This window comes from Variovorax sp. GW460-12-1-14-LB1, from assembly GCF_059423605.1.
This window is the reverse complement of the sequence record NZ_JBWKYF010000027.1, coordinates 1-57,671: the sequence shown is the minus strand read 5'-3', so window position 1 is coordinate 57,671 and position 57,671 is coordinate 1. Positions and strand designations below refer to the sequence as shown.

The 57,671-nt window shown below is 68.4% G+C and carries 41 protein-coding genes and 1 pseudogene (1 of these 42 running past the window's edge); 33 read left to right on the top strand and 9 right to left on the bottom strand.

Translation table 11 applies throughout. The annotated features are described in order from the left end of the window. Together ggt and AC07Y4_RS15740 are read right to left on the bottom strand one after the other, a co-directional pair. Nucleotides 1–1,404, bottom strand: the 5' portion of a protein-coding gene (gene ggt, locus AC07Y4_RS15745; protein WP_095950003.1) for a gamma-glutamyltransferase. It extends 333 nt beyond the left edge of the window; 1,404 of the gene's 1,737 nt are visible here — the first part of the coding sequence; its start codon is at nt 1,402–1,404; its stop codon lies beyond the left edge, outside the window. A 60-nt stretch (nt 1,405–1,464) separates the two neighbouring features. Then, nucleotides 1,465–3,060 (bottom strand): class I SAM-dependent methyltransferase, encoded by a 1,596-nt coding sequence (locus tag AC07Y4_RS15740; protein ID WP_487850011.1) that lies wholly within the window; start codon nt 3,058–3,060, stop codon nt 1,465–1,467. A 145-nt stretch (nt 3,061–3,205) separates the two neighbouring features. Here AC07Y4_RS15740 and AC07Y4_RS15735 point away from each other — a divergent pair, with 145 nt between their 5' ends. Further along, nucleotides 3,206–3,412 (top strand): hypothetical protein, encoded by a 207-nt coding sequence (locus tag AC07Y4_RS15735; protein WP_062470893.1) that lies wholly within the window; start codon nt 3,206–3,208, stop codon nt 3,410–3,412. A 162-nt stretch (nt 3,413–3,574) separates the two neighbouring features. Here the strand turns inward: AC07Y4_RS15735 and AC07Y4_RS15730 are convergent, their stop codons facing one another. Then, nucleotides 3,575–3,946, bottom strand: a complete 372-nt coding sequence (locus AC07Y4_RS15730) for a hypothetical protein (RefSeq protein ID WP_487863366.1) — start codon at nt 3,944–3,946, stop codon at nt 3,575–3,577. A 131-nt stretch (nt 3,947–4,077) separates the two neighbouring features. Beyond that, the gene (locus tag AC07Y4_RS15725) at nt 4,078–4,635 is read right to left on the bottom strand and encodes an ureidoglycolate lyase (RefSeq protein ID WP_070059812.1); all 558 of its coding nucleotides are present in this window, start codon (nt 4,633–4,635) and stop codon (nt 4,078–4,080) included. A 186-nt stretch (nt 4,636–4,821) separates the two neighbouring features. Here AC07Y4_RS15725 and AC07Y4_RS15720 point away from each other — a divergent pair, with 186 nt between their 5' ends. Both AC07Y4_RS15720 and AC07Y4_RS15715 read left to right on the top strand, forming a co-directional pair. Next, nucleotides 4,822–6,147 (top strand): MFS transporter, encoded by a 1,326-nt coding sequence (locus AC07Y4_RS15720; protein WP_487850010.1) that lies wholly within the window; start codon nt 4,822–4,824, stop codon nt 6,145–6,147. 74 nt (nt 6,148–6,221) lie between these two features. After that, the gene (locus AC07Y4_RS15715; RefSeq protein ID WP_487850009.1) at nt 6,222–6,938 is read left to right on the top strand and encodes a FadR/GntR family transcriptional regulator; all 717 of its coding nucleotides are present in this window, start codon (nt 6,222–6,224) and stop codon (nt 6,936–6,938) included. Between the two features lie 4 nt (nt 6,939–6,942). On the opposite strand, the gene AC07Y4_RS15710 is transcribed toward AC07Y4_RS15715, so the two are convergent. Continuing rightward, nucleotides 6,943–7,260 carry an antibiotic biosynthesis monooxygenase family protein gene (locus AC07Y4_RS15710; RefSeq protein WP_095744461.1) on the bottom strand — a complete coding sequence of 106 codons (318 nt, stop codon included), beginning with the start codon at nt 7,258–7,260 and terminating at the stop codon, nt 6,943–6,945. Next, on the bottom strand, nt 7,257–8,210 hold the full coding sequence (locus AC07Y4_RS15705) for an alpha/beta fold hydrolase (protein ID WP_487850008.1): 954 nt from the start codon (nt 8,208–8,210) through the stop codon (nt 7,257–7,259). The genes AC07Y4_RS15710 and AC07Y4_RS15705 overlap by 4 nt, the downstream gene beginning before the upstream one ends. A 354-nt stretch (nt 8,211–8,564) precedes the next feature. On the opposite strand from AC07Y4_RS15705, the gene AC07Y4_RS15700 reads away from it, so the two are divergent. From AC07Y4_RS15700 to AC07Y4_RS15595, 22 genes and pseudogenes are all read left to right on the top strand, one after another. Then, a complete protein-coding gene (locus tag AC07Y4_RS15700; RefSeq protein ID WP_095950009.1) occupies nt 8,565–9,398 on the top strand; it encodes a DUF6502 family protein in 834 nt (277 codons plus the stop codon). Then, entirely contained in the window at nt 9,395–10,741 is a 1,347-nt protein-coding gene (locus tag AC07Y4_RS15695) for a DUF5666 domain-containing protein (protein WP_487850007.1), read from the top strand. Before AC07Y4_RS15700 ends, AC07Y4_RS15695 begins: the two co-directional genes overlap by 4 nt. 378 nt (nt 10,742–11,119) lie before the next feature. After that, nucleotides 11,120–11,590 carry a hypothetical protein gene (locus AC07Y4_RS15690; RefSeq protein ID WP_062470870.1) on the top strand — a complete coding sequence of 157 codons (471 nt, stop codon included), beginning with the start codon at nt 11,120–11,122 and terminating at the stop codon, nt 11,588–11,590. A gap of 374 nt (nt 11,591–11,964) precedes the next feature. Then, nucleotides 11,965–13,647 carry a sensor histidine kinase gene (locus AC07Y4_RS15685; protein WP_487850006.1) on the top strand — a complete coding sequence of 561 codons (1,683 nt, stop codon included), beginning with the start codon at nt 11,965–11,967 and terminating at the stop codon, nt 13,645–13,647. A gap of 37 nt (nt 13,648–13,684) precedes the next feature. Next, on the top strand, nt 13,685–14,371 hold the full coding sequence (locus AC07Y4_RS15680; protein WP_095950012.1) for a response regulator: 687 nt from the start codon (nt 13,685–13,687) through the stop codon (nt 14,369–14,371). Nucleotides 14,372–15,229: 858 nt separating this feature from the next. After that, nucleotides 15,230–16,003 carry a LuxR C-terminal-related transcriptional regulator gene (locus AC07Y4_RS15675; RefSeq protein ID WP_495274819.1) on the top strand — a complete coding sequence of 258 codons (774 nt, stop codon included), beginning with the start codon at nt 15,230–15,232 and terminating at the stop codon, nt 16,001–16,003. Nucleotides 16,004–16,016: 13 nt separating this feature from the next. Then, nucleotides 16,017–16,469 (top strand): hypothetical protein, encoded by a 453-nt coding sequence (locus tag AC07Y4_RS15670; protein WP_487850005.1) that lies wholly within the window; start codon nt 16,017–16,019, stop codon nt 16,467–16,469. A gap of 496 nt (nt 16,470–16,965) precedes the next feature. After that, on the top strand, nt 16,966–27,960 hold the full coding sequence (locus AC07Y4_RS15665) for a peroxidase family protein (protein ID WP_487850004.1): 10,995 nt from the start codon (nt 16,966–16,968) through the stop codon (nt 27,958–27,960). Nucleotides 27,961–28,001: 41 nt separating this feature from the next. After that, nucleotides 28,002–28,271, top strand: a complete 270-nt coding sequence (locus AC07Y4_RS15660; protein ID WP_157627276.1) for a hypothetical protein — start codon at nt 28,002–28,004, stop codon at nt 28,269–28,271. 31 nt (nt 28,272–28,302) lie between these two features. Further along, nucleotides 28,303–29,985, top strand: a complete 1,683-nt coding sequence (locus AC07Y4_RS15655) for a type I secretion system permease/ATPase (protein WP_095950015.1) — start codon at nt 28,303–28,305, stop codon at nt 29,983–29,985. Nucleotides 29,986–30,021: 36 nt separating this feature from the next. Then, complete coding sequence (locus tag AC07Y4_RS15650; RefSeq protein WP_070059823.1) at nt 30,022–31,359, top strand: HlyD family type I secretion periplasmic adaptor subunit; 1,338 nt, start codon at nt 30,022–30,024, stop codon at nt 31,357–31,359. Nucleotides 31,360–31,393: 34 nt separating this feature from the next. Continuing rightward, nucleotides 31,394–33,178 (top strand): multicopper oxidase family protein, encoded by a 1,785-nt coding sequence (locus tag AC07Y4_RS15645; RefSeq protein ID WP_487850003.1) that lies wholly within the window; start codon nt 31,394–31,396, stop codon nt 33,176–33,178. Between the two features lie 29 nt (nt 33,179–33,207). After that, nucleotides 33,208–33,861 (top strand): SCO family protein, encoded by a 654-nt coding sequence (locus tag AC07Y4_RS15640; RefSeq protein WP_070059880.1) that lies wholly within the window; start codon nt 33,208–33,210, stop codon nt 33,859–33,861. 86 nt (nt 33,862–33,947) lie between these two features. Further along, the gene (locus AC07Y4_RS15635) at nt 33,948–35,309 is read left to right on the top strand and encodes a TolC family outer membrane protein (RefSeq protein ID WP_095744453.1); all 1,362 of its coding nucleotides are present in this window, start codon (nt 33,948–33,950) and stop codon (nt 35,307–35,309) included. Between the two features lie 78 nt (nt 35,310–35,387). Beyond that, nucleotides 35,388–36,044 (top strand): winged helix-turn-helix domain-containing protein, encoded by a 657-nt coding sequence (locus AC07Y4_RS15630; RefSeq protein WP_062470843.1) that lies wholly within the window; start codon nt 35,388–35,390, stop codon nt 36,042–36,044. A 216-nt stretch (nt 36,045–36,260) separates the two neighbouring features. Beyond that, nucleotides 36,261–38,972, top strand: a complete 2,712-nt coding sequence (locus tag AC07Y4_RS15625) for an NAD(P)/FAD-dependent oxidoreductase (protein ID WP_495274818.1) — start codon at nt 36,261–36,263, stop codon at nt 38,970–38,972. A 9-nt stretch (nt 38,973–38,981) separates the two neighbouring features. Then, nucleotides 38,982–39,146 (top strand): annotated as a pseudogene (locus AC07Y4_RS15620) (acyl-CoA dehydrogenase family protein); the annotation flags it as partial. Nucleotides 39,147–39,391: 245 nt separating this feature from the next. After that, complete coding sequence (locus tag AC07Y4_RS15615; protein WP_487850001.1) at nt 39,392–40,375, top strand: Bug family tripartite tricarboxylate transporter substrate binding protein; 984 nt, start codon at nt 39,392–39,394, stop codon at nt 40,373–40,375. Between the two features lie 53 nt (nt 40,376–40,428). Beyond that, complete coding sequence (locus AC07Y4_RS15610; RefSeq protein ID WP_487850000.1) at nt 40,429–42,789, top strand: arylsulfatase; 2,361 nt, start codon at nt 40,429–40,431, stop codon at nt 42,787–42,789. Beyond that, entirely contained in the window at nt 42,786–44,117 is a 1,332-nt protein-coding gene (locus AC07Y4_RS15605; RefSeq protein ID WP_487849999.1) for a DUF1254 domain-containing protein, read from the top strand. The genes AC07Y4_RS15610 and AC07Y4_RS15605 overlap by 4 nt, the downstream gene beginning before the upstream one ends. 44 nt (nt 44,118–44,161) lie before the next feature. Then, nucleotides 44,162–45,157: a Bug family tripartite tricarboxylate transporter substrate binding protein gene (locus AC07Y4_RS15600; protein WP_487849998.1), complete on the top strand. Its 996-nt coding sequence runs from the start codon at nt 44,162–44,164 to the stop codon at nt 45,155–45,157. 146 nt (nt 45,158–45,303) lie between these two features. Further along, nucleotides 45,304–45,456, top strand: coding sequence for a hypothetical protein (locus tag AC07Y4_RS15595; RefSeq protein WP_487849997.1), 153 nt, complete (start codon nt 45,304–45,306; stop codon nt 45,454–45,456). Here AC07Y4_RS15595 and AC07Y4_RS15590 read toward each other — a convergent pair. After that, nucleotides 45,440–46,168: a Crp/Fnr family transcriptional regulator gene (locus tag AC07Y4_RS15590; protein ID WP_495274817.1), complete on the bottom strand. Its 729-nt coding sequence runs from the start codon at nt 46,166–46,168 to the stop codon at nt 45,440–45,442. The genes AC07Y4_RS15595 and AC07Y4_RS15590 overlap by 17 nt on opposite strands. Before the next feature lie 422 nt (nt 46,169–46,590). On the opposite strand from AC07Y4_RS15590, the gene AC07Y4_RS15585 reads away from it, so the two are divergent. The 4 genes from AC07Y4_RS15585 (at nt 46,591) to AC07Y4_RS15570 (ending at nt 50,707) form a co-directional block, all read left to right on the top strand. Beyond that, nucleotides 46,591–47,919, top strand: coding sequence for a porin (locus tag AC07Y4_RS15585; RefSeq protein WP_487849995.1), 1,329 nt, complete (start codon nt 46,591–46,593; stop codon nt 47,917–47,919). 22 nt (nt 47,920–47,941) lie between these two features. Continuing rightward, on the top strand, nt 47,942–48,790 hold the full coding sequence (locus AC07Y4_RS15580) for an acid phosphatase (RefSeq protein ID WP_487849994.1): 849 nt from the start codon (nt 47,942–47,944) through the stop codon (nt 48,788–48,790). 125 nt (nt 48,791–48,915) lie between these two features. Further along, the gene (locus tag AC07Y4_RS15575; protein WP_307694381.1) at nt 48,916–49,599 is read left to right on the top strand and encodes a hypothetical protein; all 684 of its coding nucleotides are present in this window, start codon (nt 48,916–48,918) and stop codon (nt 49,597–49,599) included. A gap of 85 nt (nt 49,600–49,684) precedes the next feature. Beyond that, the gene (locus AC07Y4_RS15570; RefSeq protein ID WP_487849993.1) at nt 49,685–50,707 is read left to right on the top strand and encodes a Bug family tripartite tricarboxylate transporter substrate binding protein; all 1,023 of its coding nucleotides are present in this window, start codon (nt 49,685–49,687) and stop codon (nt 50,705–50,707) included. Nucleotides 50,708–50,728: 21 nt separating this feature from the next. Here AC07Y4_RS15570 and AC07Y4_RS15565 read toward each other — a convergent pair whose 3' ends face one another. Continuing rightward, entirely contained in the window at nt 50,729–51,634 is a 906-nt protein-coding gene (locus AC07Y4_RS15565; RefSeq protein WP_062470965.1) for a LysR family transcriptional regulator, read from the bottom strand. Nucleotides 51,635–51,822: 188 nt separating this feature from the next. Here AC07Y4_RS15565 and AC07Y4_RS15560 point away from each other — a divergent pair, with 188 nt between their 5' ends. After that, nucleotides 51,823–52,839, top strand: a complete 1,017-nt coding sequence (locus AC07Y4_RS15560; RefSeq protein WP_487849992.1) for a Bug family tripartite tricarboxylate transporter substrate binding protein — start codon at nt 51,823–51,825, stop codon at nt 52,837–52,839. A gap of 21 nt (nt 52,840–52,860) precedes the next feature. Beyond that, on the top strand, nt 52,861–54,408 hold the full coding sequence (locus AC07Y4_RS15555) for an amidase (RefSeq protein WP_495274816.1): 1,548 nt from the start codon (nt 52,861–52,863) through the stop codon (nt 54,406–54,408). A 13-nt stretch (nt 54,409–54,421) separates the two neighbouring features. On the opposite strand, the gene AC07Y4_RS15550 is transcribed toward AC07Y4_RS15555, so the two are convergent. Then, nucleotides 54,422–55,768 (bottom strand): aminotransferase-like domain-containing protein, encoded by a 1,347-nt coding sequence (locus tag AC07Y4_RS15550; RefSeq protein WP_487849990.1) that lies wholly within the window; start codon nt 55,766–55,768, stop codon nt 54,422–54,424. A gap of 124 nt (nt 55,769–55,892) precedes the next feature. On the opposite strand from AC07Y4_RS15550, the gene AC07Y4_RS15545 reads away from it, so the two are divergent. Both AC07Y4_RS15545 and AC07Y4_RS15540 read left to right on the top strand, forming a co-directional pair. Then, nucleotides 55,893–56,525 (top strand): LysE family translocator, encoded by a 633-nt coding sequence (locus AC07Y4_RS15545; protein ID WP_487849989.1) that lies wholly within the window; start codon nt 55,893–55,895, stop codon nt 56,523–56,525. 31 nt (nt 56,526–56,556) lie between these two features. Beyond that, a complete protein-coding gene (locus AC07Y4_RS15540) occupies nt 56,557–57,405 on the top strand; it encodes a PhzF family phenazine biosynthesis protein (protein ID WP_487849988.1) in 849 nt (282 codons plus the stop codon). Nucleotides 57,406–57,671: the final 266 nt, after the last annotated feature.

Below are 57,671 nucleotides of genomic sequence, written 5' to 3'. Positions count from 1 at the left end.
GCCAACCACGAACACCGGCTTGCCGTCTTTCGACACGATGGTCGGGCTCATCGAGCTCAGCGGGCGCTTGCCCGGGGCGATCGCGTTAGCCTCGCCCTGCACCAGGCCGTACATGTTGGGCACGCCGATCTTGGAGGTGAAGTCGTCCATCTCGTTGTTCAGCAGCACGCCCGTCTTGTCGGCCGTGACCTTGGCGCCGAACCAGTCGTTCAGCGTGTAGGTGACCGAGACGGCATTGCCCCACTTGTCGGTGATCGAGTAGTGGGTGGTGTTGCTGCCTTCATGCGGCGCCACGCCGGGCTTGATGTCCTTGGAGACGCCGGCCTTCTTGGGGTCGATGGCGGCGCGGATCTTCGCGGCGTAGCCCTTGTCGAGCAGGCGATCGAGCGGGTTCTTCACGAAGTCGGGGTCGCCCAGGTAGCTGTTGCGGTCCACGTAGGCGTGGCGCATGGCTTCGATCTGGTAGTGCACCGACTCCGCCGAGCGGAAGCCCAGGTCCTTGAGCGGATAGCCCTCCAGGATGTTGAGCATCTCGCAGATGATCACGCCGCCCGAGCTCGGCGGCGGCGCCGACACCACGCGGTAGCCGCGGTAGTCGCACTCGACCGGCGCGAGTTCGCGCGTCTTGTACTGGTCGAGGTCGGCCTGCGTGATGATGCCCTTGCCGGCCTGGCTCGACGCCACGATGGCCTTGCCGACCCAGCCCTTGTAGAAGCCGTCGGTGCCCTTGGCGCTGATTTCCTTCAGCGTCTTGGCGAGGTCTTTCTGCACCAGCTTCTGGCCGACCGCGAAGGGCTCGCCCTTGTTCAGGAAGATGGCGCCGGAGACCGGGTCTTTCTTGAAGTCGTTGGTGGCGGTGAGCAGCATGTCGATGTCGCCCTGCTCCAGCGCGAAGCCCTTGTCGGCCAGCTGGACCGAGGGGGCGATGAGGTCGGCGCGCTTCATCGTGCCGTACTTCTCGCGCGCGTACTCCATGCCCGACACCGAGCCCGGCACGCCCACGGCGAGGTGGCCGTGGGTGCTCAGGCCCTTGACGACGTTGCCGTCCTTGTCGAGGTACATGTTGGCGGTGGCGGCCAGCGGGGCCTTCTCGCGGAAGTCGAGGAAGGTCTTGCGGCCGTCGGCCAGCTGCACGGTCATGAAGCCGCCGCCGCCCAGGTTGCCGGCGGCCGGGTACACCACGGCCAGCGCATAGCCCACGGCCACGGCCGCATCGACCGCGTTGCCGCCGCGCTTGAGCACGTCGACGCCGACCTTGCTGGCCAGGTGCTGCGCGCTCACGACCATGCCGTGTTCGGCCGCCACCGGCGCCTGCGACGCGGCCTGCGAGCCGCCGGCCGCCGCCAGGGTGAGCGCGGCCGCGACGGCGGCGCGCAGTGTGGGGGTCCACTTGAAGTGCTGCATGGAAAAGTCTCCTCTGTGCGTTGGATGAAGAATGAGGGAGGGGTGAACGGAAAGTGAGCGTCAGGCCGTGAGCAGCGCCTTGCGCCGCAGGCTCTGCAGCGCCTGCGCCACCTGCTCCTGCGCGAAGGCGTGCAGCGCCGACGGGTCGGTCAGCGGCTGGTCGTCCTTGAGGAAGCGCAGGCGTTCGGCGCGCACCTCGTCGAGCAGGAAGGCGGCCAGCGCCTCGTGCGTGTGCGCCCCGTCGAGCAGCGGCAGCAGGCTGCGTTCGAGCACCGAGAGCGACACCGGCTCGTGCCACTGGTTGCAGAGCACGGCCGTCGCTTGCGACGCGGGCAGGCCGGCCAGCGCGCGGCGCACCGGCGCCAGCACCTGCGGCAGCGCGGACACCGAAGCAGCCGCCGACACCGGCGTGCGGCGGATGCGCAGCGCGCCGAGGATCAAGAGCTCCTCGAGCATGGCCAGCACGATGGGCTCGACGGCCGCGCGCGGCTCGCCGGTGAGCGTCACCACGGCGGCCAGCAGCGCCTCGGTCGACATCGAGCACGGATAGCTCGCATCGAGCGCCTGCGCCACCGCCTTGTGCGCCGGCAGCCGCAACGTGACCTTCAGGTCGCGCAGCGCGGTGCAGGGCTGCTCGCGGGTGTCGATCGTGAGGGCCTCGCCGCCGTCGACGCGGAAGACGCCGGCGAATTCCAGCGCGCGCAGGCGGGGAACTTCGAGGCGGTAGCGGATGTTCGCGGCGTTGCCCTGCTTCACCAGCAGCGTCTGGCGGAAGGTGCGGTTGACGAGGAAGTCGAGGTACTGCTCCATCATCACCTGGCTGCCGCCGCACTCGCGCAGCAGCGGGTCGCGCACCTTCTCGCCGTAGTTCTGCACGAACATGGTCGAGGGCTCGGCGTCGCACAGGTAAGCCAGCCCGCGCGCTTCGGCACGCGCGACGAACTCTTTGAAATAGCAGGGTTCGTTGCAGGGCTCGAGGAACTCGTGCAGCAGGTAGTAGTTGCCGGAGTTGCGCACGATCGGCATCGTCTCTTCGAGCGTCTTGCGCAGCACGCTGTCGGGCCGGGCCGACTGCTCGAGGAACTCGAGCATGCCGCGCGCGTAAGAGAGCTTTTCTTCGGGCGTGTCGCGCGGGCCGCCGCGCAGGATCATCGCGTCGCGCACGATCTCGCGCGCCTTCCAGCCGGGGTACACGTTGTAGCTCACGTACACCACGCCGCCCGGCACCAGGTTCTCGGCGCACACGCGCAGGATCGCGTCCTGCACCGGCCCCGGCACCCAGCTGTACACGCCGTGGCAGACGATGTAGTCGAACAGGCCGAACGAGGCGTCGATGTCGGCGATGTTGAAGGCCTTGAGCTCGATGTTCGACAGCCCCGCCTGATCGAGCGCCGCGGCGCCCTGGGCCACCTGCACGCGCGACAGGTCCACGCCCACCGCGCGCGCCTGCGGATGGCGCGTCGCGAACGGAATCAGGTTGCCGCCGGCGGCGCAGCCCAGCTCGAGCACGCGCGCCTTCTGCGGCGGCGGCGCCTCGAGCCCGAACAGGAAGGCCAGGGCTTCCAGGTGCTCCACGGCGGACTGGGGAAACGGGTGCGAGTCGTAGGGCACCGCATCGTAGTAACTGGTGAGCGTGGAAGTCAGAGAGTCCGGCACGAACGTCCTTTGGGGATCGGAAGGGGCTGCAGCAGTGCTCGCAGACTATAGCCCCGTGCCCTCGCAAAAAGAAGCCGGCGCGGGTCGAGCCGCCCTGCCCTGGCCGCAGGCTCATGCGCTTGCACGACCTCTTTAGAATGGCCCGATGAACTGGCGCATCACACTGTTTCCCCTGGCTTTGGTCATTGCCGGCTGCTCGACGCCGCCCAACCAGATCGTTCCCTTCCGCGACGGTGTGCTGCGTGCCATGACCTACACCCAGGCCTCGGACTACTGCAGCGCCAAGAGCCAGGAGCCGAAGTGGCTCGGCAAGGCACCGGCCGAATCCGGCGTGCTGTTCCAGTGCCAGTAAGCCACCGCACCACCCGTTGCATCACGCAGGGCTGACGCCCGGCCGCACCGCTCAGGCGTCGACGTCGATGAGCGCCAACCCGCTCTCGCGGTCGCAGGTCTTGCGCAGGTAGCCCGGCGACTCGACCATTTCATGGCGAGGCGTGTTCTTCCGCTCAAGGCGTCATCGTGGGGAGTTCTGCCTGCAGTCCTCGGCGGTGCCCCGGCAGTCGTCCTGGCGCGAGGGCGCGCCGGGGTCGTCCACGCGGGGCTTGTCCTCGCCGGCCCGCTTCGCGTCCGCCGGTGGCTTTTTCACCATGCCGGGGTCGCGGTCGGGCGGCGCGGGCTTCACCAGCCGCGGATGGCCATGGGGCGGCGGCTTCACGAGGAGTTCGGGATCGGGCCCGGGTTGCGCTTGCGGCTTGACCGGCGGTGGCGGCGGCTTGTCGGCCGACTGCGCGGCAGCCGGCCCGGCGAGGAGCGCCGCGACGCTGATGACCCCGACAGCGAGGCTTCCGGCAAACATCGATTTCGTTGGATTGCGCATGGCGTTCACCCATGGCCCGAAGGTTTCACCGGGGCGCTCCCGGCGGTGTAGGCCTCTTTCGCCAATGGCCGCAAGTCGGCGTCGCGGTGCCTGCGACGCTGGCGCAGCCGCCGGACGATGGCCGCAGGGACGGCGCGCGCTCAGCCCGCCAGGCTGACGCGCACCACGCACGCCGGCGGCACCAGAATCTCGTCGCAGTTCGGCCCGGCCCCGCCGCGGTCGATCACCACGAAGCTGGCCGGCTGCTGCGTGACCACCAGCGGGTGGTGCCAGACGCCGCGCGCGTAGTTCACGCCCTGCCGCCCGTCGGTGACGAAGGCGCGGATGTCTTCCACGCGCACCGTGTCGCCCGCCGGTGCCACCACCACGAGAAAGCGGCTGCCGTCCATCGGCACGAAGGCCTGGCTGCCCAGCGGGTGGCGCTCCAGCATGCCCACCTGCAACGGCATCGCATAGGGCTGGGTCTCGAAGATGTTCACCAGCACGCGGCTGTCGCCGGGGCCCGGGTCCACGCGCGCCAGGTCGTGAAAGCGCGTGGTCATGCCCGCGTTGATCGGCATCGACCGGGCGTGCGCGCTCTCGATGACGTCGCCGAACGCGGCGAACGCCTCGCGCGTCAGCGGCTGCGCGACGAGCGCGAGCGCCGCGGGCGTGCCCGGCGCCGGGGGCAGGAAAGTGGGGCTGGCAATCGTCAACAGAAACTCCTCGGCTTTTTGGTCCAACTGGTATTACCAGTATCCTTGCGATACATCCAGGCCGTCAATCTCCTGGCGTCAGGGAAATCGCTAGTGCCCAATGGCGCATGAGGCCTTAAGGTCTCGGTCGCGTTAAATCATACCGGTAATACCAGCTAATCCACCCCATCGACGCCTTCGAGGACCGCCATGTCAACCACCACCCTTCATGCGCCGCTGCAGCCGGCCACCACCTCTGCTGCAGCGGAGAACGCGCTCTACAAGAAAGTGGCATGGCGACTCATGCCGTTCCTGATGCTCTGCTACGTGGCCGCCTACCTGGACCGCGTCAACGTCGGCTTCGCCAAGCTGAACATGCTCAGCGACCTGCAGTTCAGCGAAGCCATGTACGGGCTGGGCGCGGGGCTGTTCTTCATCGGCTACTTCTTCTTCGAGGTGCCGAGCAATCTGCTGATGCACCGCATCGGCGCCAAGGCCACCATCTCGCGGATCATGATCACGTGGAGCCTGATCTCGGCCGCGATGATGTTCGTGACCACGCCCACGCAGTTCTACGTGCTGCGCTTCCTGCTCGGGGCGGCCGAGGCCGGCTTCTACCCGGGAATGATCCTGTACCTCACCTACTGGTTTCCCTCGCACCGCCGCGCCAAGATGGTGGCGGTGTTCATGTGCGCGATTCCGGTGTCGGGCGTGCTGGGCGGACCGCTGTCGGGCCTGATCATGGAGGCCATGCACGGCATGGGCGGCCTGCGCGGCTGGCAGTGGCTGTTCCTCGTCGAGGCGCTGCCCTCGCTGGTGATCGGCCTGCTGGTCATCGTGTACCTCGACAACAGCATCCAGGCCGCACGCTGGCTCACCGCCGAAGAAAAGGCCGTGCTCGCACGCAACATCGCCGCCGAGAACGCCACCAAGGGCGGCACCAGCCACATGACGCTGCGCGCGCTGTTTGCCGACCGCCGCATCGTGAAGATGGCGCTGATCTGCTTTTGCACGGTGATGGGCCAGTACGGCCTGACCTTCTGGCTGCCCACGCTGGTGCGCCAGTCGGGCGTGTCGGGCGCATTCAACATCGGGCTGCTCACGGCGATTCCGTTTGCCGTGGCCATCGTCTCGATGCTGCTGGTGAGCCGCAGCTCCGACCGCATGCGCGAACGCCGCTGGCACCTGATCGTGCCCTTCTGCTGCGGCGCGCTGGGCCTCACGCTGAGCGCGATCTTCAGCAACAACGTGTACCTCTCGCTGGCCGCATTGGCCCTGGCCGCGGGCGGCAGCCTGGCGACGTCGCCGCTGTTCTGGAGCCTGCCGACAGCCATTTTGTCGAGCGCGGGCGCGGCGGCCGGCATTGCGCTCATCAACTCCTTCGCCAACCTGGCCGGCTTCGTGAGCCCGTACATGATCGGCCTGATCAAGGACGCCACGAAGAGCACCGACATCGCGTTGTTCGTGCTGGCCGGCGTGCTGCTGTTCGGCGCCTTCCTCACCTGGACGGTGCCGGCCAAGCTGGTCAACAAGTAGGGAAGGCCCCGGGGTGCGGCCACAGTAAGATTTCCAGCTCCCGCCACTGCCGCACTTCGCACCGAAAACCACCCATGCTCGCCTCCCCCGCCGTCGCCGCCACCGCCGCCCGCCTGATCCAGCAGCGGATCGCGGACGGCACCTATGCGGCCGGCGGGCTGCTGCCTTCGCAGCGCGACCTGGCCGAGCAGCTCGGCATCAGCCGCACCTCGCTGCGCGAGGCGCTGTCGACGCTGCAGGGCACGGGCCTGGTCATTCCGCGTCCCGGCAAGGGCATGTACGTGGCCGAGGACGGCGCACAAACGCCGGCGGCCTCCCCGGCCTGGAAGTTCGCCACCTCGCATTCGCTGCAGGACGTGTACCAGCTGCGCTTCGCGGTCGAGAACTTCACCGCGCGGCTAGCCTGCCTGGTCATCGAGGCGGACGACCTGGCGGCGCTGCGCGCCAATGCACAGGCCATGCGCGCATGCATCGACGCCGGCGACTTCACGCAGGCCACGCAGCTCGACTTCGACTTCCACATGCAGATCATCGGCATCGCAGGCAACCAGGCCATCGCCGAGATCCTGCGCAACAGCGCCGAGGTGATGCAGGAGAGCCAGCGCCTGCCCTTCTACAAGCGCGGCGCGCGCCATGCCACCTACGACGAGCACATGGCGATCATCGAGGCGCTCGCGCAAGGCAACCCGGCGCTGGCGCAGCAGGCGATGACGCAGCACATCGTGCAGGCCGCGCAGCGCGCGGGCGTGCACTTTCCGACGGGGCTCGAGGCGGCGTCGGCAGCAGCCTGACGCATCAGGTCCACGTGTCGACGACGATGCGCAGCACCTCGACGCGCTCGGGCAGTTCGATCAGGAACTCCGCATCGCGCGGCAGGTGGTGCACCCCATTCGGGTCGCCACCGGTGAACGCGCTCATCGCGGCCACGTCGGGCCAGTAGGAGGTCGTGACGAACTCGGTCTCGGTGGCGCGGTCTTCCCGGAACAGCTGCACCGCGAGCGCCGTCTTGCGCAACGGCGGAATGCCTTCAGCCAGCAGGTAGCGTTCGTAGGCCTCCGCGCGATCGGGCGTGACGCGGCCGCGCCAGATGCGCGCGATGGTGGCGACGCTCATACCGGCACGCCTTCGATCGTCCGGGTGGATGCAGACGCCGGCACCGGCAAGTGCCGCCCCAGGAAATCGCGCAGCGGCGGCAGCACCTCGGCCAGGTGCGTCTCGAGCAGCCAGTGGCCCCCGTCGTCGAACGCGTGGAACTGGGCGTCGGGCAAGTCGCGCAGGTAGGCACGGCCGGCCTCGATCGGCATGTAGCCGTCCTGCGGCCCCCACAGGATCAGCGTGGGCGGGCGGTATGTGCGCAGGTAGTCCTGGTAGCGCGGGAACCACCGCAGGTTCTCCTTCAACCCCTTCATGAGACCGAGCGCAATGCCACGCCGCACGGGCGTGTCCATCAACGGCCAGTGAAGGCGCCAGAGATCGGGCGCGAGCCGCGGGGCCACGCGCGACGACACCTCGCCGATGAACTCGTCGCGAAAGCCTTCTTCGCTCACGGCGCGCTCCAGCACCGCGAGATGGGCCTCGCTCGGGTCGTTCCAGTACGCTCGGATCGCCGCGTACTTCGGCCCCAGCGTGTCTTCGTAGATGTCGCCGTTCTGGATGATCAGCGCCGTCACCCGCCCGGCCCGCCGCATCGCATGGCGCAGGCCGATCTGCGAACCGTAGTCGTGCAGGTACAGCGCGTAGCGGCGCAGCGCGAGCGCGGCGGTGAAGCGGTCGAGGAAGTGCGCGTAGCCATCGAAATCGAACACGAAGTTCTCCTCGGGCGTGCCGCTGTAGCCGAAGCCCGGGAAATCGGGCGCCACCACGCGCCAGCGGTCCGCCAGCGCCGGCATCAGCGCGCGGTACTGGAACGAAGAACACGGATAGCCGTGCAGCAACAGCAGCACCGGGGCACCCACCGGACCGGCCGCGCGATAGAAGACCTCGACGCCGTCGATCTGCACCGTGCGGTGCGTGACGGCGGTCGTGCCGGCCGCGTCGTTCTTGCGGGGGTTCGCATTGGCCATCTCGGCTCCTTGAGACATGCAAAGAAACAGAGGTGTCTTTGTCGCCTCTGGCGCGGGGCCCGCATGTGGGAAAGGGCCGACCCTGGGTGTCGTCCAGGCCGCGCGCGTCCTGCGGCGGGCACGCTGCAGGGCGACATAGGCAACCTGGCCATCCCGTCGGCCGATCGGCCTTGGCAGCACCGGCCGGACGGTCGCCCCGCGCCTGAACATGAAACTTTGGCTCACTGGCCGTCAAACCGCAGTCCAAAGCTTTCACTGCAGCGCGGTGCGCAGGACAATGGGGCGTTGATGGTGGTCGGGGCGCCGCCTCCGATCCTGTCGGCATCGCACTTTCAGGACTACACACGTCGCGTCATGGAACAACGGCTGGAATGGGCCCTCGCGGCCTGCTCACGCATCCTTCGACCCGTGGTGAAGCTCGCCCTCGCGATGGGGGTCAAGCACCCCCACCTGGAGGAGTTGCTGCGCGACCTGCTGATCGAGGAGGCGCAGCACTCCTGGCGCAGCCAGGGCGTTCCCAAGCCCAACCTGAGCCAGTTGTCGGTCACCACCGGCCTGAACCGCAAGGCCGTGACCGCCAAGGTCCGCTCCACCGTCGACCCCTTGCCCCACACCGAACTCTCGGCCGCGGCCAAGACCTTCACGCTGTGGCTGCAGATGCTGACCGAAGACGCTTCGTTCCGGCGCCTGCCCGTCACCTCGGGCCACACGGCGCCCTCGTTCGAGGCGGTCGCGCGCCTGAGCAGCCGTGGCAACGTCCACCACCGCACCATCCTCGACGAGCTGATCCGGTTGAACATGGTGACCGAGAACGAAGGCATGGCCGAGCTCACCGCCGACGGTTTCGTGCCCGTGCAGGACCTGCAATCGATGCTGGCCTTCCTGGGCGACAACGGCCGGGATCACCTGCTGGCGGCCGTCGCCAACACGCTGGGCGAGCAGCCCCGCATGCTCGAGCGCGCGGTGTACGCGCGCGGGCTGTCGCTGAACGATTGCGAACAGATCCACCGCCTGGTGCGCGACCGCTGGTCCGCCCTGCACCACGAGCTCGCGCAGGAAATGGCACAGGCGGTCAGCCGCGCGCCGGCCCGGGCCGAAGGACGAATCCGTGTCGGCATCTACACGTACTACGAGGACGAGGGCACGCCGCCCCCGCCCGCGTCCTCTGAAAGCGAGCGCCCCTCATGAGCACGATCCAAACACCCCGCCGCCTCCTGCTGGGCCTGTTCTGCGCCGGCCTCATGGCCCTGTTGATGTCCTGCGGAGGCGGAGGTGGCGCCTCGACCGGGAACCTGGGCCTGGGCACCGGCACCGCGATCGGCGGTGACAGCCCGGGCGGCGCGGGCACGGGCACAGGCGGGGATGGGACCGGGTCCGGCTCGGGCAACGCCGGCACGGGCGGCTCCGGCGACACCGCCAGCAACGGCAACACCGACGGCTCCGGTGTCGGCTCGGGCGGCACCGGCGTGACCGCGGACGCCGCCGGCATCGGCGCCGCGGACGGCCTGGGCAGCATCATCCTGAACGGCCTGCGCTACACCACGGACACGGCCACCATCACCGTCGAGGACGCCACCGAACTCCAGATCGGCATGAGCGCGCGGGTCGCCGGCAAGGTCGACCCCGACTTCACCCGCGGCATCGCGACGCAGGTCGTGTCGGGGGCCGAACTGCGCGGTGCCGTCTCGCGCATCGACGTGGGCGCCGGCAGCTTCGTCGTCATGGGCATCAACGTGACCATCGATGCGGCCACGGTCTGGGCCGACGTGAACGGGCTTGCCAACGTGGCCGACGGCAGCCCCGTCCAGGTGTGGGGCCTGCCCGGCGCGCCGGGCACGCTGCGCGCCACCCGCGTGCTGACCGCACCCACGCTGACCGCCCCGCTGGTCACGGGCGCCATCCAGAACCTCAATGTGACGAGCCAGACCTTCACGCTCGGCCAGCTGACGGTCAGCTATGGCGGCGCCAGCTTCACGGGCATCGACGCCTCGTCGCTGGCCAACGGGGTCATCGTGCGCGCCCGCGGCACGGCCGCGCCGGTTGGCAACGCGTTCACAGCGACCAAGGTGGAGGGCTGGTACGCGATACCGACGAGCAACGGCATCGCACTGCAACTGGCGGGGGACATCACCGACTTCGTCTCGCGCGGCGCCTTCAAGGTGCTGGGCACGCCGGTGGACGCCACCAACGCGCAGATCACGGGCGGCCCCGTCGGTTCGCTCGGCAACGGCGTGAAGGTCGAGGTCGACGGCTTCATGTCCGGCGGGGTGCTGGTCGTCAAGAAGCTGCGCATCCGCCATGTGCCGGGCACGGGCGGGCCGGCCTCGTTCACGCTCATCGGCGCCATCGGCGGCTACCAGTCCCCTGCCAATTTCAGGGTGCAGGGCCAGCCGGTGGACGCCAGCGGACCGGGTACCACCTTCGAGAACGGTACCGCCGCGAACCTGGCCAACGGCCAGCGCGTGACCGTCGTGGGAGACCGGGTGGTCGACGGTGTTCTCATCGCGCAGCGGGTGACATTCAACCCCTGACCTGAAGCGGCGGCGCAGCGCCCCGCCGTCCGGCCGCATCGCCCGCCCCTTCTGGCGGCAGGCGAAGCCGGGCTTTCGCACACATCCAGCTCGATATCGCCGCATCGCGGCGGGCCTGCGCGCACGCGGGCCGGATAGCACCTTCGGCCATCTATCTCCAAACCCATGGCGAAAGTACGAAAAAGGGACTAAAGTGAAAAAATCACATTTCTTACATTGGTGGCTTCCGTGTCTGTTCCCGCGAGTTCAGTGCGACCGTTGCTCCCCGTTGGCATCGCAGGCCCACGCCTGACGGATGCCTCCCTGTGCGGGGCTGCGCATCGGGTGCCTGTTCGTCGCCGGGCCAGCCGGCACCGCTGACACTGCGAGGAGTACCGCATGCCGCTCGTCCTTCTTCTTCGGCTCATGAACAAGCGTTTTCCGGTCATGCTCACGGCGGACGCGGACATCCGGCATGCCTCGGTGCTGGTCGCCACCGGACTCATCGAAGCCGAGTTCCATGTCGACAACTTCGGCTACCAGCGGTACGAAAGCGCCCAGGTCTTCGCCATCACGGACGAGGGGCACGCGGAGATCGCCACGCTCTGCGGCAACGGCGCTTCGGTGCATGAAGAACGCCCCCAATGGAGCGTGATGCCGCTCGATTACCTGCGCAGGATCGGCAACTCGACCTTTCCCCTGCACACCGAGGACCCGTCGGAGATCAACTCCGTGGCGGTTCTTGAGGCCGCCGGCATGGTGGAGGCCACCCTCCCCCCGATCTGCCGCGCCCGGCAGAAGCTGCGCCAGGCCACCGTCCTGCGGGTCACGCCCCTGGGACGGACGGCGCTGGTGCCGCGGCGGGGCTGAATCCGGCTCCGGATCGCACGGCGCGCCCGCCCTGGCGCGCCGGGGATCGGTGCGTCCGGCGCGCACGAACACCGCCCCTCGCGTTCCCCTTGCCCCACACCTCCATGAATCGGGTACCCGTTTGCCCTGCGGCAGCCCCCGGCCCAGCGAAGGCGCCTCGTACGGCGATGAAAAAAGCCTGCCCACGACACAATTGAAACCAAGTGCAACAGACGTCACAGATCGCCCACAAGGTTCCTTTCGAGTACCAAAGAAGTAATGTGAAACCTTCACATACACCGCGTTATTGGCACGAAGAAATGAACGCCAGGCTGTTACCACCGAACGTCGGCCCCTGCCGTGCATGAAACAGTTCATGCGAAGGATGTCTTGCCATGCGCGCCCCCGTCTCCGCCCCGAGCCTCGACAGCAGCCTGTCGACGGATGCGCTCATGGCCGCCCGCATGCGGCTGGTGCTGTCGATCTCGGCGGTGCTGGCCATGGCGGTCGATGCGGGGCCCACGCGGCAACCGGTGGCCAGCGCCGTCTGGCTGGCCTTTTGCGGATACCTCCTGCACAGCGTGCTGGTGCACGCCTGCACACAGGGGGGCTGGCGTCATGTCCAGGGCAAGGCGGTCCACTGGTCCGACGTGATGTGGTTCACGCTGATCGTCTTCGTGACGGGCGGCGTGCACAGCCTGTTCTTCCTGTTCTATTTCTTCGCCATCCTGACCTCCTCGTTCCGCTGGGGCTTCGAGGAAGGCGCCCGCGTGACGATCGTCTCGGTCGCGTCGTTCGCCGCCTGCGGGCTCGGCACGAGCACGGGCGACGACGCGCCGCAGCTGCTGATGCGCACGACCTTCCTGCTGGCGCTGGGGCACATGATCGTGCACTGGGGCGGCTCCAAGCTCATCCTGCAGCGGCGCCTGGCCCTGCTGGGTGACATCAGCCAGCTGTCGAACCCGCGCTTCGGCGCGGGCCGCACCATCGCCCGCACGATGGAAAAGACGCTGGCCTTCTTCAAGGCCAGCCATTGCATCCTCATGACGCGGGACACCGCCACCGGCAACTGGACCCTGCGCACGCTGCGCAAGGACGACACCTGCGAGCACGTCGGCGTCGAGACGCTCGGGGGCATCGCCGAGTCGCCGCTGATGGCACTGGAGCATCCGCACACCGTGCTGAGCAACCGCCTGCCCTGGCCCCTGAACCACTTCTTCGCGCGCAGCCACATGCACGGCCCCGGTGCGATCGGCTGGCGCCCCGAGGGCCGCGACGGCGCCAAGCGCAGTGCCGCCGTGGCCGCCATGCTCGAGGCCCGCGCGTTCATCAGCGCCGCGCTGCCGCTGCGCCTGGGCGAGGGGCGCGTGTTCATCTCCTCGCGCAACGGCCACTTCAGCAAGTCCGACGCGCTGTTCCTCGCGCATCTCATGGAACAGATCTTCCCGGTCATCGAGACCATCGAGGTGCTCGACCGCATGGCCTCGGAAGCGGCCGCGACCGAGCGCCTGAAGATCTCGCTGGACCTGCACGACACGGCCGTGCAACCCTACATCGGGCTGCGCATGGGCCTGTGCGCCCTGCGCAAGAAGGCCGCCGCGGACAACCCGCTGCTCGAGGACCTGGACAAGCTCGCCGAGGTGGCGAGCGGCGTGATCGCCGACCTGCGGCGCTTCGCGGGCGCGGTCAAGGCCGGCCCGGAAAGTTCGTGCGGCCTCGTGCTGCACCAGCTGTACAGCCAGGCCGCCCGCATCCAGGGCCTCTACGGCATCGAGATTTCGGTGAACGTCGAAGGCCACGTGCGTCTTGACGACCGCATGACCGCGGAGGTCCTGCAGATGGTGGGCGAAGGCCTGAACAACATCTGCAAGCACACGCAGGCCCGCCGCGGCAGCGTGCGCATCGGCTGCCGCAACGGCTGCTTGCACCTGCGCATCGAGAACGAAGGCGACGAAGAGAACTTCGCGCCCTTCCGGCCACGCTCCCTCAGCGACCGCGCAGCGGCGCTCGGAGGCCGCGCGCAGGTCAGCCGGTGCCGGGGCGGCGGCACCGAGGTGCTGATCGAAATCCCCATCTGAGCCCCCAAAAGCACGACAACAGTCCGAGGAGCCCCTCATGCAAACCGAAGCCCACCCCATCGGCGTCCTGCTGGTGGACGATCACCAGACCATGCTGTGGGGCCTGTCCCGGCTGATCGACGGCGAACAGCCGCGCATGAAGGTCGTCGCCACCGCCAGCTGCTGCGAAGAGGCCGTGGCGCACACGCAGAGCCTCGCCCCCGACGTCATCGTGCTCGACCTCGACCTGGACGGCCATTGCGCCCTGGACATCCTGCCGCAGCTGCTGTCGAACGAGGTCTCGCGCGTGGTCGTGCTGACCGGCGAACGCGAGCAGCGCACGCTGGACCTCGCGGTGCTGCGCGGCGCACGCGGCGTGATGCGCAAGGACGCCTCCGCCGAGCAGGTGCTCGATGCCATCGAACGCGTGCACCACGGCGAGCTCTGCGTCGACGCCCCGACCATGGGCCGCGTGCTCTCGGAACTCACCTCGGTGAAGAAGCCGCCGAAAGCCGACCCCGAGTCCGTCAGGCAGGCCAGCCTGACCCAGAAGGAGCGCGACATCGTCCGCACCGTGGTGCACGGCAGCGGCGCCTCCAACAAGACCCTGGCCGGGCAGGCCTTCGTCACCGAACACACGCTGCGCAACCACCTCACGTCGATCTACCAGAAGCTCGGCGTGACGAACCGGCTCGAGCTGTACATCTACGCCGTCAAGCACCACCTCGACGCCATGGCGCACTGACAGCGCCCTGCCCGACCTGTCCTTCGGGGCGCCCACTGCGGGCCGCTCAGCGTCGGCATGCCCCTCCGGGACCCGCCATTTCCCCGCTTTTCCGATCCCCGCCTGCTGCGATCAGTTGACGTGCGGGAGCACACCGCACTGGCAGAGGAGAAGAAGATTCGGCACCGTATTTCGTGCCACCTCAAAGAAATTGAATTTCAATTGAATTGAAAAATCATGATCAAACGAGAGAATAGATTCCAAAAATGAAAATCGGATAGCAGACAATTTGGTTAATAGAAGATTCCATTCAATTCAAATATCGCCGGAATTTCAATAATCAAATTATTTCCTCGGTTTCAATTGGTTTTTTAAGTATTCTGCTTCATCAAACACCAAATACCCAATCAGAAATGAATTTCATATTTGATTAATTTCATTATTTTCAAAATTTCCTATCATAAATAAACCCATTCCACTTTTCAACGAGCATTGCTCACTTGGCGAACAATGCGTCGTTTTTCACGATCAGCCTGAAAAACAGAGAAATTAGGTATATCGAACGTCATGGTTCAGGTAGTTCCATTTTGAAACACTCATGTCTTTCCACAAACAGGAGCAAAAGACCCGCGCAACTGACCCGTCAAGTTCATAGGATTGCGCAAGCCTCGGGCCGAATTGAATTTCAATTAAAACTCACAGAAAACATTCAATTCGGCACTTGCCTTTCATTTTTCTCTTGAAAATGTATGAAACCCCAAACTGCTTTGCCGCCGATGGGGAAAGTGGCCCCGGAGCGCTCGATGGACGACCTTTGCGTCTCCCCGCCCACGCTCGCAACGACCGGCCTGCGTCGCTCACGCCAACCGGGGCAGGCACATGCTTGATCACCGGCTCATCAGCTCTGGCGAGAAGGCCTCCGTCGGCGTCTGCGCGCCCGCCGCGAGGCTGTGGCCGGACTTCCTGATCGGCCAGGAGAAATCGCCGTTGCGCGTGCTGCTCGTCGACGACGACGAGTACATGCGCCGGGTGATCGCCCAGGAGTTGCTGTCGGACCTGCGCATCCAGCTCGAAGGCCAGGCCGACAGCGTTCGCGAGGGACGCCGGCTGCTGACCACGCACACCTTCGACGTGCTGATGCTCGAGCTGCAGCTGGGCGACGAGATGGGTTTCGAGCTGATCACCGAGGCACGCCGCCTGCACCGCAGCAGCGAGGTCATCGTGATCTCTTCGCTCGAGGACGATGCCCACGTGCTGCGCGCCTTCGAACTGGGTGCCATGGGGTACCTCCTGAAGAACGCCTGGTTGCAAAGCTTCGCCGATGCCGTGCTGCACGTGGTGAACGGCGGGGCCGCAATCACGCCCCGACTCACGCGGCGCCTGCTGCACCGCCTGGACTACCACCCCCGCGAGCCGGTCGCCGACAAGGCGCCGTCGCCGCCGAGGCCGCCATCGCGCGACATGACACTGACGCCGCGAGAGAGCGAGGTCCTGCGTTGCGTGGCCTCGGGTTACGTCTCCGCGGAGATCGGCGCCAAGCTCGGCATCACGGGCCAGACAGTCAATGTGCACATCAAGAGCATCTACAAGAAGCTGCATGTGCATTCGCGCGCCCAGGCGGTGAACTTCGCCGTTCACACGGGCCTGATCTGAAGGCAGCGACCCCATGACCCCGATCGATTGCCCCTTCGCCGCCGGATCGCGCCCCCGCCGCGGGCTCGACAAGCGGCCCCTCGTCCAGGCCATGCTTGTCGCGGCCTGGGCCACGCAGGTCATGTGCGCCGACCTGGCGATCGCGACGGAAGCGACGTCGGCCGCCGTTGCGGCGCACGAGAACCCGGATGGCGGCGTTGCGGACGGCGAAGTCGCAAGCGACGCGGCCGTGGTGACGGCCTCTCCCGACGATCCGGCGGCCACAACAGGAAGCGGCGACCCGGAGCGTCCCGGCTCCGCCGTCTACAGCCCCTTCGCGACCCCGCCACACGGCAATGAAAGCCCTCCGCCTTTCGCTGCGGCGTCCCAAAAAAGCAATGGCGGCCATGCGGAAATGGCGCTGATCGCCCTGATTTCGGCCGGTGTCGCCGCGGCCGCTGTTTTTTTTTGGCTCTGGCGCGCGTAGTCAGGCTCTCGTCAGTTAATTTGTATGTGAGAAAGTTGCATTCCTGAAGATGGCCTCTCATAATTAGCACCTTCGTTTTCGAAGACAACCAATCGACCACCGGTTGCCGTCCGCTTACAAGCGGCAACGACTTTCGGCGCGCCGACCTAGATTCTTTTTGACAGGATCCATGGTGGGGGTATCGCATGAACAAGTGTCGAATCAAGGTCCGCATGAAATGCGGGCTTCATCTCCATGCCGGCATCGCGCCTGACCGGCATCGCGCAATGGATATTCGCTGCACCGCCCCGCTGCGGTGCCTGAGCGGCCGACGACGACCCTAGTCGCTCCCCAGGCGTGACCGCCACCGGGTCACGCGCTGCATCACTTCCTCGAAAAACCCGCGGCTGGCAATTCCAGGCGCGCGGTCACTCCTGAGCCACGCTACATGAGCCTTTTCGCCATGTAGGCGGGACCGGGGCTGCATTGAAAGTCGTTCGTCTTGAGGAGAATAGAAATGGCCACGCTGATCAGGTCCGATCTCGAATTCATTCTTCAACAAATTCTCATTGCGGAAGCACAAGCAGCGGGAGCGGACCCCGCGAGCCTCGTCCCGAACGCCTTTGCGCCTTTCGGCCTCCGGACGGTCGACGGGTCCTACAACAACCTGATGCCGGGCCAGAGCGACTACGGCTCCGCAGACAACCCGTTCCCGCAGCTGGTGCCGCAGACCTACAGCAACGAGCAGGACGACGCCTTCGCAGGGATCACCAACACGGACTACGGCAGCGCCGGGAACGTGGTCGATGCCGACCCGCGGCTGATCAGCAACCTGGTCGCCGACATGACCAGCAACAACCCCGCGGCGGTGAGCGCCTTCGTGGCCGCGGGCCTCGGAACGCTCGACGCAGCCGGCGTCCTGTACGACCTCCAGGGCGTCGTCATTCCCCCCGGCACGCTGCTGGAGATTCCGAACACCAGCCCCGACGAAGGCCTCTCGGCGCCCTTCAATTCATGGTTCACCTTCTTCGGCCAGTTCTTCGACCACGGCCTCGACCTGGTCAACAAGAGCAGCACCGAGATGATCTTCATGCCGCTGCAGCCGGACGATCCGCTGTTCAGTACGGCCCCCGGCGCCCCCAATTTCATGATCCTTTCGCGCGCCACACGCGACGCGAACGGCGACCAGACCAACCAGACGACGCCCTTCGTCGACCAGAACCAGACCTACACCTCGCATCCCTCGCACCAGGTGTTCCTGCGCGAGTACGTGCTCGACGCCAACGGCCGTCCGGTGGCCACGGGCAGCCTGCTCGATGGCGCCGACGGCGGCCTTGCCAACTGGGCCCAGGTCAAGGCGCAGGCGCTGATGCTCGGCATCCAGCTCGACGACGCCGACGTGCTGGACCTGCCCCTGCTGGCGACGGACCAGTTCGGCAAGTTCATCCCCGATCCCGTGACCGGCTTCGCGCAGATCGTGCTGCGCGCCGCCGACGTCGGCGGGCCGCTGGACCCGGACGGCAACGGGCTCGCCTCGGGCACGCCCGGCGCGCCCATCGATGCCAGCGTGGGCGTTCGCACCGGCCATGCTTTCCTGAACGACATCGCGCATGCCGCGGCGCCCGTGTTCGTGGGCGGCGTGCTGGCGCCCGACAGCGACTCGGCCGTCGGCCTCTCGGAACCGGGCACCTATGACGACGAACTCCTGGACCGCCACTTCATCACCGGCGATGGCCGCGGCAACGAGAACGTGGCCCTGACCGCCGTCCACCACGTCTTCCACTCCGAGCACAACCGGCAGGCCGAAGAGATCAAGGCCACCGTCCTGGCCACCGGCGACGCTGCGTTCATCGCCTCATGGCAGTTGCCCGACGGCTCATGGAACGGCGAGCGCATCTTCCAGGCCGCGCGCTTCGCGACGGAGATGCAGTACCAGCACCTGGTGTTCGAAGAGTTCGCGCGCAAGATGCAGCCGGCCGTCGACGAGTTCCTGGCCGAAACCAACTACCAGACGACGATCAACCCGGCGATCGTCGCCGAGTTCGCACACGCGGTCTTCCGCGTCGGCCACACGATGCTGACCGAGACCGTGGACCGGCTGGACCCCAATTTCCTGTCGAGCGATCTCGCGCTGGTCGATGCCTTCCTCAACCCGATCGGGTTCAACAACGACGGCGCACTGACGCCGGAGCAGGCGGCCGGCGCCATCGTGCGCGGCATGACCCGGCAGGTGGGCAACGAGATCGACGAGTTCGTCACCGACGCAGTGCGCAACCAGCTCCTGGGCCTGCCGCTGGACCTCGCCGCCATCAACATCGCACGCGGCCGGGACACCGGCATTCCGACGCTCAATGAAGCACGCCGGGAGTTCTACGCCTCGACCGCGGACCCGCAGCTCAAGCCCTATACGAGCTGGGTCGACCTCACGCAGCATCTCAAGCACGAGGCCTCCGTCATCAACTTCATTGCGGCGTACGGCACGCATGGCGCGCTGACCGCCGCGGACGTCGACACGATGGCCGAGAAGCGGGCCGTGGCGGCCGCACTCGTCTTCGGCGGCACCGTGGTTCTCAACGCCGGCACGGCCGCGGAGCGCAGCTTCGTTGCAGACGAAGCAGACAGGCTCGCCTTCCTGAACAGCACGGGCATCTACGCGATGGTCGGCGGTGTCACCACCACGGGCGTCGATGACATCGACCTGTGGATCGGCGGCCTGGCCGAAGAGCAGATGCCCTTCGGCGGCCTGCTGGGCTCGACCTTCAACTTCGTCTTCGAATCGCAGATGGAGGCGCTGCAGAACGGCGACCGCTTCTACTACCTCTCGCGTCTGGCCGGCCTCAACTTCCTCACCGAACTGGAGAACAACACCTTCGCCAAGCTGGTGATGCTCAACACCGACGCCACGCACCTGCCGGCCGACATCTTCTCGACCCCGGGCCTGATCCTCGAAGTCGACCCGCTGCGCCAGTTCACCGGCATCGGCGTGGACGGCCACGGCGACCCGACCGAGGGCGGCACCGAACTCACACCGCTGGTGATCCGTGACGATCCCACGACCGCGGCCGTGGAGACCACCTACCTGCGCTACACGGGCGACGAACACGTCGTGCTCGGCGGCACCGCCGGCAACGACACCCTGATCGCCAGCATCGGCGACGACACCATCTACGGCGACGGCGGCAACGACCGCATCGAGTCCGGCGACGGCAACGACCAGGTCGAGGGCGGCGCGGGCGACGACATCATCACGGACCGCGGCGGCGACGACGTGCTCAAGGGCAACGAGGGCAATGACGTCATCCACGGCGGCAACGGCGCGAACCTCATCATCGGCGGGGACGGCAGCGACTTCATCATCACCGGCGAGGACGTTTCCGAAGTCTTTGCCGGCCAGGGCAACGACTTCGTCCTGGGCAGCAAGGGCAACCTGCCGACATTCGGCAACGAGGGCCATGACTGGATCGAGCTGGGAACCCAGGACGGCACCACGGGCGACAGTTTCGATCCGCTCGTGCAAGACAGCGTCATCGGCAACGACGTCCTGATCTCCGGCGGCGGTTTCGACGAGCTGATCGGCGAGGGTGGTGACGACATCTTCACCGGCTCCGACGGCGAAGACCACTTCGACGGCGGCTCCGGCTTCGACTGGGCCAGCTACAAGTTCGACAAGTACGGCGTGACCGCCGACATGATCGTCAACGACTTCGTGGTGCCCCCGGTGGTCAACTCGAACGCCGCGATGATGGACCGCTTCGCCTTCACCGAAGGCCTGTCGGGATCGGCTTTCGCCGACTTCCTGCGCGGCGACGACGCCGACGCCGTCGAGATCCTGCAGGCCGGCTGGACCGGCAGCGTGCTCACCAACATCGCGCTGATCGACGGCCTGCAAGGCCTGCTGCCCGCTGGCATGACCTCGTTCGGCGAGGGCAACATCATCCTGGGCGGCGACGGCAGCGACCTCATCGAGGGCCGCGGCGGCAACGACATCATCGACGGCGACGCCTGGCTCAACGTGCGCATCGCCGTCTCGGGCGTGCCCGGCCTCACCAGCGTCGACAGCCTGAAGGAGCTGGTGCCGCGCATGCTCTCGGGCGAGATCAACCCGGGCCAGCTCAGCATCGTGCGCGAGATCCTGATGTCCGACAGCGCCGACTACGACACCGCGATGTTCTCCGGGCTGCGCGCCAACTACACCGTCACCACCGGCGCCGACGGCCGCACCACCGTCACCGACAACGTCGGCACCGACGGCACCGACATCCTGCGCAACATCGAGCGGCTGCAGTTCTCCGACGCCGTCCAACTGCTGTCCGGCAGCAACAACGCACCGGGCGGCTCGGTCACGATCAGCGACGACACGCCGCAGATCAACCAGCTCCTGAGCGTGTCGGCCGCCCTCACCGATGCGGACAACCCTGGCGGCACCGTCACCGGGCCGATCAGCTACACGTGGCAGTACGAGGCCGACCCGACGCGCGCGCCGGGCGTGTTCCGCGACATCATCGACCTGGGCGGCGGCCAGCCCGCCACGGTGAACGGCACGACCTTCCGGGTCACCGCGCCCTTCGACGGCCTGGCCATCCGGGTGCGGGCCGTCTACCGCGATGCCGACGACGTGCTGGAAACCGTGTACTCCGCGCCCACCGCGGCGGTCACCGGCGTGGCGGCCGTCGTGCCGCCGGCGCCGGCGCCTTCCTCCGCGCTGGTCGACAGCGCGGGCGTGCGCTTCCTGCAGTCCGACCTGCAGTTCATCCTGGAGCAGATCAAGATCTCGGAGCGGCATGCGAGCGGCGAGGCGCTGACCGACATCCTGGACAACGCGCGCGCGCCGCTCGGCCTTCGCACGGTGGACGGCTCCTACAACAACCTGGTGCAGGGCCAGTCCGGCTTTGGCGCCGCGGACCAGGTGTTCCCGCGCCTGGTCGATCCGGTGTTCCGCAACGACCAGGACGGTGACAGCATCAACCTCGGCCCGGGGGGCACGCTCACCAACACGGACTACGGCCCCAGCGGCAATGTGGTGGACGCCGACCCGCGCATCATCAGCAACCTGATCGTCGACATGACGAGCAACAACCCGGCGGCGGTGAGCGCGTTCGTCGACGCGGGCCTGGGCACGCTGGTGGACGGTGTGCTGTACGACCTGGACGGCGTGGCGATTCCCGTCGGCACCCTGCTGGTCATTCCGAACACCGCGCCGGACGAAGGCCTGTCGGCGCCGTTCAACGCCTTCATGACCTTCTTCGGCCAGTTCTTCGACCACGGCCTGGACCTCGTGGCCAAGGGCGGCAACGGCACCATCTTCGTCCCGCTGCAGCCCGACGATCCGCTCTATGTGTCGGGCAGCAACAGCAACTTCCTGGTGCTGACGCGCGCCACCCAGGTTGCCGGACCCGGCGCCGACGGCGTCATGGGCACCGCGGACGACACCACGCACGAGGCCACGAACCTCACGACGCCGTTCATCGACCAGAACCAGACCTACACGTCGCACCCCTCGCACCAGGTCTTCCTGCGCGCCTATGAGCTCAACGCCGACGGCAAGCCGGTCGCCACCGGGCGGCTGATCACCAACCGCGACCTCGGTGCCGACGGCATCTTCGGCACCGGCGACGACATCGAACTCGGCGGCATGGCCACCTGGGCGGTGGTCAAGGCGCAGGCGCGCGACCTGCTGGGCATCGCGCTGGACAATGCCGACGCGCTCAACCTGCCGCTGCTGGCGGCCGACGAGTACGGCAACTTCATTCCCGACCCGGTGACCGGCTTCGCGCAGATCGTGCTGCAGGCCGGCGGCACGCTGGCCTCGGGCTCGCCGGGCGCGCCGATCGATGCAAGCCTGGCCGTGCGCACGGGCCACGTGTTCCTGGCCGACATCGCCCACACCGCCAACCCGGTGAACAGCCAGGGCGTCGCGCTGACGGCCGATGCCGACGACCAGATCGGCGGCACGCCGGCCGCGGGCTTCTACGACGACGAACTGCTCGACGCGCACTACATCGCCGGCGACGGCCGGGTGAACGAAAACATCGCGCTGACCAGCATTCACCATGTGTTCCACGCCGAGCACAACCGGCTGGTCGAGCACACCAAGGCGGTGATCATGGCGTCGGGCGACGCGGCCTTCATTGCCGAATGGCACCTGCCCGACGGTTCGTGGGACGGCGAGCGCCTGTTCCAGGCGGCCCGCTTCGGCACCGAGATGCAATACCAGCACCTGGTGTTCGAGGAGTTCGCGCGCAAGGTGCAGCCGCAGATCGACATCTTCTTTGCCGCCACCCAGGTCTACGACACCGAGATCGATCCATCGATCGTCGCCGAATTCGCCCACACGGTGTACCGCTTCGGCCACTCGATGCTGACGGAGACGGTGGACCGCTTCGACGTCGACTTCAACGTGATCGGCGGCACGGCCGACCCCACGCAGCAGCTCGGGCTGATCGAGGCCTTCCTCAATCCGCTCGCGTTCGCCGCCAGCGGCATCACGGCGGATGAAGCGGCCGGCGCGCTCGCGCGCGGCCTCACGCGGCAACAGGGCAACGAGATCGACGAGTTCGTGACCGAGGCCCTGCGCAACAACCTGCTCGGCCTGCCGCTCGACCTGGCGACGATCAACATCGTGCGCGGGCGCGACACCGGCGTGCCGACACTCAACGCCGCGCGGCGCGACTTCTACAGCGTGACCGGCGACAGCCAGCTCAAGCCCTACGCGAACTGGGTCGACTTCATGCAGCACATCAAGCATGAGGCCTCGGTGGTCAACTTCATTGCGGCCTACGGCGTGCACGCCAGCCTGGCCGCCGCCGACACCCTGATCGAGAAGCGCGCGGCGGCGGTGGCGCTGGTCTACGGCGGCATCGGTGCGCCGGAGGATCGGCTCGACTTCCTGTACGGACGCAATGCCTACGCGGACGAGGCCGGCATCACGACCACCGGCGTCGACGACATCGACCTGTGGATCGGCGGTCTGGCCGAAAAGCAGATGCCGTTCGGCGGCCTGCTGGGCTCGACCTTCAATTTCGTCTTCGAGGAGCAGATGGAGAAGCTGCAGGACGGCGACCGCTTCTACTACCTGGAGCGCACGCAGGGCCTGAACTTCCTCACCGAGCTGGAGAACAACTCCTTCGCCCGGCTGGTGATGGCCAACACCGATGTCGAGCACCTGCCCGGCGACATCTTCACGACGCCGGGGTTCACGCTGGAGGTGGACCCGTCCCGGCAATTCACGGGCCTGGGGCTCGACGGGCGCGACGATCCGACGGCCGAAGGCAGCCTGACGCCACTGGTGCTGCGCAACAACCCCGGCACCGAAGCGGCCGATCCGAACTACCTGCAGTACAGCGGCGAGGACCACGTCGTTCTGGGCGGCACCGCAGGCAACGACACCATCATTTCCAGCATCGGCGACGACACGCTCTGGGGCGACGCCGGCAATGACCGGCTCGAAGGCGGGGACGGCAACGACTTCGTCTTCGGCGGGGCCGGCGACGACATCATGACGGACCTGGGTGGCGACGACAACATGCAGGGCGGCGACGGCAACGACGCCATCCACGGCGGCAACGGCATCAACCTGATCCTGGGTGGCCACGGCAACGACTTCATCGTCACCGGCGAAGACCCGTCCGAGGCGTTCGGCGGCACGGGCAACGACTTCATCCTCGGCGCCCGCGGCAACGAGTTCGTGTTCGGCAACGAAGGCGACGACTGGATCGAGAAAGGCATGGCCGACGGCAGCGCCGGCGAGAACTTCGACGCCTTCGCCCGCGACCAGGTGGTGGGCCACGACGTCTTCATCGGCAACTCGATCTCCGACCGGATGGACGGCGAAGGCGGCGACGACATCATGTTCGGCAACGGCGGGCAGGTGGACCGCTACGAAGGCGGCTCCGGCTTCGACTGGGCCGGGTTCAAGGACGACGCCTTCGGCGTCACGGCCGACCTGTTCCTTCGTGCCTTCGACGAGACGCCCGTGCCGATCTCGAACGCGACCGTGCTGGCGCGGTTCACTTCGGTCGAGGGCATGTCGGGCTCGGCGCATGCCGACGTCCTGCGCGGCGACGACAACGATGCGGCCGCGATGGCGCTGTCGGGCACCACGGGCAGCGTGCTGACCCACATCGAACTCATCGACGGCCTGCAGGGGCTCCTGGACCAGGTGCTCGGTGTCGGCATGGAGATGGACGGACCGGTGACTTCGTTCGCCGGCAACATCATCCTGGGCGGCGGCGGCAGCGACCTGCTGGAGGGCCGCGGCGGCAACGACATCATCGACGGCGATGCCTGGCTGAACGTGCGCATCAGCGTGCGGGAGAACGCCGACGGAACGGGCGCCGAGATCGCGAGCTATGACACCATGACCGACCTCGAGCTGCAGGGGCGCGTCTTCGACGGCACCTACAACCCGAGTCAACTCACCATTGCCCGCGAGATCCTGATGTCGGATGCGCCGGACTTCGACACGGCCGTCTTCTCGGACGTCTTCGGCAACTACGAGATCACCTTCCTCGAAAACGATGTCTGGCGCATCAGCCATGTCGTGGACGGCGTGGCCGGCGCCGACGGCATCGACGTGGTGCGCAACATCGAGCGCCTGCAGTTCTCCGATGGCGCGGCATTCATTGCGGAAGAAGGCTTCAACCTCGATCCCGAAGGCCAGCTGACCCTCAGCGACACCACGCCCACCCTGGGCGCGACCCTCACCGTGTCGGCCCTGGGCGTGACCGATCCGGACAACGTCAGCGCGACCAACCCCGACGGTGCGATCACCGGCCCCATCGCCTACTTCTGGCAGGCCGAGGTCCGCCCCGGCATCTTCGAGGACATCCTGATCGAGAACGCCGGCGGCGAGGTGGCCCGGGCCACGGGCACGAGCTTCACGCCGCGGACCTTCGAGCTCGGCCTGGCGCTGCGCGTGCGGGCGGTCTACAAGGACGCCAACGACGTGCTGGAGAACGTGTACTCCGCCACGACCGCGCCGCTGGCCCTCAACGCCGCGGCCACCGGGCAGCCGACGATCAGCGACACCACGCCGACCGAAGGCCAGCTGCTGACGGCATCGACCCTCGGCATCAGCGACGTGGACGGGCTGACGGGCGCCGTCTTCAGCTACCAATGGGAACAGGCCGTCAACACGGGCGTCGGCGGCGGCGCCGCCGGGTTCACGCCCATCGCGGGCGCCACCCTGGCGACCTTCACGCCGGGCGCCGACCAGGTCAACCGCGAACTGCGCCTGACGGTGAGCTTCACGGACGATGCGGGCGCGCTCGAGACGGTGCGCTCCGCGGCCACCGTGGTCACGGGCGACTTCATCGCGGCCAACAACGCCGCCCAGGTCCTCACGGGCACTGAAGGCCAGGACGTGATCTTCGGCGGCGGCGGCGCGGACGCCATCAACGGCCTCGGCCAGGACGACCTCATCGACGGCGGCGCGGGCAGCGACAGCATCGCCGGCGGCGCCGGCAACGACACCATCAACTACACGATGGGCGAAGGCACGGACACCGTCGACGGCGGCGCGGGGCTGGACACCCTGAACGTCATCGGAACGGCGGCGGCCGACGCGCTCGCGGTGAGCTACAACGGCACCGCGCTCACGGTGGTGGCCGGCGGCACGGTGAGCAATGTCGAGTCGGTCACGGCCGACCTGCTGGCCGGCGTGGACACGCTGACCTACACCAGCGCCGCGGCCATCTCGGTGAACCTCACGGCCGGAACGGCCTCGGGCTTCACCTCGATCGCCGGCATCGAGAACGTGACGACAGGCGGTGGCGCCGACGTGCTCGTAGGCAATGCGCTGGCCAACGTGCTCAACGGCGGCGGCGGTGACGACCGCTTCGTCGCGACGGTGAACGACGGCAACGACAGCTACACCGGCGGCGGCGGCACCGATACGCTGGACCTGTCCGCGGTTTCCGCGGGCGTGACCATCACCCCGACGACCGCCACGGGCGCGCAGACGGGCACCGATGCGCTCTCTGCCATCGAGAACTTCATCGGCAGCCAGGGCGCCGACAGCATCGTCGTCAATGGCGGTGCGAACGTGATCGACGGCCAGGGCGGCAACGACGTCATCGACGCCGGCGGCGGCAACGACACCGTGACCGGTGGCGAGGGCAACGACACGCTCACCGGCGGTGCCGGCAACGACACGGTCAGCGGCGGCGCGGGAGACGATCTCTTCCACTACCTCGTCGGCGACGGCGCCGACACGATCAACGGCGGCGCGGGTGCCAACGACCGGCTGACCATCGCCGGCACGGCGCTGGGCCAGACGCTCGCGGTGGTGCTGACGGGAACGGCGATCGCGTCCCTGGCGGGCGGCACCGTCACCGACGTCGAGGCGGTCACGGCCGACCTCCAGGGCGGCGTCGACACCCTGAGCTACGGTGCCACGACCACGGCCGTCACCGTGAACCTGGCCACCGGCACGGCCACGGGCTTCGAATCGGTGGCGAACATCGAGAACGTGACCGGTGGCGCCGGCAACGACACGCTGACCGGCAACACCGGTGCCAACGCACTGAACGGCGGTGGCGGCGACGACCGCTTCGTCGCGACGATCGGCGACGGCAACGACAGCTATGTCGGCGGGGCCGGCGTGGACACCTACGACCTGTCGGCCACCACGGCCGGCGCGACGGTGACGGTCAACCTCGCCACGAGCGCGCAGATCGGCACCGACACGCTCAACACGATGGAGAACATCATCGGCAGCCAGGGCAACGACATCATCGTCGTCAATGGCGGCGCGAACTTCATCGACGGCCAGGGCGGCAACGACACCATCAGTGCCGGCGCCGGCGACGACATCGTGCTGGGTGGCTCGGGCAACGACACCATCAACGGCCAGGCGGGCGACGACAGGCTCACCGGCGGGCTGGACAGCGACACGGTGGACGGCGATGCGGGCGCAGACACCTTCATCGCCACGGTGGGCGACGGCAACGACAGCTACGCCGGCGGCATCGGCAACGACACCTACGACCTGTCCGCCACCTCGGCCGGTGCCACGGTCACGCCGACCTCCGCCACCAGCGCCGAGACCGGCACCGACACGCTGAGCTCGGTGGAGAACGTGATCGGCAGCCAGGGCAACGACAACATCAGCTTCGCGCCCGTGGCTCTCCTGAATGCCGCGAACGTGGTGGATGGCGGTGGCGGCAACGACACCCTCAGCACCGGGGCGGGCGCGGACCGGCTGACCGGCGGCACGGGCAACGACACCATGGACGGCGGAACGGGAGACGACGTCTTCGTGTTCGCGCCGGGGTTCGGCAACGACACGATCCTCGGCTTCGATGCCAGCGGGAACCTGCTCAACGGGCAGGACCGGCTGAACATCTCCGCGATGGGGATCAACGCCGGCAACTTTGCCGCCAACGTGTCCATCACCGACCTGGGCGCCGACACGCTGGTCGAGTTCGACGGCCTGGAAAGCATCCTGCTGATGGGTGTGAACGGGGTGGGAACGAACACCATCACGCAGGCCGATTTCGTGCTGTCGGCATGAGCACCGCCAACGTTTCAACGACCTTGACCACGGAGAACGACATGGACGAGAAAAACAACGCAAGCCCGCAGCAGGCCCCTCGTTCCATCTCCGACCCGCGCGAGGTGGCGACGTTGATCATGTCGCGCATCGGCATGGTCAACGCGAAGAAGGACGAGCTGAGCGTCGCCATCCAGGGCCTGTGCGACGCGACCCAACAACTGTCGCGCGCCTACTCGGCGCAGATGGTGACCATCGACCGGCTGGTGCGGCGGGTGAAGTCGCTGGAAGCCGCGGCGCAGGCCGCGGCCCAGGACCAGCAGGTCAACTGAGCAACGCCCCACAGAACCACAGGAGACGCACATGAAAACCCTGTGGATGGAACTGCGACCGCTGCTGCTGTACATCGCGGCGTTCTCCTTCTTCATCAACCTGCTGTTCCTGGTGCCCGCGTTCTTCACCCTGCAGGTGTTCGACCGGGTCATCTCGACCAGCAGCCATGAAACGCTGCTGGTGCTGCTCGCCGGGACCGGCGTGGCGCTGTTCATCCTGCTGCTGCTGGACTACCTGCGAACCCGGCTGCAGAACGTGGTGGGCATCATGGTGGACGAGCGACTCTCCCCACCGGTGGTGAACGCCATCGTGGAGCGCGCCGCACGCGCCCCGAGCGGCGTGAGGACAGAAGGAATCCGCGACGTGGCCGCGCTTCGCGCCGTGTTTTCCGCCAATGGCCTGATCGCGGTGTTCGATGCGCCCTGGGTGTTCGTGTACGTGTTCGTGATCTGGATGTTCCACCCCGCGCTCGGCGTGGGCGCTGCGTTCTCCGCGCTCCTCATGCTCGGCCTGGCCTGGCTCAACGACCGCATCAGCCGCCGGTCGCTCGAAACCCTGCAGAACGAAGGGCGACGCGCCGCGCAATACGTCGAGAGTTCCTTGCGCAACGCCGAAGTGCTGCAGGCCCTGGGAATGACACAGCGCCTGCTGGTGCGCTGGCGGGCGCTCCAGGACCAGATCGCGACCATGCAGACCAGCGCCAGCCGCAGCACCGTGGCGTTCACCGCCGGGACCAAAGCCGCGCGCCAGGCCATCCAGATTCTCATGCTGGCCCTGGGCGCGTACCTGGTGCTGAGCCAGCAGGCTTCCGCCGGCGTGATGATCGCCACCAGCATCCTGCTGGGCCGCGCGGTGCAGCCGGTGGAGCAGCTCGTGGGCAGCTGGCGCACGCTGATCGAGGCCCGGGCGGCCTACGGGCGCCTGCAGGAACTGTCGAAGGACTTCGAGCGCACCGAGCCGCATGTCGCCATGCCGCGCCCCGAAGGACGCCTGAGCGCGGAGAACATCTCGTACCGCGCGGCCGGCTCGGAGACCCTGGTCCTCTCGAACATCGTCTTCGCGCTGGCGCCCGGCGAGGCCCTGGCCATCGTCGGCCCGAGCGCGGCCGGCAAGTCGACCCTCGCGCGCGTGCTCACGGGCGTGTGGCGCCCCAGCAGCGGCAAGGTCCGCCTCGACGGCGCCGACGTGTCGTACTGGCCGCGCGAAGAGCTGGGCCCCTACATCGGCTACGTGCCCCAGGACGTCGAGCTCTTCGACGGCAGCGTGGCGGACAACATCGCGCGCCTGGACAAGGTGGACTCCGAAGCGGTGGTTGCCGCCGCCGTGCGCGCCAATGCGCACGACATGATCCTGACCCTCCCGAAGGGCTACGACACGCCGGTGGGCGAACACGGCTCGCGGTTGTCTCCGGGCCAGCGCCAGCGCATCGCGCTCGCCCGCGCGCTGTACGGCAACCCGCAGCTGGTGATCCTGGACGAGCCGAACTCCAACCTGGACGGCGCGGGAGAAGTCGCACTCGCCCAGGCGATGAGCGGCCTGCGCCAGGCGGGCGTGACCTCGGTCGTCGTCACCCACCGCCCCTCGCTGATCGCCCACGTCGACAAGATCCTGGTGCTCGCCGCGGGCCGCATCCAGCAGTTCGGCCCGGCGAGCGAGGTGATGCGCGACATGCAGCGCCAGGCCCAGGCGATCGTGGACCAGAAGGCCGCCTGAGCGCCGCGCCGCCGTTGCGAACAAGGACCCCGCACCATGAGCACCGCCACACTCCCGATGCCTCCCGTTGCCGCCCCACGCAGCAGCCGGGAACATGCACGACGCCTCGCGCGAAGCGGATGCTGGGTCATCCTCGGCGCGATCCTGCCCCTGGGCCTGTGGATGGGCCTCGCCCCGCTCTCGATGGCGGTGGTGGCCCCCGCGTTCGTCAAGGTGGACCTCAACCGCCGTCCGGTGCAGCACCTGGAAGGCGGCACCGTGCGGGAAGTCATGGTGCGCGATGGCCAGCATGTGAACGCCGGCGATCCGATCCTGGTCCTGGGCGACGTGCGCGTGGACGCGGACCGCAACCGCCTGAGCTATCGCGTCCATCTGGAGCGTGCCATGCTGGTGCGCCTGGAGGCCGAGCAGTCCGTCGCCAAGACGCTCGCCTTCCCCGAAGACCTGCTGCGCGCGGCCCGGCAGGACGATCGCATCGGGCAGGCCCTGCTCAAGGAGACGGCGCTGTTCCAGGCCCAGCGCCATTCGCTGGACAGCGCGGCCTCGCTCATGAGAACGCAGCGCGATCGCGTGCAGCAGGAAATCGTTGCCGTGCACGCGCAGATCGCGCAGGCGCAGAACTCGCTCGTCCTGCAGCGCCAGGACCTGGAGGCCAACCGCGGCCTGATCCAGGAAGGCTTCATTTCGTCGAGCCGGATCTCCCAGCTCGAATCGGTGGTGATGGAGTACGCGGCCAAGCTCGAAGAGCGGCGCACGGAACTGGCGCGCGCCGCCCAGCGCCTGGTGGAGATCGACCTGAAGATCCAGTCGATCCGCAACGACTACGTGAAGGCCGCGAGCGACCAGCTCAAGGCCACCACCCAGCGCCTGGGCGAGATCGAGCAGGAGCAGCGCAAGTCGAACGACGCGGCGCAGCGGCAGGTCGTCGTGGCCCCGGCCAGCGGCGAAGTGATCGACCTGAAGTTCACCTCGCCCGGCGCGGTGGTCGGGCCCGGAGAAGCGATCGCGGACATCGTGCCCAGCGACGCCCAGCTGATGATCGAGGCGCGCATCCGTCCGGAAGACATCAGCAACGTGCACCTCAACCAGCGCGCGCGGGTGAAGTTCACCGCCTTCAAGTACCGCAACACCTCGATGGTCACGGGCAAGGTGACCTATGTCGCCGGCGACCGGTTGATCGAGCGCCAGACCAACCTGCCCTACTACAGCGTGATGATCCTGGCCGACGCCGAGTCGCTCAGGGCCATCGGCGACTTCAAGCTCCAGGCGGGCATGCCCGCCGAGGTCTACATCGCGGGCGTCTCGCAGACCGCGCTGCAGTACGTCATCGAGCCCATCACCTCCACCATCCGCCGATCGGGACGGCAGATGTAGCGGGGCTGTTCTCTGTCAACGAGGGGAATACATCATGCGCAAGGATTCCAACCACCACGACCCCGTGACGCCTGTCGCCCACAGCAAGAGACGCACGTTCCTGAAGGCCTCGCTGGCAGCCACGGCCGCCCCCCTGGTCCTGACACCGGGCAAGACCCGCGCACAACCCACGCCCCTGCCGCCCAGCCCGCCGACGACACCGTGGGTCGAGGACCTGCCCAACCAGGTCACGCCGCTCACACCGCTGGCCACGCTGACCCCGGCCCCGACCCTCAACGCGAACATCGCGGGCGGCGAGTGCGGGCGTGCACCGCACCAGCGCTACGCGGAACTGACCGTGCCCGGCAAGGCCGGCACGCCGCTGCTGTACCAGCTGACGGCCAAGGAGAACCCGGCCTGGCTGTTCAACGGCAACAACCCCTACTACCCCCCGCAGCCCATCTGGGGCTACGAAGGCAACACGCCGGGGGTGACCACGCCGGGCCCCACGATCCACGCGCGCTACGGGCAGTCGGTCATCTGCCGCATCCGCAACCAGCTGCCGCAGAACCACACGGGATTCGGCTCGCCCGAGATCAGCACGCACCTGCACAACATGCACACGCCGTCGGAGAGCGACGGCTTCGCGAGCGACTTCTACAGCGCCGTCCAGGGCGGCGTGACGCTGACCGCGCCGGGGACTTTCAACGACCACTTCTACCCCAACCTCTACGCCGGCTTCGACGAGTTCGGCGGCCTCGGCGATTCGCGCGAAGCCCTGGGCTCGCTCTTCTATCACGACCACACGGAAGGCGTGACGGCACCGAACGTGCTCAAGGGCATGTTCGGGCGCTACATGGTCTTCGACGCGCTCGACACCGGCGACGAGACCACGGGGCTGCGGCTGCCCAGCGGCGCGTACGACTACCCCCTGAGCTTCTCGGACAAGCGGTTCGACTCGGGCGGCCGGTTGACCTTCGACGAGCTCAACCCCGAGGGCGTGCTGGGCGACAAGATCGTGGTCAACGGCAAGATCGAGCCGGTGCTGCGCGTGGCACGCCGCAAGTACCGGCTGCGGCTGCTGAACGTCGGCCCATCGCGCTTCTACGAGTTCGTGCTGCAGAACACGGGCGGCACCATCGTGTACCCGTACACGCAGATCGCCAGCGACGGCAACCTGCTGCCGGCACCGATCGTGAACCAGCTGAGGGTGCGGATCGCACCGGCCGAGCGCGCGGACATCGTGGTGGACTTCTCGCGATTCCCGCTGAACACCACGCTCTACCTCGTCAACCAGCTCACGCAGGTCGATACCCGCCGGCCCGGCCCGGTGCAGTCGCCGGGCACGCGCGTGCTCAAGTTCATCGTCGATCGCCAGCCCCCGACGCCCGACCTGAGCGTGGTGCCGAGCGTGCTGCGCCCGCTGCGCGACCTGCCCAGTGCCAGCGAACTCGCGGCCCTGCCGGTTCGCACCTGGGTGTTCCAGCGCAACAGCGGCATGTGGAACGTCAACGGGCTGTTCTTCGATTCGCTCACGGCCAGAGCCAGGATCACCAGGGGCACCGCCGAGATCTGGGAGTTCATCAATCCCGACAACGGCTGGCAGCACCCGATCCACGTGCACTTCGAAGAAGGACGGATTCTCAGCAAGAGCGTCAACGGCGTGAGCCTGACCATTCCCGTGAACGAGCGCGGACGCAAGGACGTCTTCGTCGTCGGCGAACTCATGACCGTGAGGGTGCTCGTGCGCTTTCGCGATTTCTCGGGCAAGTACCTGATGCACTGCCACAACCTCACCCACGAGGACCACGCAATGATGGTTCGCTTCGACATCGTGTGAAGAACGCCGATGACTTTCAGGAGATTCTCATGAACCACCGCAGACACTTGATCGCCGGACTGGGCGTCGCGTCCTTGTACGCGTTCGGCCTGCCCGCCTCCGCCGAGGCACCGGCAACGGCTGCACGCCCGGGGCGTCGCATGCCGAACGTCGAACTGAAGACCCACACCGGGGCGAAGGTGAACTTCTACGACGACCTGGTCCGGGGAAAGATCGTCGCCATCAACATGATGTATGCGGACTGCGAAGGCATCTGTCCGCTCATGACCAACAACCTCCTGCGCGTGCAGGAGCGCCTGGCCTCTCGGGTGGGCCGGGACATCTTCATGTACTCGATCACCATCCGCCCGGAGATCGACACCGTGGAGCACCTGGCCGACTACGCCGAGATGCACAGCGTGAACCCGGGCTGGCTTTTCCTGACCGGGAGCCGGAGCAACATCGACCTCGTGCGCTTCGCCCTGGGCTTCTACGACCCGGACCCGAAGGTCGACAAGGAGATCAATCGCCACACCGGCATGGTGCGCATCGGCAACGACGTCTATGACCGCTGGTCGATGGCGCCGGCGCTGGCGGCGCCCGAGCAGATCGTGGCCGCCATCCTGCATGTCGATCGCAGCCCGGCCGCGGTTCGCCGCGCGGGTGGCGCCATCTTGCAGGCCGACCCTCGGAGCACGGTCTGAACCAGCGCCTGCGCCGACCCCCACCCGGTGGACAGGGCTCACGGGCCCCCGCCACCGGGAAGCGTCTCGTCCCGGCATGGGGCGCCGTGCTCGCAGCGAGCTTCGCGTGGCCCGTCCATGGCCAGAGCCTGGTCGAGATCTACACGTCGGCGCGCGGATACGACGCCACCTACCAGGGCGCGCGGGCCCAGTACGAGGCCACACTGGCGCGGGCGGCGCAGTCCAGGGCCGGCATCCTGCCCACCGTCGGCCTGTCGGCCGGCGCCTCGCACACCCGGCAGGACCTCTCGACGGAAGGCAGTGCGACGACGCGCGGGTTCAACACCCAAAGTGTCGGCATCAACGCCACGCAGCCGCTGTACCGCCCCGCCAACTGGGCCGCCTACGAGCAGGGCCAGCGGCAGGCCGAGGTGGCGCAGATGGTACTCACCATCGCCGAACAAGACCTCATCGTGCGCGTGAGCCAGGCCTACTTCGACGTGCTCGCCAGCCAGGACAGCCTGGCCCTGGTGCGCGCGCAGAAGGTGGCCGTGGCCGAGCAGCTGGCCTCGGCCAAGCGCAATTTCGAGGTCGGCACCACCACCATCACCGACGCGCGCGAAGCGCAGGCCCGCTACGACCTGGTGATCGCGCAGGAGATCGCCGCCGAGAACGACCTGCAGGTGAAGAAGATCGTGCTCGACCAGCTCGTCGGCAGCACCGGCAGCGTGCCCGTGCCGCTGGCGGCGCCCGTGATGCTGCCTCCGCTCGCGCCCGCCGACATCGAGGTCTGGACCTCGCACGCGGATGCCGGTCACCCTGCGATCCAGCAGGCCCGCCTGGGCCTGGACGTGGCCGGGCTCGAGGTGCAGAAGGCGCAGGCCGGCCACCTTCCCACGCTCGATGCGACCCTGGGCTACAACGTCACGAACAACCCCCAGGGCACCAACACCACGCCGGGCCGCTCGCGGGTCAAGGCCCTCACCGTGGGCGTCTCCCTCAACCTGCCCTTGTTTGCCGGCTACGCGATCGAGAACCGCGTCAGGGAAACGCTGGCGCTCGAAGACCAGTCGCGCTCGCTGCTCGAGGCCACGCGCCGCGGCGTCGCGCAGGCCACCCGCGCCACCTACCTGGGGCTGGTGTCGGCCGCCGGCCAGGTGAAGGCGCTCGAAGCCGCCGAGGTCTCCAGCCAGATCGCGCTGGAGGCCAATCGCATGGGCTACCAGGTGGGCGTGCGCATCAACATCGACGTGCTCAACGCGCAGAGCCAGCTCTTCCAGACCAAGCGCGACCTGGCGGTGGCGCGCTATTCGGTGCTGCTCGGCAATCTCAAGCTGCGGCAGGCCAACGGCACGCTGGTGCCCGAGGACCTGAACGCCATCGATGCCGCGCTTGCAACCCACGGCCGCACCCCGGTCGACAGCGCGGCGCCCGTCTCCGTGTCCAGGAGAACGCCGGCTCGCCAATGACGAGGCATGCCATGGCACGTACCGACAGCACCAGCGACTGCTCGCGGCCATGACGGCGCTGAACATGCAGGTGACGCCATGCGACTGCTTCTGCTTCAGGATCGCGCGCGGGTCGACGACGGCCTGTTCACGCACTTGCGCAAGAACGGGTTCCTGATCGACAGCGTCGAGCGGCTCGGCGACATCGACATGCTGGAGAACGAGTCCTACGACGTGCTGCTCGTCAGCTCGCAGTTGCCCGACGGATCGGGACTCGACTGGGTCCGGTTGTTGCGGGTGCAGCACATCACCACGCCGGTCCTGATGCTGATGGTGGGAGCGCCCGGCCCGACCGCGCAGGCCGAGGTCCTCGACGCGGGCGCGGACGACTTCGTGGTGATGCCGTGCCGCCCCGAACTGGTGGCCGAGCGGGTGCGGGCACTGCGTTGCCGGGCCGCGGGCCTGGCAACGCCGCGCGTGCGGTGCGGCGACGTCGAGTTCGACCTGGGCAGCCGGACGACGGTCCGCTGCGGCATGCCTGTCGCGCTGACCGAGCGGGAATGGAACCTGGTGGAGGCGCTCGCGCTGCGCTTCGATCACACGGTCCCCAAGGCCCAGGTGGAACTGCTGGTGCAGGGGATCCACGGCGCCCCCACGAGCAACGCCCTGGAAGTGCACCTGTCCAACGTGCGGCGCAAGCTCGGGCGGCAGATCATCCGCACGATTCGCGGGGTCGGCTACCGCCTGAACACCTGAGCCCGTCGTCTTCAGACTCGTAAGCGTGCCGCACACAAGATAGCAACCTTAAGACGTGCGACTGGCCAGAATCGCACCACTCGCAGAGCCCCATCACCCACCGATGGCGCCACCACTGTCGCAGCGTCCCCCCGGGGCATGAATGGCGACACCTTCTCACGCAGGTACCACCGAACCATGTTCAAGCCCTCTCCCGCTCTCGTTTTCGCCAATTTCATGCAGCTGCCGACCATCGTGCCGAAAGCGGTGTGGCGCGCGCTGCGCGTGGTGAGCATCGCCTCGGCCCTGGCCCTGGCCGTCATGCTGGCGCTGCGGCCCGCCACCGCGATGCCGTTGTTCTGGGGGCTGATCGTGCCGTCGCTCCCGCTCGTGTTCATGCTGGCACCCGGGCTGTGGCGCAACGTCTGCCCGCTGGCCGCCATCAACCAGATCCCCCGCAGGCTCGGCATCACGCGCGCACTCACGAGCCGCCGCCTGTCGCAGGGCGCGGCATTTCCGATCGGCATCGGCCTGCTGATCTGCGCGGTCGTCGCGCGCAAGCTGCTGTTCAACGGCAACGGCATGGCCACCGCCGGCCTGCTGGCGGCAGCCATGGGGGCGGCGCTCATCGGCGGCCTGCTGTTCAAGGGCAAGAGCGGCTGGTGCAGCAGCATCTGCCCCCTGCTGCCGGTGCAGCGGCTGTACGGCCAGACGCCGTTCATCCGCATCGCCAACACGCACTGCGAACCGTGCGTGGGCTGCGCCAAGAACTGCTACGACCTCAACCCCGGCGCCGCGTACCTGGCCGACCAGTACGACCCGAACCCGGCCTACCGCAACTTCCGCAGCTTCTTCGCGGGCGTCTTTCCGGGCCTGATCCTCGGCTACTACCTCGTGCCCTCGCCCGCCGAGATCGGCCCGGTCTCCACGGTCATGCAGATGCTGGTCTACATGGCGGCCAGCCTGACGCTCTTCAACCTGATCGAATTGCTGGGCAGCAAGACGCGCAACCTGTCGCCGGTGCTCTTCGCAGCGGCCGCGTTCTCGCTGTACTACTGGTTCACCGCCCCGCTGGTCGTCAGCACCTTGAGCAGCCTGAGCGGCATGGCCATCGCCCCCGAAGTCGTCGCCACGCTGCGCGGCCTGACGATCATCGCGAGCTTGACGTGGATCGCGCGGTCGCTGCATGTCGAGCGCCTGTTCCTTCGCCGTGAACTGCGCAAGGGTGTCCGGGACGGGTCCCGGCTGGCGCCGATCGTCATCGAGACGATGCGGCTGCACCGCGGCCCGAACGACGCCGCGCGCAAGGCGCCGGTTGCAGCCCCGCCGGAGAGCGAGGCCGCTGCGGCCGCGCCGGCGGATGCGTCCACGCAGCCTGCCGAACTCTGCATCGACCCCACCGGCATGAAGACCCCCATCCGCAAGGGCCAGACCCTGCTCGAGGCGCTCGAGGACTGCGGCGCCCCCATCAACGCCGGCTGTCGTTCCGGCGTGTGCGGCGCCGACCCGATCGCCGTCGTGGCGGGCGGCGAGCGGCTCGCCCCCATCGGCAGCGACGAACGGGCGACGCTGGCCCGGCTCGGCTGCACCGACGGCACGCGCCTGGCCTGCATGGCGCGCATCCGCAATGCCGGGCCCATCCGCATCGACCTGAAGCGGGAGGCGACCCCGGCGGCGCGCGAGACACGCAAGCCCGAAGTCGTGCCCTTCGATGCGTCGATCCGCCGCGTCGTGATCGTGGGCAACGGCGTGGCCGGCCTGACCGCGGCCGACCATGTGCGGCGTCGCCACCCCGACTGCGAGATCCATCTCATCGGCCGCGAGAACCACAACGCCTACAACCGGATGGCCATTGCCAAGCTGATCAGCATGCCGACGGGTGTCCAGGGCCTGCACCTGCTGCCCGAGCAGTGGTATGCCGAGCACCGTGTCACCGCGTGGCTCAACACGCATGTGTCGGGCGTCGACACGCAGCGTCGCGAGCTCACGCTGGCGACCCGCGAGACGCTGGGCTACGACAGGCTCATCCTGTGCTCGGGCAGTTCGGCGTGGGTCCCGCCGCTCGACGGCTACGGCATCGAAGGCAGCTTTGTGCTGCGCGATGCCGACGACGCGATGGCGATCCGCGACTACATGCAGCGCTTCCACGGCACCTGCGCGGTCGTGCTGGGCGCCGGCTTGCTCGGCCTGGAAGCGGCGCAGGCGCTGGCGCAGCTCGGGGCGCAGGTCCAGGTGCTGTCGAACAGCGGCCAGATCCTGGACCGGCAGATCGACACCCCGGCCAGCGCCTTGCTGGAAGCGCACCTGGCAACCCAGGGCATCCATGTCATGACGGGTGCCGACGCCGCGCGGCTGGAGCCGGGCAGCGAGGGCCGCGTGGCGCGGCTCGTGCTGAAGGACGGACGCCAGCTCCCCGCCGACGTGGTCGTGGTGTGCACCGGCGTGCGCGCCAACGTCGACATCGCGCAGTCGGCCGGCCTCGCGCTCGGCCGCGGCATCATCGTCGACGCACAGATGCGCACCAGTGCCGCCCATGTCTATGCCGCGGGCGATGTGGCCGAGTTCGAGGGCCACTCGATCCCCCTGTGGGCCGTGGCGGCCGAGCAGGGAGAGATTGCGGCCGTCAACGCGCTGGGCGGCAAGCGCGTCTATCGCGGCCATGTGCCGGTGACCGCGCTGAAGGTCTCGGGCATCGACGTCCGCTCCGCGGGCTCCGTGCACGCCGCGCGGCCCGGCGAATTCGAGTTGACGCAGTCCGAGCCTGCACAGGGCATCTATCGCAAGCTGGTGGTCGCCGAGGGCCGGCTTGTCGGCGCGGTGCTGGTCGGATCGCCGGACGAGGCTGACGAGGTCATTCCGGCCGTGCGCGAGCACGCGCCGGTCTCCACGATGACCGCCTTGCTGGAGCGTGGGGACTGGCAGCAGCATTCGGTGGCATTGGCGGCCTAGCCCTACGCGCAGCAGGGCAAGGCCCTGGACGAATGCCTGCAACTCTTCGGCAGCTGCGGCTACATGGTCGAGTACCCGATCGCACGCATGTATGCCGACGCGCGCGTGCAGCGCATCTACGGCGGCACGAGCGAGATCATGAAAGACCTGATCGCACGCAAGCTGGGCGCATGACAGCGTCGCGTCGAGGGTGCGCGCGACCACGGAACGACAACGCGCCCTCGCCGGTCGACATACGGCCCACATCCGGCTGAGCCAGAGGGTATTCCCCGAGCCGGTGTCGGCGAATCTGTCGGCTGGTTGACGGAATCGATGGCCGCTGTTTCCTAGCATGGAGACGCAGTCCCACCCCCATAGCCATGGGGGACGCGCCCAGCGGCGCGGGGCCTGCGCGACCCCATTCCCAAGGAGACACTTCCGTGAACAGGACATTGCTGCGGCCGGCACTCACCGCGCTGGCCCTTCTCGCCCTCGCCGGCGCGGCCACGGCGCAAGACGGCGCCGGCTACCCAAGCAAGACGGTGACCATCGTCGTGCCCACGCCGCCCGCCGGCGGCACCGACCTCATCGCGCGGCTGTTCGCCGACGTGCTAGGCAAGGCCTTCAAGCAGAGCGTGATCGTCGACAACCGCGCCGGTGCCAACGGCATCCTGGGCGTCGACTTAGTCGCCAAGGGGCCGGCCGACGGCACGCGCGTGCTGTTCACCTACGCCGCCACGATGGTGATCAACCCGGCGCTCTACAAGAAGCTGCCCTACGAGCCGCTCAAGGACTTCGCGCCCGTTGCGCAGGTGGGCCGCGGCGGCAACCTGCTGCTGGTGCGCAAGGACCTGCCGCCGAACACGCTCAAGGACTTCGTCGCCTATGCCAAGGCCAACCCCGACAAGCTCAACTATTGCTCGTGGGGCAACGGCTCGGGCGGCCACCTCACGATGGAAAGCCTGAAGAAGCAGGCCGGCATCTCGCTGCTGCACGTGCCCTACAAGGGCAGCAGCCCCTGCGTGCAGGACCTCATGGGCGGCCAGGTGGACGCCGGCTTCGCCGACATCTCCTCCACCATCGAGGTGGTGAAGGCCGGCCGGGTCAAGGCCCTGGCCTACAGCGGCCCCGACCGCCTGCCGATGCTTCCCGACGTGCCCACGATGACGCAGGCCGGGTTCCCGTTCAAGAACTACACCTGGTACGGCTTCTTCGTGCCGGCCAAGACACCGCCCGCCGTCGTCAAGCGCCTGAACGAAGATATCTACCGCGCCCTGCAGGACCCGGCCGTGACCCAGCGCCTGCGCGAACTCAACTTCACCGACCTGCCGCGCCCCACGCCGGAACAGTTCAAGGAGGTCCTGCGCCAGGACCTGCAGGACTGGAGCGCCCTGGTCAAGTCCATCGGCGTCACGCTGGACTGACGCCCGATCCACCACGACGCCGGGGCCCTGCCTCCGCGCGTCCCGGAGACCCCATGACACAAGAAAAAACCAACCCGTCCGCCACGCTCGGCGGCTTCAACACCCTGCCCGGCCAGGGCAGCCACCTGCCCTTCGACGCGCCGCCCAGCGCCAGCATCGCGGGGCGCAAGCTGTCGGAGTCCACGCACGAGCGGCGCAAGGCGGTGCCGCACCTGCGCGACGACGCACCGAACGTGCTGATCGTGATGCTCGACGACGCCGGCTTCGCGCACCCCGACACCTTCGGCGGCGAGATCCACACGCCCACGCTCACGCGGCTGGCCGGCAGCGGCATCACCTACAACGCCTTCCACAACTGCGGCGTGTGCTCGCCCACGCGCGCGTCGCTGCTGACGGGACGCAACGCGCACCGCGTGGGCTACGGCCACATCTCCGAATACGCCACCGACTGGGACGGCTACGTGGGCGTCATTCCCAAGAGTGCCGGCACGATGGCCGAGGTGCTCGGGGCCTGGGGCTACAACACGGCCGCCTTCGGCAAGTGGCACAACACGCCGGCCAACCTGACCACGCAGATGGGCCCCTTCGACCGCTGGCCCACCGGCCACGGCTTCAACCACTTCTACGGCTTCCTGGGCGGCGAGAGCTCGCAGTACGAGCCGCGCCTGGTCGAGAACACCACGCTCATCGAGCCGCCGCGCGACGAGGGCTACCACCTGAGCGAGGACATGGCCGACAAGGCCTGCGGCTGGCTGCGCCGCCACCGCGCCATCACGCCCGACAAGCCCTTCCTGATGTACTGGGCGCCCGGTGCGGTGCACGGCCCGCACCACGTCTTCAAGGAATGGACCGACAAGTACAAGGGCAAGTTCGACGACGGCTGGGACGCCTACCGCGAACGCGCCTTCGCGCGCCAGAAGGCGATGGGCTGGATCCCCGAGACCGCCGAGCTCACGCCCCGGCCCGAGACGCTCGCCAGCTGGGACAGCATTCCCGAGGCCGAGCGCCCGTTCCAGCGCCGGCTGATGGAGGTCTACGCGGGCTTCCTGGAGCACACCGATGCGCAGATCGGCAAGGTCGTCGACGAGCTGGAGCAGCTCGGGCTGCGCGACAACACGCTGGTGTTCTTCGTGTTCAGCGACAACGGCGGCAGCGCCGAAGGACAGAACGGCACCGTGGTCGAGCTGCTGGCGCAGAACCGCATCTCCACCAAGATCTCGCAGCACCTCGAGCTGCTGGAAGGCCTGGGCGGCCTCGACGCATTGGGCGGACGAAAGACCGACAACATGTACCACGCCGGCTGGGCCTGGGCCGGCTCCACGCCGTTCCAGAGCACCAAGCTGATCGCCGCGCACTTCGGCGGCACGCGCACGCCGCTGGTCGTGTCGTGGCCGCGCGGCATCCAGCCCGACACCACGCCGCGCTCGCAGTTCCACCACGTCAACGACATCGCGCCCACGCTCTACGACATCTTGGGCATCACGCCGCCCGTCGAGCTCAACGGCGTGCGGCAGGACTCGCTGGACGGCATCTCGATGGCCTACACCTTCGCCCATCCGCAGGCCGAAGGCCGCAAGGGCGTGCAGTACTTCGAGGTGGCCGGCAGCCGCATGGTGCACCACGACGGCTGGACCGCGGGCGTGTTCGGCCCGCGCATTCCCTGGGTCGCGGGCGCCGCGCCCGGGCTGGCCACCTGGGACCCGGACAACGACGTCTGGGAGCTGTACCACGTCGCGAAGGACTACGCCCAGGCGCACGACCTGGCGCAGGCGCAGCCGGCCAAGCTGACGCAGATGAAGGAGATGTTCGCCGTGCAGGCGGGCATCAACCACGTCTATCCGCTGGGCGCGATCTACCACCTGACGCTCAAGCCGCAGCACCGCATCGCGCCCCGGCATACCTCGTGGCACTTCAGCGGCGACATCACGCGCATTCCGGAGAACTGCGCGCCCAACATCAAGACGCGCAGCCACACGGCCACCGTCGATGCCACGCTGGGCGAGCGCGCGAGCGGCGTGCTGTTCGCGCTGGGCGGCTTCAACGGCGGCATCTGCCTGTACCTGGACGACGGCCACCTGGCCTACGAATACAACATGCTCGGCATGTACCGCTTCAAGGCGCGCTCGCCCGCGCGCATTGCCGCCGGACGCCATGCGATCGACATCGAGTTCACGATGAGCGACGGCACGGCGCCCCAGCGGCCCGCGCGCGCCGTGCTGCGCGTCGATGGCGTGCAGGTGGCGGCGTGCGACATCGGCGTCACGGTGACGGCCATCTTCTCGGCCTGCGAGACCTTCGACGTCGGCTGCGACCTGGGCTCGCCGGTGGCGGCCGAGTACTTCGACCGTGCGCCGTTCGGCTTCGACGGGCAGATCCACGATGTCTGGCTGCGCTATGCGGAGGCCCAGTCGTGAGCACGTTGATCACTGAAGCAGACGCCTACGCCATCGGCATCGAGGCCTACACCTATGCCTATCCGATGGTGGTGATGGAGCTGACGCGCCGCGTGGCCACCAACGTCGCGCAGCCCGACGGGGCGCGCGTGCGCGGGCCGATGAACCGCTTCGTGCACGTGCCCACCTACCCCGACGCCGGCTTCAAGGACGTGGTGCGTCCCAACGCCGACACGCTGTACTCTAACATCTGGTACGACGTCGGCGACGAGCCGCTGGTGCTGACGCTGCCGGACATGGGCGAGCGCTACCACGTCATTCCGTTCTACGACCTGTGGACCGACGTGTTCGCCACGCTGGGCACGCGCACCAACGGCAACGGCGGTGGCCACTTCGCGCTCGTCGGCCCGCGCTGGAAAGGCACGCTGCCCGAGGGCGTGCGCGCCATCGTGAGCCCCACGGACGTGGGCTGGATCGTCGGGCGCATCCAGACCAACGGCGCGGCCGACTACGCCCACGTGCACACGCTGCAGGCCGGCTTCGAGGCCGTGCCGCTGTCGGCCTGGGGCCAGCCCCATGACCCACCCGCCGGACGGGTCGATGCAGCACTGGACATGCGCCCGCCCGTCGAGCAGGTGGCCGCGCTCGGCGCCGGCGACTTCTTCGCGCTCTTCGCCGAACTGCTCCAGCGCAACCCGCCGCATGCCACCGACGGCGCGCTGCTGCTGCGCATGGAGCGCATCGGCCTGGTTCCCGGCCGCGGCTTCGCACTGGCCGAAGCCCCCGAGGCCGTGCAACGCGCTCTGACACGCGCCGCGCCCGATGCCTACCGGCGCATGCTCGAGCGCGCGCCGGCGATGCGCATGGTGCGCAACGGCTGGAGCCTCGGCAGCAATGTGGGCGTCTACGGCAACGACTACCTGGCGCGCGCCTTCGTCGCCCACGCAGGCCTGGGCGCCCTGCCGCGCGAAGAGGCGATGTACCCGCGCTCGGTCTGCGACAGCGAGGGCCAGCCGCTGTCGGGCACTTCGCGCTATGTGCTGCACTTCGACGCGCACGAGCTGCCGCCGGCCGATGCGTTCTGGTCGCTGACGCTGTACGGCCCCGACCAGTTCTTCGTCGACAACGCGCTCAACCGCTACGCCATCGGCGACCGCGACGCGCTCGCCTTCAACGCCGACGGTTCGCTGGACCTGTACATCCAGCACGCGTCGCCGGGCCCGGCCAAGGCCCCGAACTGGCTGCCCGCGCCCGCCGGCCCCTTCAGCATGAACCTGCGCCTGTACGTGCCGCAGGCGCCGGTGCTCGACGGGCGCTGGGCACCGCCCGCGCTGAAACGCCTGCCCTGACCGAACCGACCGCATCGTCCCCCACCCGAAAGGCACTCACCCTCATGAACCGTTTCAGCTACCGCGCACTGCGCGCGCCCGGCCTGTGCATCGTCGGGCTCCACCTGGCGGCCAGTGCCGCCCTGGCGCAGGCCGACTACCCGAGCAAGCCAATCCGCATCATCGTCCAGTACCAGGCCGGCGGCTCGGCCGACGCGCTCGCGCGGCTGGTGGGCGACGGGCTCGCCAAGCGGCTGAAGCAGCCCGTGCTGGTGGAAAACCGCAGCGGCGCGGGCGGCATCATCGGCACCGACTACGTGGCCAAGAGCGCGCCCGACGGCTACACCGTGCTGCTGTCGGTGCCGGGCCCGATCGCCGCGAACCTGGCGCTGTACAAGAAGCTGCCCTACGACCCGCGCACCGACCTGCGCCACGTGTCGGACATCGCGAGCACGCGCACCATCATGGTCGTGCACCCCTCGGTGCCGGCGCAGGATTTCAAGGGCCTCGTCGAGGCCGTACGCAAGGCGCCCGGCAAGTACGCGATGGGCTCCTGGGGCCCCGGCGTGCAGCCGCACCAGATGCAGGTCTTCATGGACAAGACCTACGGCACCCAGACCTTGCACGTGGCCTACAAGGGCGAAAGCCCGATGGCGGTCGACCTGCTCAGCGGCGTGATCCAGATGACCGTGGGCTCCATCAGCACCTTCCAGCCCTACGTCGCGGCCGGCAAGCTGCGCGCCATCGCCGTGCCGGGCGCGCAGCGCGCCAAGGCCGCCCCCACGGTGCCGACCTTCGCCGAGCAGGGCTACAAGGACGACATGTTCATGCTCATGGCGCCGACCTCGCTGCTGGTGCCGGCCAAGACGCCCGACGCCATCGTCGAGAAGCTCAGCCGCGAAGTCGCTGCCGTGGTGAAGCAGCCCGAGGTGCAGCGCCGCATCGAGGACATGGGCGCCGAGCCCATCGGCAACACGCCGGCCGAAGCCTCGGCGGCCTACAAGGCGTTCCTGCCCGTGTCGCTGAAGCTCACGCGGGCCACGGGTGTCACGCTGGATTGATGGCGCCGCTTCTCGAGAAGCGTGCACCACCCGCGTCCCGATTTCGAGCCCCGGGTGCAGACCCCGCAGCACGTCGCCGCGGTCGTTGCCATGCGGAACAGATGCCGCAGGGCTTTCCGAGCATCGCGTCCCTGCGCAAGACACGCATGACCACCGCAGACATCGCCGACCGCTTCGACTACAGCGACGCCGCGAACTTCAGGCATACCTTCGTGCGCTGGACCGGCACGAGTCCGCACGCGTACCGCGTCACCTCGGTGGCGTACGGAGGCAGCGCGCTCTTCAGTCTTCCGCAGTGATGCGGTGCAGCTTGGGCAGGTCGACCACGGTGATCAGGCGATAGCCCTCGTTGCAGCCGAGCACGCCCTCGTCCTTCAGCTGCGCCAGCTCCTTGCCGATGGTCTGCCGCGACACGCCCAGCATGTTCGCCAGGTCGGTCTGCGAAATGCGCAGCTCGGTGTCGTGCGGGCTCCCGCTCTCATCGCCGTAGCGATACACCATGTTGAGCAGCGTGATCGCCGTGCGCCGGCGCACCGAGCCCAGCACCTGGTCCTGCAGGATCTCGGCGCTCATGCGATAGCGCCGCAGCATGGTCTGGGCGATGCTGCGCCACAGCACCGGCTCCGCATCGAGGATGCGCCGCATGGCGGCACCGGGGATGTGGATGATGTGCGAATCGGCGCGCGCATCGAAGGCGAAGATGGGCTGCATGTCGTCGATGAGATGCACCATGCGCGTGATCTGGCCGGCCCCGAGCACCGAGAGGATGTACTTGTCGCCGGCCGCGTTGGTGGCCGCGATCTCGATCGAGCCCGACACGATCACGAACACCTCCCGCTGGTGGTTGCCGCGACTCACGAGCGGCGTGCGGCGCCGGTAGTGCCTGGCGCGCGCGGCGTTCGCCAACTCGCGCAGCCGGTCTTTCGGCCAATCGAGAAACACCGCGCACGTGCTCAGCCCGTGCTCGATCTCTTCCCTTGTGCTCTGCGATACGGGTTGCGGGTATTCCATGGGATGACTCAGCAAAAACTGTTGCCTGGTTGACGGATTCGAAGAGCAGCGATTCCTATCATAGGACTGGCCAATCAAAGAACAACGAGGAACTCCCTAAGTGAGACATGCACGTTCCCTGCCTGCACGCCTGCCGCTGTTTTGCAGCACCGCGGCGCGTTCGTTGATCCGGCTTCTTGCGTCGCCCATGCGACGCGATGCGCGAACGACGAGACCCCTGCGCAGCATGCGCGGCTCGCGCGACGCGATGCGAATGCCGTGATGCACGGCCACACGCCCTGCGCGCGCGGCTAGAAGCCGCCCCCTTTTTCCCGAAGTCCCCGAAGGGCACCCGCCCTTCGGAACACCCGAGCCCTGGAACGCAGCGATGCGCACCAGCGGACTCGTTCATCCCTGAAGAAGCAAGCAAAGCAAGACCTGCCATGAAACATCACTCCCTGGCCGCATTGGCTCTCCTCACCGCCGCCGGTACCGCGTCGGCGCAATCGTCCGTCACGGTGTTCGGCATCGTCGACGTCGGCATCAGCCGCTACACGTCCAAGAGCACGTACCACAGCCCCAACCCCTTCGCGCTGCCGCCGGCGAACGCCGCGGGCGGCAGTGCGAAGACGAGCCAGACCGCGCTGTCGAACTCGGGCTATGCGGGCAGCCGCGTCGGCTTTCGCGGCACGGAGGACCTGGGGGGCGGCCTGGCGGCGAGCTTCTGGCTGGAGTCGGGCATCACCAACGACGACGGCGCCAAGGGCATCACCAACTTCAACCGCCGCTCGACGATGAGCCTGTCGGGCCCGTTCGGCGAACTGCGCCTGGGCCGCGACTACGCCGCGACCTTCTGGAACGACACCGTCTTCGATCCCTTCGGCACCAACGGCGTGGGCACCAACCTCATCGCCAATATCAACAGCCGCATCGCCGCCATCGCCGGCCCCGGCTCCGTCGTGGCCGCGACCGACAACTACATCCGCACCGGCAACTCGATCGGCTACTTCCTGCCGCCGAACCTGGGCGGCGTCTACGGCCAGCTGCAATACACGCTGCACGAGAACACCCAGCGCAGCGACCAACCCGGCACGCCGTCGGCCAAGGGCCGCTACGTGGGCGGCCGCCTGGGCTATGCCAGCGGGCCGCTCGACATGGCCATCGCCTACGGCCAGAGCACGGCCGCCGACAGCACCACGCTCAACGCGCTGGGCATCGCGACCGCCACGCAGGAGCGCAAGATCAACGCGCTGAACCTGGGCGCGTCGTACAACTTCGGCCCCGCCAAGCTGTTCGCCGAGGTCTCGCGCGTGCAGGACAAGAACGAGACGGGCACGCTGCAGAACCTGCCGGGCCTGACGGTTCCGTTCATGAACACCGCCACGCGCAAGGACAAGTACAACGGCTACATGCTGGGCGTGACCGTGCCCGTGGGCCCGGGCCTCATCCGCGCGTCGTACGCCTCGGTGAAGTACAAGAACGGCGCGCCGGCCGCGACCGACCTGAACAGCCTGCTGTGGGGCCTGAACGGCAACCGCGACACCACGGCCAACCAGATCTCGCTGGGCTACGTGCACAACCTGTCCAAGCGCACCGCGCTGTATGCCTCGGTGTCGCGCATCCGCATCAAGGACGGCTGGAACAACCCCGGCGTGATGGGCGCCATCACCGGCGGTTCGGCCGCCTACCTCGCGGGCGGCACCGCGCAGGCCGCGGGCTGGGCGCCGCGCTCGTCGATGGGCTACGACTTCGGCATCCGCCATGCGTTCTGAGCGCATGCGAAAGGAGGTACCCATGGCCTTGAAACACCTGTCGCCGCTGCTCATCGCGGCCCTGCTCGCGGGCGGATGCGCCACGCCGCCCGCGCCGACCACCTCGCCGGCCGACGTCGGCGAAACACGCCCGGGGTCGGGCTATCTCAAGGGCTACCTGGCCTCGGCCGAGATGCCCGACAGCCTGGCGCTGCTGCCGCCGCCGCCCGAGGCGAATTCGGCCGCGCTGGCGGCCGACGTCGCCGCGTTCCGCAGCCTCACCGCGCTGCAGGGTTCGCCGCGCGGCGCGCTCGCGGTGCGCGATGCCAACCTGCGCTTTCCGGAGGCGGCCTCCACCTTCTCCTGCGCGCTGGGCGTGCGCATCTCCGAGCAGCAGACGCCGCACCTGAACATGCTGCTGCGGCGCACGCTGGCCGATGCCGGCGGCGCCACCTACAAGGCCAAGGAGAAGTACCAGCGCACGCGGCCCTTCGTGGCACTGAAGGCCGCCAGCTGCACGCCGAAGGAAGAGGCGCACCTGGCCAAGGACGGCTCCTACCCCTCCGGACACTCGGCGCTGGGCTGGGCCTGGGCGCTGGTGCTGACGGAGCTCGCACCGGAGCGCGCGGACGCGCTGCTGCAGCGCGGCCGTGCCTTCGCGCAAAGCCGCGGCATCTGCGGCGTGCACTGGCGCAGCGACATCGAGGCGGGACGCCTGATCGGCGCGGCCACCGTGGGCCGTCTGCATGCCAACCCGGTGTTCACGGCGCAGATGGGCGCGGCGAAGAACGAGATCGCGCAGGCACGCAGCCGCCCGGACAGCGCCCCGCCCGCGGCCGACTGCGCGGCCGAGGCGAATGCGATCGCGGGCTCCGCGGCGCTGACGCCCTGAGCGCGCGCCGCGCCCCCCCTCGACCACCTCGCCCACGGCCAGCGTGTGTGCGGGTTGTCGAGGGGAACGCTGCGTGTGCGAAGCGGGTAGCCTCGCCAACTCCAACCACTCCAAGGAGACCTCGCATGCGCCATCGTTCCGTTCTGTCATGGGGTGCCGCGGCCTCGGCGGTCGCGCTCCTCGCTGCATGCGGCGCCATGTCTTCGGGCAAGGACGCCAACCCGATGAGCTTCTTCATCACGAGTGCCAACCCTGGCAAGGGCGGCGACCTCGGCGGCCTGGCCGGCGCCGACCGCCAGTGCCAGGCGCTGGCCGCGAGCGCCGGTGCGGGCGGCAAGACCTGGCGTGCCTACCTGAGCGCCACCGAAGCGGGCGGCCAGCCGGCCGTCAACGCACGCGACCGCATCGGCGCCGGGCCGTGGCGCAACGCCAAGGGCGTGGTCGTGGCCACCAGCGTGGCCGACCTGCACAGCGCGAACGCCAAGCTCGGCAAGGACACCTCGCTGACCGAAAAGGGCGAGGTGGTCTCCGGCTTCGGCGACCCGGTCAACCGGCACGACATCCTCACCGGCTCGCGCCCCGACGGCACGCTCGCACCGGCCGCCGCCGGCAAGGACACCACCTGCGGCAACTGGACGCGCAGCGTCGACGGTTCGGCCATCGTCGGCCACCACGACAAGAAGGGCACGAACCCCGACCCGGTCGCCAACGCCTCGTGGAACGCCTCGCACGGCACGCGGGGCTGCAGCATCGACCAGCTCAAGCAAAGCGGCAGTGCCGGCCTGATGTACTGCTTCGCCGTGAACTGAGCCCGCAGGGCGGCGCCCCGGCCCGTGTGTCGATACACGGGCGGGCGCGCTGCGATGTGCCACAGACGACCCATCGGAGGACTTCATGATCCAAGCCACCCAGCCCCTTCGTGCAGCGCCGCGGCGCCTGCTTCTTTGCCTGGGTGCCGCGGCACTCGGCCTGAGCGCCTTCGGGGCAAGCCCCGCGTGGGCACAGACGGCCTGGCCCAGCAAATCGATCACGCTGCTGATCGGCTTCCCGCCCGGCGGGCAGACCGACTTCGCCGGCCGCGTGTTGACGAACGGCATGCAGGGCGCGCTCGGCCAGCCCGTGGTCATCGACAACAAGGCCGGCGTGAACGGCAACATCGCGTCCGTCGAACTCATGAAGGCGCCACCGGACGGCCACAAGCTGCTGGTGGGCAACGGCTCGATGACGATCATGCCGCACGTGTACACCAAGCTCGGCATCGTCGATCCGCAAAAGATGACACCCATCGGCATCATGCTGCAGTCGCCGCTGGTGCTGGTGGTGCCCGCCACGTCGCCGATCAAGACCTACGCGCAGTTCGCCGAAGAAGTGAAGTCGCGTGCCAAGAGCGGCAAGGGCATCGACTACGGAACGGGGGGCGCAGGCTCGCTGATCCACGTCACCATGGAACTGCTGCGCGAGCGCTTGGGCAACCCGGCGATGAACCACGTTCCCTACAAGGGCAGCAGTCCGGCGATGGTCGACCTGATGGCCGGGCGCCTCGACGCCATGTTCGACGCCACCTCCGTCGTCGCCCCGTTCGTGAAGTCGGGCCAGCTGCGGCCCCTGCTGGTGACCAGCGACAAGCGTTCGCCGATGCTGCCCAACGTGCCCACCGCCGCGGAAAGCGGCATCAAGGACTTCAGCATCATCTCCTTCATCGGCCTGTACGGGCCGCCCGGGTTGAGCCCCGAGGTCGTGAAGAAGGCCAACAGCGCGATGAACGCGGCACTGAAGGAGCCGAACGTCGTCAAGAGCATCGTCGATCGCGGGGACGAGCCCGGTGGCGGCTCGCCCGAGCAGCTCGGCGCGATGACCCGCGACCAGTACAAGATGTGGGGCGCCGTCGTGAAGGCGAACAACATCACGGCCGACTGAGCTTCGGCCCCGCGCCGCGCATCAGGCGCTGAGCACTTCGCGCAGGTGCTCGACGAACGCGCGCGCCGCATCGGGCAGGCGCCGCCCCGCCATGCTCTGCACCTCGAAATGCCGCTCGTTCATCTCGCGGTCGCGCAAGGCACGCGCCACGATCGTGCCGTTCTCGAGCTGCTGGCGCAGCGCGAGTTCGCCGCAGAAGGTCACGGCCTGGCCGTGCGCCGCGTAGTGCACCAGCGGGTAGAGATGGTCGCTGGTCAATGCCGCCTCGAGCGGCAGGCGCTGACGGGCGCAGCTGATGTTGAGCAGCTGGCGCAGCGTCGACGTGGGCGCCGGCAGCGCGAGCGGGTAATGGACCACCTGCGCCAGCGACACCTGCCGCCGCTCGGCCAGCGGATGCGAAGGCGCCATGACCGCGCACACGGGCGAGGGGTGCCGGATCTCGACGTCCAGGCCGTGCTCCGAGCCCAGGCTCACCGTCACGCCGAGGTCGACCAGGCCTTCGCGCACGCGGCGCGCCACTTCGCGCTGCACGCACATGTCGAGCGAGAAACGGATGCCGGGACAGCGCGCCTGGAACGCCGCCACCAGGGCCGGCAGGAACTCGTAGGCAAAGCCCTCGGTCGCGGCCACGCGCACCTCGCCCTTGCGCAGGCCGCGCAGCGCGAGGATGTCATCGGTCACGCGCTCGATGTCGAGCCAGGCCCGGCGCGCATGCGCCGCCAGCAGCTCGCCGGCTGAGTTGAGCGCCATGCCGCGGGCGCGGCGCTCGAACAGGAGGGTGTCGAGTTCGCGCTCGATTCGGCCGATCTGGCGGCTCACGGCCGACGGCGCCACGTTCAGCCGCACGGCCGCCTCGGTGACCGAGCCGACGCGCGCCACCTCCAGGAAGTAGCGCATCGACTCCTCCTGGAGCACGCGCTGGTTGATCGGGCGTTCGGTGCGCGCCCCGGTGCGGACGGGGGCGGGAGGCTTGGAAGTGGGAGATTTCATCGGCGTGGTCTGCGTTGCGCCAGCAGCAACGCAACCTTCCAATCATTGTGCTTGCTACACCGCAGGGCGTGCCCCAGCATTTCCCCTCCCCCTCTCTCCTCTTCGCTCTACTGAAGGACCTGTCAATGAACGCTCCCCGTTCGCAAGCGCCGCAGCGGCGCTGGTGCTGTGCCGTCCTCGCGGGCCTGGCCGCCTGCCTCGGCACGGCCCTGCCCGCGATGGCACAGGCGCAGGCTCAATTGGCCTACCCGACGCGCCCCGTCACGCTGGTGGTGCCGTACCCGCCCGGCGGCAGCGCGGACACGGTGGGGCGCCTGGTCGGCCAGCGCCTGTCGGAGGAACTGGGGCAGCCGGTGCTCGTCGACAACCGCCCCGGTGCCGGCACGGCGGTCGGCGCCGCGTTCGTGGCCAAGGCATCGCCCGACGGCTACACGCTGCTGCTCGGCTCGGGCTCGACCCTCACGATGAACCCAGCCATCCGCCCGAACCTGCCCTACGACGCCCTGGGCAGCTTCGAGCCGGTCGCGATCGTCGCGCGCATTCCGCTGATCCTGCTGGCCAACAAGAACGTGCCCATCGGCAACGTCAAGGAGTTCGCCAGCGCGGTGCGCGCGGCGCCCGACAAGTACTCGTACGCGTCCTTCGGCACGGGCACGTCCTCGCACTTCACCGGCGAGATCATCCTGCAGGCGGTGGGCGCGAAGATCATGCACGTGCCCTACCGGGGCAGCGCACCGGCCATGACGGACCTGATCGGTGGCCAGGTGCCGTTCTCGGTGGACACCGTCACCGCCGCCATTCCGCAGCTCAAGGGCGGCAAGGTCAAGGCGATCGCCGTGACCACCCGGCAGCGCTCCTCGCAGCTGCCGCAGGTCCCGACCTTCGCCGAGGCGGGCTACCCCGAGGTCGATGCCGACACCTGGATCATGGTCGTGGCGCCGAAGGGCACTCCGGCGCCGGTGCGCGAGCGGCTGGAGAAGACGCTCGCCAAGATCGTCGCCACGCCCCAGGCCCAGGCGGCCCTGCAGGCCCAGGGCGCGGAGCCGGCTTTCGCTGGCGCCGCCGCCTCGCTCGCGCAGATCGAACGCGAACTTCCACTCATGCGCGCCGTGGCTCGGCGCGCCAACATCCAGGCCGACTGAGTGCGGCACATTCCGAAAGCCATGACCCAAACTTTCTCTTCTTCCTCCTCCGAGCTCGTCGAACTCTCCGCCGTGGAGCTGCGACGGCTGATCGGCACGCGCGCCCTCTCGCCGGTCGAGCTGCTCGAGGCCTGCATCGCGCGCATCGAACAGCTCAACCCCTTCGTCAACGCCGTGACCGCCACCTGCTACGAGCGCGCCCGCGCCGAGGCCCGCGCCGCGGAGCGGGCCGTGAAGAGCGGCGAGCCGCTGGGCCTGCTGCATGGCCTGCCGCTGGGCGTGAAGGACCTCGAGCCGACGGCGGGACTGCTGTCCACCATGGGTACGCCCGCCTTGCGCAACCATGTGCCGTCGAACGACATCGAGCTGGTGCGCCGCCTGCGCGCCGCCGGCGCGATCGTGGTGGGCAAGACCAACGTGCCCGAGATGGGCGCCGGCGCCAACAGCCGCAATCCGGTCTGGGGGGCCACGGGCAATCCCTTCGACCCCAACCTCAACGCCGGCGGTTCGTCGGGCGGTTCGGCCGCGGCGCTCGCGCTGGACATGCTGCCGGTGTGCACCGGCTCCGACACCGGCGGGTCGCTGCGCATCCCGGCCGCCAAGTGCGGCGTGGTGGGCCTGCGGCCGTCGCCGGGCATCGTGCCCAGCGTGCGCAAGAGCCTGGGCTGGTCGCCGATCTCGGTGGTCGGTCCGATGGGGCGCGATGTGGCCGACGCCTGCTTCCAGCTCGCGGCCACGGCGGGCCCGCATCCGGGCGATCCCTTGAGCTATCCGCTGGATGCGGCGGCCTTTGCGCGGCCGGCGCCGCTGGACCTGTCGCGCCTGCGCGTGGCCTGGACCACCGACTTCGGCCTGTGCGATGTCGACCCGTCGATCCGCCGGACGATGCACGACCGCATGGCCGCCATGCGCGGGCTCTTTGCGGCTTGCGACGAGGTGCGCTTCGACCTGGGCGAGGTGCACCGCTGTTTCGACGTGCTGCGCGCGGAGGCCTTCGTCGCCGGCATGCGCGAAACCTACGAACGCGCCCCCGAGAGCCTGGGCCCGAACCCGCGCAGCAACTACGAGATGGGCGCGCGCATGAGCCTGCCGGACGCGGCCTGGGCGCAGACGGAACAGACGCGCATCCTCCAGCGCTTCCAGAAGGTGTTCGAGAACTACGACCTGGTGCTCTCGCCCACGACGCCGGTATCGCCCTTTGCCTGGACGCAGTCGTATGCGCTGCAGATCGACGGCCGCCCGCAGGAGAACTACTACCGCTGGCTCGCACTGACCTACGTCGTGACGCTGACCACGCACCCTGCGATCAGCCTGCCGTGCGGCACCGACGAGCGCGGCATGCCCTTCGGCCTGCAGGTGGTGGGTCGCTTTCGCGGCGACCTCGCGCTGCTGTCGGCCGCGCAGGCGATGGAACAGGCCTTCGCCCCCGATCCGCGGCTGCGCCGGCCGCGGCCCGATCTCGCACGCCTTTGCAAGGCCGAGCCGGCCCTCGACTCGATCGTGACCGCGCCGCCCGACGACCGGCACGCCAGCGTGCCCACCGACGGCGCCCCGGCACCGGTCGTCTGAGGTCCGCGCCGCGTCAGACGCTTCGCTTCAGCAAGGTGGCCAGAAGCGCCAGGGCCCCGGTCAGCTCGTCGAAGCCGGGGCCGCCCAGGCAGATCCGCAGGCCACTCGCCTTGTCCTTCGGGTTCGCCATCAGGGTCTGCGGCGGGGTCAGCTTCACGCCGGCTTGCGCCGCCGCGGCCACGACGCCCTCGGCCGCATCGCGTCGCATCGGCAGCCAGACGTTGTAGGCATCGGGATGCCAGACCAGTTCGCCGGCACCGAGCAGCGAGACGGCCAGCCTGGAACGCCGGCGGGCCTCGTGGCGCAGATCACGCTGGACCGAGGCGACCACGCCGGTGGCCAGCCATTCGTCGACCACCGCGCAGGAGAACGCCGACGGCGCCATGGGCACATCCTGCAGAAGGTCCTGCGCGGGGCCGCACAGGCCGGGCGGCAGTGCCAGCACGCCGACCTGCAACCCCGGCCCGAGCGACTTGGAGAGTCCGTTCACATGCAACGCGATGTCGGGCGCCAATGTGGCCAGCTGGGGCAAGCCGTCGGAGGCCGCCGCATACACGCCGTCTTCGATGATCCAGGCGCCCGCGCGGCGGCACACCGCCACGATGGCGCGCCGTCGCTTCGCGCTCATCGTGGCCGTCGTCGGGTTGTGCAGCGTCGGGGTGAGGTAGACCGCCGTGCCTCCGGCGGGCGCCGCGCCGTCGAGCGCCTGTGCGAGCGCCTGCGGCACCATCCCTTCCGCGTCCATCTCGACGCCCTGGATGCGACACCCCTTGCGCCGGGCCAGCGCGAGGGCGCCGGGGTAGGTGATCCGTTCGGTGAGCAGCACGCCTTGCCGCCCGCACACCAGGTCGAAGGCCAGCGACAGCGCCTGGCGCGCGCTGCTGGTCAGGACCAGCTGCGACGGATCGACCACCAGGCCGATCGTCTCGAGCCAACGGGCAAGAACGCGGCGATGTTCCAGGTGCCCGCCGGGCGGCGCGTACAGGTTGAAGTGATCCGCGTCGATCTTGCGCGCGATGCCCGTCAATGTTCGCGCCAGCACGCGCGCACCGAGCGCGGCCGGCGGCGCATTCGACGACAGATCGATCTGCCGGTCGCCGTGCGCCTGATGGATCGCCACGAAGGTTCCCCGGCCCTTGACGCTGCGCGTCAGGCCCCTGCGCTCCAGCATGGCATAGGCCTTCGTCACGGTGCCCAGGCCGATCTGCAGCGTCTTCGCCAGGTCCCGATGCGCAGGCAGACGATCGCCGCCCGCGAGCCGCCCCTCGACGATGTCGTCGGCCAGGGCCAGCACCACCCGCTCGGTGGCATTCGTGCCGTTGCTGGCCAGACGGGGCGTCCAGGAGGATCGAAGGAGCACGGGCGCGGCCTCGCAAATAAAAGTGTCATGTGACACTTTTTGAATATTCCAATAGTGTAACTTTCACCCCTCGGCCTCCGGAAGGCGGGCCGCTGAAGACACCCTTTGGTTTTGGAGCACCCGCATGGCCGTCAGCCAGATCGCACTCGTCTACGGGACGTACCTCATCGCCACCGCCAGCCCGGGGCCGAGCAACATGGCCATCATGGGCACCGCGATGCGCGACGGCCGCCGCCCTGCGCTCGCGCTTGCGGCCGGTGTTGTCACGGGCTCGCTCTTCTGGGCGATCCTGGCGGCGACCGGTGTTTCCGCGGTCCTGACCGCGTATGCGCAGGCACTCGTCGTACTCAAGATCGCAGGCGGCCTCTACCTGCTGTACCTGGCTTTTCGCGCGGGCCGGTCCGCCATGCGACCTGGCGCCGACGCGGTGAAGAAGAACAGCGCGGAACGCGGTGCATTGCGCTACCGCACCCTCTACCGCCAGGGCGTGCTCATGCACATCGGCAACCCGAAAGCGATCATGTCGTGGATCGCGATCATCTCGCTCGGCGTGCGCCAGGACACACCCGCCGGCGGGTTGCCGGCGATCGTGGGCGGTTGCGTGCTTCTCGGCATCATGGTGTTCGGCGGCTACGCGATCGTCTTCTCCACCGCATCGATGATCGCGCTGTATGCGCGGCTGCGACGCTGGATCGAAGGCGTGCTCTCGGCGGTGTTCGCGGCCGCGGGGCTGAAGCTGCTGGTCTCGCAGAATTGAATCCAATGAATCCCTGCGAAAGACCACGCTCATGAGCATCACCGTCCACATGGTCGACGTCTTCGGCGCCGGCCCGCTCTCGGGCAATCCGCTGGCGGTCGTCACCGGCGCCGACGCCCTCGCCACGCACGACATGCAGCAGCTGACGCGCTGGTTCAACCTCTCGGAAACCGCGTTTGTCTTCGCACCCACGCACCCGGAGGCGGACTACCGCGTGAGGATCTTCACCCTGGACCGGGAGATGCCTTTTGCCGGGCACCCCACGCTCGGCAGCTGCCACGCCTGGCTGTCGGGCCCGGGCGCGCCCAGGCAACAAGCCACAGTGATCACGCAGGAGTGCGGCGCGGGGCTGGTCCAGATCCGGCGCGATCAGGGACGGCTCGCGTTCGCCGCGCCACCGCTGATCCGCTCGGGTGCGCCGACCCCGGCCGAACTCGAGGACGCACGGCGGCTGCTGGGTATCGAAGCCGACGACATCCAGGACGCCGCCTGGATCGACAACGGTCCCGGCTGGCTGGGAATCCGGCTGGCCTCGGCCGAGAAGGTGCTGTCTCTGGAGCCGGCCCGGCGCTGGCCCACGCGCATCGACGTCGGCGTGGTCGGCCCTCATGCCGAGGGCGGCGATGCGGCCTTCGAAGTGCGCGCCTTCTTCACCGACCATCTGGGCGCCATCGTCGAAGACCCCGTCACGGGAAGCCTCAATGCCTCGCTCGCGCAGTGGCTCTTCGCCACGGGCGTGGCACAAGACGACTACGTCGCCGCGCAGGGCACACGCCTGGGCCGGCAGGGCCGCATCCACCTGACCCGCGACGACGCCGGCCAGGTCTGGGTCGGCGGCGACACGCGCACGCACGTCAAGGGCGAACTGGACGGCCTTTGATCCGTTCACGCAAGGCCTGCACAGACTTCACTCTGACTTCACCTGCGTTGCGCACACTACGTTTCGACAGCGGTTCGGCGCTGGTAGAGGCAAGGGGAAGAAAAAAATAGCTCAGGGAAACGCCTCGATGCCGACCGCTGTCACCTTTCATCGCCCATCGAGAAAGGCGCAGGCGCACTCATTGCAAGAAAGGGCCACGGGCCAAGGATTACCATCGGCCGGGCGCACGCCGCGCCTCCCACGCCCATGACCGTCGCCACCGCCCC

Bases quoted from the DNA above. Each gene is read 5' to 3' on its own strand.
- AC07Y4_RS15595 (WP_487849997.1), top strand. From the start codon at position 45,304: ATGACCACCGCAGACATCGCCGACCGCTTCGACTACAGCGACGCCGCG.
- AC07Y4_RS15735 (WP_062470893.1), top strand. From the start codon at position 3,206: ATGAACTGGCGCATCACACTGTTTCCCCTGGCTTTGGTCATTGCCGGC.
- AC07Y4_RS15660 (WP_157627276.1), top strand. From the start codon at position 28,002: ATGGACGAGAAAAACAACGCAAGCCCGCAGCAGGCCCCTCGTTCCATC.
- AC07Y4_RS15715 (WP_487850009.1), top strand. From the start codon at position 6,222: ATGCTCGCCTCCCCCGCCGTCGCCGCCACCGCCGCCCGCCTGATCCAG.
- AC07Y4_RS15590 (WP_495274817.1), bottom strand. From the start codon at position 46,168: ATGGAATACCCGCAACCCGTATCGCAGAGCACAAGGGAAGAGATCGAG.
- AC07Y4_RS15625 (WP_495274818.1), top strand. From the start codon at position 36,261: ATGCAGCTGCCGACCATCGTGCCGAAAGCGGTGTGGCGCGCGCTGCGC.
- AC07Y4_RS15685 (WP_487850006.1), top strand. From the start codon at position 11,965: ATGCGCGCCCCCGTCTCCGCCCCGAGCCTCGACAGCAGCCTGTCGACG.
- AC07Y4_RS15705 (WP_487850008.1), bottom strand. From the start codon at position 8,210: ATGGCCAATGCGAACCCCCGCAAGAACGACGCGGCCGGCACGACCGCC.
- AC07Y4_RS15645 (WP_487850003.1), top strand. From the start codon at position 31,394: ATGCGCAAGGATTCCAACCACCACGACCCCGTGACGCCTGTCGCCCAC.
- AC07Y4_RS15690 (WP_062470870.1), top strand. From the start codon at position 11,120: ATGCCGCTCGTCCTTCTTCTTCGGCTCATGAACAAGCGTTTTCCGGTC.
- AC07Y4_RS15665 (WP_487850004.1), top strand. From the start codon at position 16,966: ATGGCCACGCTGATCAGGTCCGATCTCGAATTCATTCTTCAACAAATT.
- AC07Y4_RS15720 (WP_487850010.1), top strand. From the start codon at position 4,822: ATGTCAACCACCACCCTTCATGCGCCGCTGCAGCCGGCCACCACCTCT.
- AC07Y4_RS15610 (WP_487850000.1), top strand. From the start codon at position 40,429: ATGACACAAGAAAAAACCAACCCGTCCGCCACGCTCGGCGGCTTCAAC.
- AC07Y4_RS15570 (WP_487849993.1), top strand. From the start codon at position 49,685: ATGATCCAAGCCACCCAGCCCCTTCGTGCAGCGCCGCGGCGCCTGCTT.
- AC07Y4_RS15675 (WP_495274819.1), top strand. From the start codon at position 15,230: ATGCTTGATCACCGGCTCATCAGCTCTGGCGAGAAGGCCTCCGTCGGC.
- AC07Y4_RS15650 (WP_070059823.1), top strand. From the start codon at position 30,022: ATGAGCACCGCCACACTCCCGATGCCTCCCGTTGCCGCCCCACGCAGC.
- AC07Y4_RS15680 (WP_095950012.1), top strand. From the start codon at position 13,685: ATGCAAACCGAAGCCCACCCCATCGGCGTCCTGCTGGTGGACGATCAC.
- AC07Y4_RS15670 (WP_487850005.1), top strand. From the start codon at position 16,017: ATGACCCCGATCGATTGCCCCTTCGCCGCCGGATCGCGCCCCCGCCGC.
- AC07Y4_RS15655 (WP_095950015.1), top strand. From the start codon at position 28,303: ATGAAAACCCTGTGGATGGAACTGCGACCGCTGCTGCTGTACATCGCG.
- AC07Y4_RS15700 (WP_095950009.1), top strand. From the start codon at position 8,565: ATGGAACAACGGCTGGAATGGGCCCTCGCGGCCTGCTCACGCATCCTT.
- AC07Y4_RS15540 (WP_487849988.1), top strand. From the start codon at position 56,557: ATGAGCATCACCGTCCACATGGTCGACGTCTTCGGCGCCGGCCCGCTC.
- AC07Y4_RS15695 (WP_487850007.1), top strand. From the start codon at position 9,395: ATGAGCACGATCCAAACACCCCGCCGCCTCCTGCTGGGCCTGTTCTGC.
- AC07Y4_RS15600 (WP_487849998.1), top strand. From the start codon at position 44,162: ATGAACCGTTTCAGCTACCGCGCACTGCGCGCGCCCGGCCTGTGCATC.
- AC07Y4_RS15585 (WP_487849995.1), top strand. From the start codon at position 46,591: ATGAAACATCACTCCCTGGCCGCATTGGCTCTCCTCACCGCCGCCGGT.
- AC07Y4_RS15630 (WP_062470843.1), top strand. From the start codon at position 35,388: ATGCGACTGCTTCTGCTTCAGGATCGCGCGCGGGTCGACGACGGCCTG.
- AC07Y4_RS15710 (WP_095744461.1), bottom strand. From the start codon at position 7,260: ATGAGCGTCGCCACCATCGCGCGCATCTGGCGCGGCCGCGTCACGCCC.
- AC07Y4_RS15555 (WP_495274816.1), top strand. From the start codon at position 52,861: ATGACCCAAACTTTCTCTTCTTCCTCCTCCGAGCTCGTCGAACTCTCC.
- AC07Y4_RS15640 (WP_070059880.1), top strand. From the start codon at position 33,208: ATGAACCACCGCAGACACTTGATCGCCGGACTGGGCGTCGCGTCCTTG.
- AC07Y4_RS15580 (WP_487849994.1), top strand. From the start codon at position 47,942: ATGGCCTTGAAACACCTGTCGCCGCTGCTCATCGCGGCCCTGCTCGCG.
- AC07Y4_RS15545 (WP_487849989.1), top strand. From the start codon at position 55,893: ATGGCCGTCAGCCAGATCGCACTCGTCTACGGGACGTACCTCATCGCC.
- AC07Y4_RS15560 (WP_487849992.1), top strand. From the start codon at position 51,823: ATGAACGCTCCCCGTTCGCAAGCGCCGCAGCGGCGCTGGTGCTGTGCC.
- AC07Y4_RS15575 (WP_307694381.1), top strand. From the start codon at position 48,916: ATGCGCCATCGTTCCGTTCTGTCATGGGGTGCCGCGGCCTCGGCGGTC.